Below are 57,671 nucleotides of genomic sequence, written 5' to 3'. Positions count from 1 at the left end.
TGGTTTGATCACCATGACATTCGGTCAGGTATCGTTTGGGCTAGGTAACGCGGTTGGCCTGCTTCTATCGGGCATCATGCTTGGTTTCCTACGAGCGAACCACCCTACTTTCGGTTATGTGCCTCAAGGTGCTCTGAACATGGTCAAAGACCTCGGTTTGATGTTCTTTATGGTCGGTATCGGCTTGAGCGCCGGTGGTAAGATATTTGAGCACTTAACCCAAGTTGGCCCACAGGTAATAGGTATTGCCCTAGTAGTGAGTGTGCTGCCAGTATTCTTCGCTTACTTGGTTGGCGCTTACGTATTGAAGATGAACCGAGCTTTGTTGTTCGGTGCAATCATTGGCGCGCGAACTTGCGCTCCAGCGATGGACATCGTAAATGACCACGCTCGCTCAACGATTCCGGCTCTGGGTTATGCGGGTACTTATGCGATAGCCAATATATTGATGACCTTAGCAGGTACTTTCATCATCATAATTAGCTAGCATCTGCTGCATTAAAAGCAGCCAAGCTTAGATATTTCGAATGCACTAATTCACTTTGGGTTAGTGCATTTTTTATAACCTGTTTTAAGCGGTTCAAGCCTTCTTCCCCACTCCTGCTCTTAACTCTCTTCATCCCTTATTTCTACTCTTGTCCCCCTTCGAATCGCGGTAGCCGTATCCGCTCTTAAATCTCTTCGCATCCCGCCACTCGAATCCCATATCTGCTCTTAATCTCTTGAACCAAATAGCAGACAAAAAAATAGGCGCTCAATGAGCGCCTATTTCGTTTAGATTCGATAACTTGAATTAGATGTCAGCTACATCAAATTCAACAGCTGGGTTAACGTCAGCTTCGTAATCAACACCTTCAACACCGAAACCAAATAGCTTCAAGAACTCTTCTTTGTACTCTACGTAGTCAGTCAGTTCTTTTAGGTTCTCAGTTGTGATTTGAGGCCATAGGTTACGACAGTGATCTTGAATGTCTTCGCGAAGCTCAAGGTCATCTAGACGTAGACGGTTCACTTCATCCACTACTGGCGCGCTGCCGTCTTCTTTGTATAGACGTTGGCTGAACATACGGAAGATCTGTTCCATACAACCTTCGTGAATACCTTCTTCACGCATCTTCTTGAACACCATAGCGATGTAAAGAGGCATTACAGGGATTGCAGAACTTGCTTGAGTCACTACAGACTTAAGAACAGCAACGTTTGCAGTACCGCCAGTTTGGCCTAGCTTCTCGTTCAGCGCTGTCGCTGCACGGTCTAGATCCATCTTAGCTTTACCTAGTGCGCCATCCCAGTAGATTGGCCACGTTAGTTCAGTACCGATGTAGCTGTAAGCAACCGTCTTACAACCGTCCGCTAGAACACCAGCTTCAGAAAGAGCATTGATCCAAAGTTCCCAATCTTCACCGCCCATTACAGTAACAGTGTCTTTGATCTCTTCTTCAGTTGCAGGCTCTACGCTTGCTTCGATGATTGTGTGTTTGTTCGTATCAACCGCAGTTGACGTGTACGTTTCACCGATAGGCTTTAGAGATGAACGAATTACTTCGCCAGTCTCTGGCATTTTACGCACTGGAGACGCCAGTGAGTATACAACCATATCGATTTGGCCTAGATCTTCTTTGATCAGGTCAATTGTTTTCTGTTTCGCTTCGTTAGAGAAAGCATCGCCGTTCAGGCTTTTTGAATACAGGCCTTCTTCTTTAGCTAGCTTGTCGAACGCTGCTGAGTTGTAGAAACCAGCTGTGCCCGGCTTTTTCTCAGTACCGGCTTTCTCGAAGAAAACACCGATAGTTGAAGCGCCGCCACCAAATGCAGCCGCAATACGTGAAGACAAGCCGTAGCCACTTGAAGAGCCAACAACTAGTACACGTTTAGGTGCGTTTGCGATTGGGCCTTGAGCTTTTGTGTAAGCAATTTGTTCTTTTACATTAGCTTCACAACCGACTGGATGTGTTGTAGTACAGATGAATCCGCGAATTCGAGGTTTGATGATCATATTCAACTTCCTTAAAAAATCAGGTTAAGGATAAAAGTTTCGTACGCAAATGGCATCTAATTTCTGTAAAAATGTGGTGAAAATGCAAGTGGTTGGAGCACTCAGTGTATATTTGCTGACTAAGTCACCATTTGTTAACGCGTCTATTGCAACTTCTACGACAAAAACAAAAAAAGGCACCTAATAAGGTGCCTTTTGTCATTTCTTTATCTAAGCAACGCTATTTAGCTTAGGTTTTAACTCTTTTCGCGTCAAAGTTTCACTGTAATCATGACTGAAGTGGTCAACTTGAATCGCTGCGTAGCGAAGTTTGTCTGCTGCAATGATTTGGTCAACTTCGTCTTGAGTAAGAACATCTGCCGCCAGTGCTTGAGCAAGTTTATCTTGCAATAGACCTTTACGAGCCACTTTGCCCTCTTTCACTGCTTTGAAGATCTTACGTTCGAGAGGCTTGATGCTGTACATCGCATTGAACGCATTCTCCATTAGGCCAACACTATCCTCTTCTTCTTTGCCTATGTAGCAAAGGTGAGTTAGACGTTCACGGTGTGCACCCGGAGTCATCAAGCTTTCTGCCAGTTGTACCGTTAGATTATCACTTGGTTTTTCAAAGTGGTTACCGACAGGGAAAACTAGACCTTTAAGTACTTTACCTACCATCTTGTTCGGGAAGTTTCTGTACGCTTCTTGTAGCGATTTAGCCGCGTTATGGAAACAGTGTTGAACCGCGTAGTGTACGTAGTCTAGGTCAGCTTGTTGACGACCTTCATCTTCATACTTCTTAAGCGCTGCAGACGCCATGTATAGGTAACTTAGACCATCACCTAGACGTGCAGAGATAAGCTCTTTACGTTTCAGTTCGCCACCTAGTGTAAGCATTGCGAAATCCGCACTCACTGCAAGCGCACGGCTCAAGCGAGTTAAGTCTTGGTAGTAAGGCTTCGTTGGACCGCTCATATCCGCTTTAATGAACTTAGAGCCTGTCAATGCCGCACCGAACGCACCAAACGTGTTCTTAGTTGCGTGAGAGATATGCTTGAACAACAAGTTATCGAAATCCTTCGCACCTTGCTTCTCATCTGGGTTTGCTGCCGCTTCCATTTCGCTTAGCACGTATGGGTGACAACGTGTCGCACCTTGACCGAAGATCATCAGGTTGCGAGTTAAGATGTTCGCACCTTCTACTGTGATAGCAACTGGAATACCTAGGTAAGGCGCAGCTAAGTAGTTCATTGGACCATCTTGAATTGCACGACCAGAGTGGATATCCATTGAATCATTCAGGATAGTACGCGCCATTTCTGTCATGTGATATTTCGCGATAGCCGTAACGATACCCGGCTTCTCTTTCATATCGAGTGAAGTAGTTGTTAGTGTACGAGTCGCTTCTAGTAGATACGTTAAGCCACCAATACGACCTAAACTCTCTGCAACACCTTCAAATTTACCAATCGACATGCCGAACTGCTTACGAACGTAAGCGTACGCACCAGTGGTTTTCGCTGTTAGGTGGCCCATAGCCGTACCAAGTGCTGGTAATGAGATACCACGACCTGCAGACAGACATTCCACCAGCATACGCCAGCCTTTACCTGCGTAATCGGCACCACCGATTAACCATTCCATAGGAATAAATACATCGTGACCGCGTGTTGGACCATTCATAAACGCAAGACCAAGTGGGTCATGACGCTCACCAATCACAACACCTTCGTGGTCAGCCGGGATTAGCGCACAAGTGATGCCAATGTCTTCTTTGTCACCCAGTAGCTTTTCTGGATCGTGCAGTTTGAAAGCCAGACCAAGTACCGTCGCCACTGGTGCTAGTGTAATGTAGCGTTTGTTCCAGTTAAGCTTGATACCTAGCGTCTCTTTACCTTCGTGCATGCCCATGCACACAGTACCGACATCAGGGATACCACCCGCATCAGAACCCGCTTCTGGGCCTGTTAGTGCGAAACATGGGATATCTGTACCGTCAGCAAGACGAGGTAGCCAGTAGTCTTTTTGGTCTTGAGTGCCGTAGTGAGACAGCAGCTCACCAGGACCAAGAGAGTTTGGAACCATTACTGAAACCGCAGTACTGATACTGCGAGTCGCAATCTTAGTTACGATAGTTGAGTTAGCGTGTGCTGAGAATTCACGACCGCCATACTCTTTCGCAATAATTAGCGAAAAGAAACGCTCTTTGCGTAAGAAGTTCCACACCTCTTCAGGAAGGTCTCGATCTTCTTTTACAATTTGGTGGTCATCAAGCATAGCGAGCAAGGTTTCAAGCTCATTATCCATGAACGATTGCTCTTCTGCTGTCAGCTGAGGTTTTGGGTATTGATGCAGCTTAGTGAAATCTGGTTTACCAGAAAACAGCTCTCCGTCCCACCACACGCTACCCGCTTCCATCGCTTCTTTCTCGGTGCTAGATAGTGGTGGTAGTACTTTTTTAAAGAGTTTAAAAGCTGGGTCACTTACCCATTTTTGTCTTAGAGAGCTCATAGTTCAGATCCTTTTGTTCACTATATTGGTTGTGAATGTTTCGCTTTTTATTGTTTTATTCTTCTGCTGACATGCCAGCGGCTAAATATGGAATAAGAATATCGACCACTGCCTTAGCATCTATCTTTCTGTCATAGTCATTCTCTGCAATTTCTACCAGAGCCTGACTTGATGCCATGGTGAATACACAAGTCCCTAGGGTGAAGTGTAATCGCCAAAATAACTGTTCTTGAGTGAGGTTCGGATTCGCCTTCATTACTGACGTTGTAAACAAAGAAAGTACTTCGCTATAACGGGTAGTAATGAACCAACGCAAGTGTCCTTGCACATCTGTATAGCCTCTGCCGATAAGTAACATGAACCGGCTTGTACCATTTGGCCTAACATCATTAAGTGCTCTTAGTGGCTGTCTCAGAGACTCAAACACGTCACTCATAGAATACGTTTCGTTCAAGTTTAAGTTCACTAATGCATCTTGCAGTGCTGGCATAAATGCTTCTAAGTAACGATTGAGTACCGCACGAACCAGAGTCTTCTTATCGCCAAAGTGATAGTTCACTGAAGCTAAGTTGACATTCGCTTTACTCGTAATCGTGCGTAAAGAGGTGTCATTAAAACCGTGCTCAGCAAATAAGCCTTCAGCCACATCTAAGATTTTGTCTTTGGTTGTACTTCTTGGTGCCATTTCAATCACTCGTATTAAACAACTGTTTGAAATATACGCTTAGTACATTTATTTAACAAGCAAGCAACATCACATTTTCACAAATTGGTCGTACCAGTTAATAAAACTCAGCACTAACCGATTGAATCGCTGTGTGTTTACAAAAAAAGAAAAAAATAATGAATTTTCTTGGAACTGAAATGGAAATGGTGGGTCATAAATTATATAGAAAACAGCGTATTTAGAAGTTTAACAGGCCGTCAAACTTGTTCTTCTCACTGCTTTCTTAATTACTGCATTTTCCTTATTAACTCCTATACTTGTATCCGCCCAAACCACGTTGGTTTGGGCTTTTTTTTTGTTTGTTATTTGGGACGAGAGTGAGCCTTACTTACCCCTCTTCACAGCTACTAACTACAACCTGAACAGCGCGACCGCCTCTTTATATGCTGTCATTTCTTCCTAAGAGTCGAACTACCATGCTTGGCACATTGTTATCACTGGAACTCGTATTTCAAACAACCTACTAGCCAACGTTTACCTATCTGAGTCCAAACCTAATACTACGTTTCCTCTATTTACGGTGCATCCATTCGAAGCTTGCCACTTGCTACTATTGGTAAATTAATCAATAAGGATAGAGACTTACATTCGAAAAAAAACCAACAAACTTAGCAATTTCTAGCAGATGTCCTAAGCTTCGTTTAATACCCTTCTCAATTAAGTAGTTAAACGCTAGTTGGGAGGAGGCGGGAGCTTTTAAAAGTAGAAGGAGACCTACTTTGAGACTGTTTAAATTACCCATCATCTGTTGCTTAGCTATTGCAACCCCACTCTCTGCTCAGACTTTAGAACAGGCTGTTGCCATTACCTTGGCGACGAATCCTGAGATAAAAAGTATTTTTAATGAGTTTGTGAGTGTACAAAAACGAAACGATGCCGCAGGTGGTGCTTATAGGCCGAGTATCGACCTTGATGCTGGTATTGGTTACGAAGGCATAAACCCTGCACCAAATAACGGCCCCGATACGGATCTAACACGAAAGGAAGCGACGATTTCCCTCACTCAATTGCTGTGGGATGGTTCCGCGACGCTGAACGACATTGATCGTACCGCCGCAGAAGCAGAGTCGGTACGTTTGCAATTGATCGCGGATGCCGAAGACAAAGCGCTGGAGGTAACACAAATCTATCTAGATGCAGTGAAAGCCACTGAAGTGCTGGCACTGTCAGAAAGTAATCTTTCAATACACAAGAAAATCTATAAAGACATAAAGAAACGAGCGAATTCAGGCATAGGTTCGACAGCTGATGTATCGCAGGTAGAAGCTAGGATTGCGAAGGCTCATGGTAATTTGTTGGCCGCACAGAATAATTTGATCGATACCCACACCCAGTTTAGACGAGTGGTGGGTCAAGAACCCCTAGGCTTAATTTACCCAAGAGCCGATATTTCTAAAATTCCTTTGTCGTTAACTGACGCCATTGTTGATGCATTAGACCAACACCCAGTGATCAAAGTTGCAAACGCAGATGTCGATTCAGCCCACTTCCAATACAAACAATCAAAGGGCGTGAACTACCCTACCTTCTCCATCGAGGCTTCTCAGTCGTGGCGTGATGATGCAGGTGGCGATGAAGGCTCAAGTCAAGAGACCCTCGCGATGCTACGCATGCGATATAACCTCTACAACGGTGGTACCGATAGTGCTAATTCAGAAGCTGCAGCTTACCAACTCAATAAAGCAAAAGATCTAAGAGATCGTGCTTATCGACAAGTTGAAGAAGGCCTTCGCCTCTCTTGGAGTGCATTGGATCTGACGTTGCAACAAAAGAACTTCTTGTCTGATCACGTGGATTCGGCGTCAGAAACCGTTATCGCTTATGAGAAACAATATCGAATCGGTAAACGTACGCTACTGGATCTGCTTAACACTGAAAACGAATTGTTTGAAGCCCGCAAAGATTACTTAGATGCGCATTACTCTGAACAGTACGCTAAATACCGTGTAATGAACGCGACAGGCTCTCTATTGAACGCTCTACTGGTCGACATTCCAGACGAGTGGACAACGGCAGTGGAGTATTAATGATGAAAATACCTTACTTATTACTTCCCGTGTTAACGATGACTTTATTTGCCTGTTCAAACCAGCAGGAAGAGGCTTATATCGAGACACCTGAAGCAGAACAGATTGCAGACCTGCAAGACGATGATAGAGATGGTGTGGTGAACGCTCGTGATATCTGTCCAGGTACGCCTGAGACATCACAAGTCGACAATGATGGTTGTGGAGAAACGATTCTTGCGGAAGAAGTCAGACAACTAAAAATACTCTTTGCTCATGACTCATTTGAAGTGAGCCCGATCTTCTCAGACCAGATCAGCACGATGGCAGAGTTTCTTGAAACCTACAAAAGTGCCTCGATTGAAATACAAGGCTATGCGAGTAAAGTGGGTTCTAACGAGTACAACTTAGACCTATCAAAAAAACGAGCAAACAATGTTCAAGACGAGTTACTGTCGAATGGTATCGAACCAGAGCGAGTGCGAATTATCGGCTATGGTGAAGAGCGCCTAGAAAGCGATGGCGACGACCCTACTTCACACGCATTGAACCGTAAGGTAACAGCGACGGTGGTAGGGTTAAGTGAACAAATCGTAGAGGAATGGACCATATTTACCACGCTTGAAAAATAGCGTGACATTGTCACTGTGGATCTAGATGTGACATAGAGCGAGTGTCGAACAACAGCAGCTTAGTTATAAGATCAATAAAGCCGTGATAGGGTTGCCCATCACGGCTTTTTTGTTCTTTGTCGTCACATAAGTCGAGGGAGACTCTGTGACTCTTCTTGCTACTCAGAAGTTGACTTGTTACTCAGTGAGTAGGCTCCCTATTAAGCGAGCCGACTACCGATTATAGTTTTACTTCTTGATGCTTAGTTTTCGGTAGAGAAATACTTAGCAGGAAGTAACCTAAGATAGCTGCAGTCGTTGAGCCCATAAGGATACCTAATCGAGCAAGCGTATCAAAATCTGCGTTCGTTGGACCAAATGCCAGTGACGAGATAAAAATAGACATCGTAAAGCCAATACCACACAACACAGATACCGCGAAGATGTTCATGAAGTTCACACCTTCAGGAAGCTTAGCTACGCCGGTTTTCACAGCACCCCAGCTGAATAGGAAGATACCCAGTGGCTTACCAATCAATAGACCCATAGCAATACCAAGCGGTAGCATACCTGTAAGGTTTGAAATTGAGATGCCTTCTAGTGAGATACCTGCGTTTGCAAATGCGAAGATTGGCAAAATTGCAAAAGCGACGTATGGGTGCAGAGCATGCTCTAAGTGTTTCAGCGGAGAACGCTCCCCTTTATTGCCTTTCAGTGGGATAGCAAAACCAATTACTACACCTGCCAATGTTGCGTGAACACCAGACTTCAATACTGCGAACCACAGAATTGCACCAACAATAAGATAAACACTCAGCTTAGTCACATGCTTGTTGTTTAGCATGAACAACACACCAGTCGCGATGAAGCCAACTGTAAGTGCAAGTGTTGATAGGTCGCCTGAGTAGAACAGTGCAATGATAACAACAACACCTAGGTCATCGATAATTGCCAATGCTAGTAGGAATACCTTCAAGCTTACCGGTACACGGTTACCAAGAAGAGCCATAATACCCAATGCGAATGCGATATCAGTCGCTGCTGGGATAGCCCAACCTTGAAGCGCTTCAGGGTTACTTGAATTAAATAGCACGTAAATAAGTGCAGGAGCTAGCATACCACCCACAGCTGCGATAGCTGGGAAGATTGCTGTCTCTTTAGACTTTAATGCGCCTTCTAAAAGTTCGCGCTTAACTTCTAAGCCGATTAGAAGGAAGAAGACAGCCATTAAGCCATCGTTAATCCAGTGAGACACAGACATACCAAGAACGTAACTGTGAAGTACACCTTGGTACATTTCGTTCAGTGGTGAGTTTGCTACAAACATTGCGATCGCCGCAGCGATGACTAGTATGATGCCGCCAGCAGATTCCATTTTAAAGAAGTCACGGATGACGTCGGTCATGATTTCGCCCTTATATTTATTATTTAAATAAACGAATAACAAAGAATAACCACGAGTTTATATCCAAGTTTAATTGATAGATAATCACTTCTTCGGATGTTTAACTTCGGTTTTTCCTACAAATACTAAACAATACGTCGTATATTCCATAATGTTGTTATGCACCATGAATTAAGTATAGATGAGATCATCGAACCTGTATGCACAATTCATTGGGGGACGCTAAAAGGCGCAGGCATAAAAAAAGGCTATCAAATTATAGCCTTAGGTGTTTTTTAGTAGCCAGTTAACTGCATAAAGCCTGTCGCTTCATGACTCCCGCTCGCCTTAATCGGCCCTTCCCAATATGGTATGACAAATGGAAGCCACATATCCCTGCGTATAATACGCGTTGTGAGGTTGATATCATGCTTAGGGACGTTAATGATCCACTGCAAAGGCATCCGTCTTCCATTCATCAACGTTGTATTTTGCAATGGTTGAATGGAAATGTCGGATTCCGTTAATTGGTAAACTTTGCCTGAGCGCGTTGCTAATGTCCCGAATATGTAAGGCAACTGTTGGTTATGACGATAGCGGTTAATGCTCAGCGCTGTGCCGTCATCGAGGTTAAATACAAACCAATCCCAACCTTGTTGGCCCACTCCAAGTAAGCCACTGCCCCACTCTTTATGTACCCACGCAGTTCCTTCCACTTCCTTGGTAACGCCGTCTAGGTTCAACACACCACTCAACGATAAAAATGGAGCGCTGAAGTTATAAGACGCGACAGGTAATAAGTCGTGCTTTTTCTGATAACCGTTATCGCCGTTGAGCACATAGGGCCCTTTTGCAATGGTGTCGAGTTCAAGTCCAAACGTGTCTGTTTGCACTTGAAGGCGTCCTGGGAATGGGGTGTTGCCGAGTGCACGCCAGTTCCAGTTATCAATCCAAAGCCTGAATGGACGATTAGTCATTCCCGCTTGGCCAATGCCGCCACGAGCCATGCGCTGTTCTTTCCATACTTTGGACTTAGAAGAGACCACTACATTTGAGATATAGACTTGAGGGCTTTGCCACCCTGGTGTTTCACGTTCGTCCGTTGCGATACGGAAAAAGCTCCACTGGACCGAATAGTCTTTACCATCATCACCTTTCAAAGATGCAAAGTAATGCCACCACTCGTGCTGAAACTCTGGGTGGAACTTAAAATCTTGTGGTAGCGAAACATTACGGTCTGGCAAAACAGGTTCGAACACATTGAAGTGTTCATTAACCAATATTGAGTTAACTTCATTCACGCCCTTTTCACCAGGATCGATGAAATAGGAGTAATAACCCCAAACACTTAAAAAGATGCCGAAGAAACTGATTAATAGCAGAGAAGACAGAATTCGTTGTCTTAACTTAGTTGAAGTATTCCGTAAAAACATACTAAAGCGCATCCCTCAGTGACTTCATCGGAGTGTTCCGAATCATTCTCATCACTGGTAAAGCACCAGCTAGCATCAATGCTGCCATGGCCCATGCAAATGTCTGCAAATAGTCCCAAGGAATCACTTGTAACTCGAGTGACCACCCAAAAGACTGCTTTATCACGATATCAACAATTAGGCTCGCTAACGCCAATCCGAGCGGAATCGCAATTAAGGAGGAAATAAGCCCAAACACAAACAACTGCAAACTACCTGTCAGGATCAGCTCTTTCGCCGAGACACCCAAACAGCGCTGCAAGGAAATATGCCTTTGGCGAGACACTTCTCCCGCAACCGTCGCAAAGAAAATACCGAAGACGGCGATAACCAAGGTGATGTTACCTAATGTATCTGCAATCGCGAACGTCCTATCGAACACCCGCATTGCTTGACTGTGAATATTGTTGTTATCGAAAACGCGCTCGGAGCCAAGCCTGAATACGCTTTCTAATCGGCTGCGAAGCCCTAATGAATTCACATCGTCTTTGAGTATGACCCCAAGGCCGACATTACCCCGCCCTGCAAACCCATACAGCCAGTTTCGATGCGACATCATGACTTGATGGTAAGGGTTACCATAATCGTAATAAACACCGACAACCTGCCAACCAGAGCCGAGACTGTCATAGAGGTCAATGTAGTCGCCAGGGCGAATCCCCAGCTTGAGAGACATCGATTCACTGATCAACACACCTTTAGAGTGATGTAAGTGATACCAGTAATTCGGAATACCTAATTTGATCGTCAGCGCTTCTAGCTCACCTTCAGAAGGACCCGTACTGATCACCTGAATGCTACCAACTGGAGACGCCACATCTTTCTCCCAACGCCACCAAACCGAATCCACTTCAGGTTGGTCGGATAACCAATTACTCATACGAGCAGCGGCATTGTTGGTTGGGTAGATATACAGATCGGCAGCCAAACGCTGTGTTAGCCATTTATCAGTGGTATCTCTAAAGCTACCGACCATGGTTTCTACACCAATATTGGCTGTTAAGGCCAACATAAACGCCATCGTCGCCACGCCACGGTAACTCATACTGGAAGCAGCATCAGCAAAGAACCAGCGAGCGCGAACCCAACGCAAAGAATAAGAGAGGCTGTTAAATAACTTCCACATCAAAAACGGGGTAAATAGCGCCACACTGATCAGCATTAGCGCGATAATCGCAAAACCCGTCTCTTGAGTCTGAGGGGCTTGATACACGGCGACAGCGGCAACCAAGAAACCACAGCCAATCAATGCTTGCCAAGTAAACTCCGTACCCGCAAAGCGCATCAAAGATAAGCGAGAGGTCAAACGAATCGGTTGTGATCTAAGCAAGCGCACCAATGGCCAAGCGCACGCTAAAAACGCACCAAGTAACGCCATCAATAAGCTGTAGCCGCTCCATCGCCAATTCCAGTCGATCGTTAAGCCAACGTTGGCGTCGTATAAGTCGCCTAAGCTTGAAGATACCGCTGGTAACAATTGGTTGGCTAACATGACACCGAATAAATTACCGCAGATCCAGCTCAGTACGACCAATATCAACAATTCTAAGCAAAGCGCTTTAGCCAATTGCCAGCCCGATACACCTGTTTGTCTTAAGATTCCGACTAACGGTTGGCGCTGAATAAATGACAACGACATCGCTTGATAGAAAATAAATAAACCAACCACAAACGACAGCATACCCATCGCTTTTAGGTTTAAGTGGAACGCACTGGTCAGCGACTCAAGCTCTGCCTTAGAGCTACGAGAGATCGTCAAACCATTAGGTAACATATTTTTAAGACGTTCAAACTTCTCAGTGGGCATGTCTGAACAAGCAATCACTGAAAGCCCAGCACTGCGTTTAAGCATTCGGAGCAAGGAGATATCCGCAATCAACCTTGTACCATTAATCATATTATTTTGATCAACAACCACAGGACCAAGTTCAGAACCATCCATCAAAGGGATGTAATCACCGTTGTGCCATTCCATGTGTTCAGCAAGATCATCACTGACAAGGATTGGATATGGTGGCTTCATGAGGTTCAAAGCGGTGAGATCTTTTAACGCTATACCAGGTTGTAGCTGAAGCATAGAAACAGGATCTATACCGACAACCATGAAGTTTGCGCCATTTTCATCAGTGATACGATGGTGATCAAGAGGAGAACACTGTTGAAAACCTTCACGGCGAAGTTGGATATAAAAGCCTTGCGGGATTTTATTGGCGTTGTGTTTTGGTCGAATACGGTAAGGAAGTGGATTCGAAAAGAGTTTTTCGCCATGCGCATAGCTTTGCTTGGCGTGTTGGTTGATAGCAGTAACACCAACCAAAAGTGATACGCCGAGGGTTAAACCAAGCCATACCAAAATAATCTGCAGTGGGTAACGTCGATAGTGACCGAGTAGTGCCTTAACTACGGGCCATAACATGCAGTTGCCCTCCTTGCAGACGGATCCTACCATCCATATGCAGAGCTACTTTTTCACTGTGTGTTACCAACAGCAACGTACATTCTAATTGACGAGCCAAAGAGGTCAGCAAACGCATTACCGCTTCTGCATTACGCTCATCTAAACTACCGGTCGGCTCATCGGCCAGCAATATTTTTGGTTCCATATACAGCGCACGCGCAATGGCCGCACGTTGTTGTTGGCCACCAGACGCTTCTTCAGGGTAACGGCCAAGTAAAGGCATAAGATCTAAAGCAGAGAGAATCTGTCTCCAGAGACCTTTGTCTTCAGGTAAGCCTTTTAACTGGCGGCAAAAACGGATGTTATCGGCAATATTTAACGTTGGCAGTAAGTTGAATTGCTGAAAAATATGGCCAATGTTGTTTCTGCGATAAGCGGTGCGGTCACGCTCGGTTGAGTCGTGCATATTGAAGTGAGGAAAAGCGATTTCACCTGAGTCCGCTAGGTCTAAGCCCGCGATAAGATTCAGTAAAGTACTTTTACCTGAACCGCTTTCTCCCATTAATGCCAGCTGGTCACCTTGGTTTAATGTTAATTCAGCACCTTGCAAAACAGGGTGAAACTCCCCCCCATCGACATAGCCTTTACATAGGTCTGACAGCTTTAACATTAAACAGCTCGCATTAGTTAGAATTTGGAAGGAGAATCTACACTAATTCCCTGTTAGGAGGAAGTATTTTGAAAGATAGATCACACGCCAACGATAAAGTGATGCGATTGGTGCGCCCTACTTCAACTTCCTATCAAGTTTTTAATCCATTTTCTTGTTTTCATGCGATAGAGCGATCCGCCCCACTTGAGGACTTCTTCCGTTAGGAAAAGCAGATATACCCACTCAGGTGGAAACTTAAAATAGATAGCCGCGATGGCTGCCAATGGGATACCGATCACCCACTGAGCAATCAAATCTTGATAGAGGCAGAACTTCACATCACCACCCGCTCTCAACACCCCAACGATCACAGTCAATGGCACCGAGCGAATGACAATACCCACACAGAGGATCAGAATGAACTTCTCTGAGAGGGCTCTGGTTTCTTCCGTCAGTGCGCTAAAGGCATTAAGTATTGGCGTTTGAACGAAATAGAGAAAAACGGCTACAACAATACTAGTTAAGAAACACAAAATTGTTAAGCCAAGCGCTTGATAGTAAACCGCTTCATTGTTTTTCGCACCAAGTTGATTACCCACCAAAACAGCTGCCGCATTCGAAAGGCCAATCAATAAACTCAATGAGATAGATTCAACCGGCGTCATGACTGAAAGCGCAGCCAGACCTTGAACGCCCGATTGCCCCATGATCACGTGGTAAGCAAACAAACCACCCGCCCATGCTAAGAAGTTAAACGTGGTCGGCAGAGACAGCTTCAAGAAGCGAACCACCTTATCAATCGAAGCTGCCGCTTTAATATCGCAAAACTTAAATGCTAATAAATGCTTAGAGAAATAGAGATAACCAAACAAAGTCGCGACTTCAATCGCGCCACTCAGTACCGTCGCAATCGCCGCACCTTTGATTCCAAGCGCAGGAAAACCTAAGTTACCGAAGATCAGCACCCAGTTTAAGAACACGTTAGACAGGATGCCGATACCGCTGAAAAATGTACTTAGCCCGGGTTTGTGCATCGCTCTCAAACCCACAGCCATACTGCTGACACACGATACCGCTAGCATGCTAAATGACGTAATTACGATGTATTCAACGCCTAAGTTGATGACCTCTTGAGAGTCGGTCGTCACGCCCATGATTTGTGCAGGAAATGAAACGAAAAACGCGATAGTCAGTAAAGCAAACAGTGTCGACACCAGCCACGTCAGCGCAGTGCTTTCTCTCACACCTTGTCTGTTACCCGCGCCCCAATATTGAGCAGTAAGAAGAGCACCGCCCGTGGTAACACCCACCAGCATAATGGTCGTCACGAACATCGCTCGGCTCGCCACCCCCACAGCTGCGATGTCTGCTTCGCCAAGTTGGCCCAACATCAATACATCCACCAAGCCTCGGCTTGAAAACATAATGCTCTGCAAGGTGATGGGCAGTGCAATCGCAATAAGCCTGCGAACAAAATCACCTCGTGTGTGATGAATAATTGAAGAGAGCAACATAGAGAGACACCTAAACGGAACGTATTGATGAATAAAGATAAATATCGCGCTATTATATCAATGTTCGGTTTTTAACCACAGATATAAATGGAGTAACAATGAAGAAAGTACTGGTTTTAGGCGCTTCTGGATATGTTGGTTCGCAACTCCTCCCTCTCCTGCTTGAGCAAGGCTATCAAGTCACGGCAGCAGCAAGGCATATCGACTATTTAAAGGCACGGACCGAGCCTCACGAAAGCTTATCGCTTGAGTATCTTGATCTGGCCGATCAAGCTGCGACACAAGCCTTAGTCCCCGACTTTGATCTTATCTTCTTTCTCGTCCATGGCATGGCGGAAGGCCACGACTTTATCGATTATGAGCTGAACTTAGCCCGTAACTTTGTTTCTGCTCTTGGGCCAAAGAATCAACACGTCATCTACCTGAGTTCTTTACAGCCTCAGACTGGTGATTCAGAGCACCTTCAAGCGAGAAAGAAAACCGGCGAATTGCTTCGTAAAGGGCCTGTACCCGTTACCGAACTTCAAGCTGGCGTGATCATTGGCCCAGGATCTGCGGCATTCGAGATCATGCGAGATTTCGTGTACAACTTGCCGATTATGATTGCGCCAAAATGGGTTGACTCTAAAGCCAACCCGATTGCTTTGCAGAACCTGAACCACTATTTACTAAAACTCGCACAAGACACGCCTAGCGAAAGCCAAACCTTTGAGGTTGGCGGGCCGGATATTGTCTCTTACCGAAACCAATTTGCTCATATTGCTAAAACCGCCGATCGTCCACTCAAACTATGGGCGACATCGCTACTGACACCAAAGATTGCTTCATATTGGTTAGGTGTGGTGACTTCTGTACCGTCTAACATAGGTAGAGCACTACTTGCAGGCTTAAAGCACGACTTCATCGCCAGTTCGACCATCATTAGAGAAAAGTACCCTCAGAAGCTTATCTCGTTCGAAAATATGGTTGAACAAGCCATTCACGCTGAAGGAAACTTTGTCAAAAGCAATGTATGGGGCTTTGATAAAACCGCATTCAAACGCTGGCAAGCTGGGTATGGCTATTACCCGAAGAAAACAGGCGCAAGTATCACCTCAAGCGCTTCATTGGAATCGCTTTGGCATGTTGCTCAGCAAATCGGAAGCCCGAAGCAAGGTTACTTCTTTGCTAACACTTTATGGCGCACACGCGAATGGTTGGATGTTCTTTTCGGTGGCGGTGTACCGGTTCGACAAATGCCAGAAGGGCCCAACCTAAAAGTCGGTGACAAAATCGATTCATGGAAGGTCATTCGCTGTGAAGAGAATCAGTTTTTATCCCTGCTTTTCGGTATGAAAGGCCCCGGTTTAGGGCGACTCGAGATTACCGTCTCTGACCACGGTGACTCTCGCGAGCTGAATATTTCAGCGTGGTGGCACCCTAAAGGCTTTCTAGGGTTACTGTATTGGTTTGCTATGATGCCAGCCCACCTGTTTATTTTTAAAGGCATGGTGAAGGCAATTGAGAAGCAGGCTAAAGAACAGGATTAAAAGCAGATGCGAGATTCGGGTAACGGGATGCGAAAAGACTTAACAGCAAATTAGCGACACGCGCTATGAGAGGCAAAAAAAGAGCGGATAATTCCGCTCTTCGTATCTCTCATCTCGAATCCGCTATTAGCCGATAACGCTAATTGGGATCTCAGCCAGTTGGTTGCCTTGGTTAGCAGGGTAAACGATGTATTCACCGTGATACTTCACCGCAGACTTATAGTCTGTTACTTTGTGAAGCATGAAGCCCGCTTCCATCGCCGCTTGGATGAACTCAGCATGGTTGCCACGAACAAACCAGTTCATTGGCTTAACCATCAACTCCCCGTCGAAAGAGTCGTCACACTGTTTACCGCATAAAGCAAAAGAGTGCTCGCCATCGGTGAAGAATTGAATCTTGCCGCCAGTCGTTAGCTCGTCTTCACTCGATACGCTCCAACCCATCTCGTACATTTTGTCCATGAACGCTTCAACATCACTGTCTTTTAGCGTTTTAGGCTCTTCGCCTTCAGGGAAAAAACGTCCGTAAAACGCAGAAATACGTTTAAAGGTAAAAGTTAAATCAGAGTTGTTGCCTTTTGAGCGACCCTGTTTCTGCCAGCGAACTAAGTCAGGCACAATCACGCGATCATAAGCTTGAGATTTAATCGCTTTTGTTACCCAACGAACAAGATAAAGGTTGTTCGCGATAGGTGCGTCGATCGCTTTACCAGACTTATGCAGAGCATACAGCTCGCCCAGCGCATCGTTCACTAACTTCTGAATTTCAATATAGTATTTTGACATTATGCCTTCTTTCCTAATGTCCAATATAGTAATGCTGACAGTATTGCACATGCTGCCATCATCATAGCCATTGGCCCTGCAGTGTCACTTGGTAGCATAGCAACAATTGCCCCCACTACAGAACCAGTACCAAATCTTAATGTGCCTGCAAGCGAAGAAGCTGTGCCGGCCATATTCGGGTATCCGCTTAAAAGCAGTGCCATTGAGTTACTACCAATGGTAGACAGTGTGCCGATAAACAGCATCACGAATGGCACAATACCCCACAAACCGATATCTAACATCCAACCGACTAACAGACCTAAGCCCGCAAACAGTTGAATGGTTAAACCGACTCTGAGCATAGCGTGAGAGCCCACTTTCTTAACGATTCGACCGTTGATGCTCGTCATCAAGATCATAGCAACAATATTCAAGCCGAACAGGTAGCCAAACAGATCAGGGCGAACGCCATAGATATCGATGTAAACGAATGAACCTGCCGTTAAGAACGCAAACATCCCTGAAAATGAGAATGCACCAGAGAAAATCAGGCCCATCGCCGTTGGGTTCTTACACAGTCGAGCATAGTTACGAATCGTTGTTTTAAAGCGCAATGGTTGTCGGTTTTCTGCAGGAAGCGTTTCTGGGATCTTCATCGATACCGCCAGAATCACGATCACCGCAAAAATAGCCAGAACCCAGAAAATTGAACGCCAACCGAACCACAACGCTAAGTAACCGCCAATCATCGGAGCAACCAATGGCGCAACTGTCATCACCAAAGTAACGAAAGACATGGTTCTTGCGAAATCTTCACGATCGAACATATCTCTTACCACCGCTTGGATGATAACGGCCGCCGCAGCACCAGCAAAACCTTGAGCGGTACGGATGTAAGTCAGCGCTTCAATGCCATGAGTTGTCGCACTCACCATAGAAGCGATAGCAAACAAGAACACACCAATAAGCAGTACAGGCTTGCGACCATAGCTATCCGCCAACGGGCCATGCAGCAACTGCCCCAGCGCGAAACCTGCGGTATAGGCTGTTAGTGTGATTTGTACCTCACCCGCCGTCACACCAAGATCTTTAGCAATGGTCGGCATCGCTGGCAGATACATATCAATGGCTAGCGGAGTAAGTGCACCAATCGCACCTAGAATCAAAAACAGCACTAAGCCTAATTGAGGTGTTTCTAGTTGGGAGCTTTGGCTCTGTGAGGTCGATGTTTGCATGGTTCTCCGAATGTTCAACTGATAGAGCTAGGGACTAGCGTGAGTACGCGAGTCAAAGATTGGCTGAGACTTTCCTAGTACCAGTCAACATCATCAGCCGACGCTATCCATGGTCGGCTTTACAACGAAAGGGCTATTTCCAGCAAAAGTGGTCTCTTGTTAAGAACAATTTCTTGTTAAGAGCAACTTCTAGCTAAGGACTACTTCCAGATTGAATCGACTTCTTCTTGCGTTAGGTAACGGTATTCACCTAACTCTAAAGATTCGTCCATCTCAATTTCGCCAATACGTTCACGGTGTAGTGCTTCTACCTTGTTACCAAGAGCAGCAAACATACGTTTAACTTGGTGGTATTTGCCTTCGTGAATCGTTAGCAGCACTTCACGCTCTGCACGAACTTCTAGGTGTGCAGGAAGTGTTAGGCCATCTTCGCTCTTAAGCTGGATGCCCTCTTTGAATTTTTCAACGTAATCGTCTTCAACAGGTTCAACCAACCACACACGGTACGTCTTCTCGCACTTGTGCTTTGGCGAAGTGATACGGTGAGACCACTTACCATCGTCTGTAATCAACACAAGACCTGTTGTATCAATATCTAGACGACCAGCAAAGTGCAGCTTGTCCATTTTGATTTCATCAAGTAATTCAAACGCGATACGATTTGCGCCATCTTCATGCGAACAAACAAAGCCTTCTGGCTTATAAAGCATGATGTAACGTGGGCCGTGAACATTCAGTTCATTGCCTTGCCATTCCACAACGCACTCTTCAGTTACCTTGAGTGAGCCGCTTTTTTGAATGACATCATTTACTGTCACTGCCTTGGATTTTAATAAGTGTGTTGCTTCTCTTCGAGTGACGCCTAATGCATCGCACAGAAATTTATCTAAACGCATGAATACCTCAACTAATCTAAGTCGGGTATTATAGTCACCTTTGCTCAATTAGTTGAGCTATTTCACACTATTTGTTTTCCTTCTTACAAGACGCGATATGTATACACTCCGCCCGTACCAAGCTGATTCTGTAAAATCAGTGATTCATTACTTCAGAAAACACCAAACTCCGGCAGTGCTCGTGCTTCCGACAGGTGCAGGAAAAAGCCTTGTGATTGCAGAGCTAGCAAGGCTTGCGAAAGGTCGAGTTCTGGTACTCGCTCACGTTAAAGAGTTGGTCGAGCAAAACCATGAAAAGTATGAAGGTTATGGGCTAAAAGGCTCAATTTTCTCTGCGGGTTTAGGGCGAAAAGAGACAGACCAACAAGTGGTGTTTGCTTCGGTTCAATCTGTGGTTCGCAACCTCGATTCATTCTCTAACCAATTTTCACTGTTGGTTATCGACGAATGCCACCGTGTGCCAGATGAAAAGACCAGTAGCTACCAAAAAGTGATCACCCACTTGCGCGAGAATAATTCGGGCATCAAGGTGCTTGGATTAACAGCGACCCCATATCGTCTTGGGATGGGTTGGATTTATCAATACCACACTCGCGGTCAAGTGCGTTCAGATGAGCCACGTTTCTTCCGCGACTGTATCTTTGAGCTGCCGATTCGTTACCTGCTCGATGAAGGTTTCTTAACTCCTGCAAGCATGATTGATGCACCCGTGTTGAGCTATGACTTTTCGCAATTAAAGCCCGCGAGCACTGGTCGCTACAAAGAAGCAGAACTCGACATGGTGATCGAGCAATCGAAACGAGCGACCCCACAGATTGTCGATCAGATTATTCACCTAGCCCAAGATAAACTAGGCATCATGGTATTCGCTGCGACCGTTCGACACGCGCAAGAGATCCTCGGCTTATTGCCAGAAGGTGAAGCTTCAATTGTGATTGGTGATACACCAACTCTCGAACGTGACCAAATTATCAGCGACTTCAAAGAACGTAAAATCAAGTTCTTGGTTAACGTATCGGTATTAACCACAGGTTTTGATGCGCCACACGTCGATTTAATCGCGATTTTGCGCCCGACAGAATCCATCAGTTTGTATCAACAAATCGTTGGCCGTGGCTTACGCCTATCTCCGGGTAAAAAAGAGTGTTTGGTGCTCGACTATGCTGGCAACAGTTACGATCTTTACCAACCTGAAGTGGGCGATCCTAAACCCGACTCAGACAGTGAAATCATCACCATCCCCTGCCCAGCATGCGGCTTCAACAATAACTTCTGGGGCAAGCTAGACAGCAATGGCTTCTTGCTCGAGCATTTTGGCCGTAAATGCCAAGGCTACTTTACCGATGAAGACACGGGCGAACGCGAACACTGTAATTATCGCTTCCGAGCCAAATACTGCGGTGAATGCGGCGCTGACAACGACATTGCCGCGCGCATTTGTCATGAGTGTAATGCCACCTTGGTCGACCCAGATAAAAAGCTTAAGGAAGCGTTAAACCTAAAAGATGCGTTGGTGTTTGAGTGTTTAGAGATGGATCTTAACGTTCTCAAGGACGACAAAGGTAAGTCGCAACTTAAAGTCACTTACCGTGGCGAAAACCAAGCGCAAGTGCATGAATTTTGGTCATTAACCACCAAGAAACAGAAGCAGAACTTTAAAGATCAGTTTGTTCGCCCTCACCTTGCCGACAGACACCGCCCTTTTGAGGAAGCCTCACCAACGAAAGTGGTTGCTCACCAACATAGATTCCGCCCACCTCAATTCGTGATTGCACGTAAAGTCGGGCGTTTTTGGAAAATGAGAGACAAGATATTCGAAGACGAGCTTCAGCAACGTTAACATCTCATTTTTTGAGAACCTAAATCTCATTATTCATCAGGTTCACTTTCTGTTCAGAATTACTTTTTTATACTGAACGCTATCAACCTTCTCTAGGATTCGCTATGTTTAGTAAAGTTATGATTTCTATGTTTTCTTTAAGCTTAGGCTTATGTGTCGCCGCTAGTGCGTGGGCTGACTCAGATCATAACGGTCATGATCTTGTACAAGATGTCCATAAAGCGGGAACCCGTATCGAATTTGAAGAAGATCAAGACGAAGTCTACGAAGCTGTACGCGAAGGCTATATTCGCCCTTTCTCAGAAATGTATGCGGCCGTTGAAAACGATCTTCATGGCAGAATCATTAAAGTAGAGCTAGAAGAAGATGACGACATTTGGGTGTATGAACTAAAAATCAATTACCAAAACAACATCATCAAAGTCGAATACAACGCCGAGACGTTAGAGATGCTCATGATTAAAGGCCGAAACTTTAAAGACGCAATTAAACACGGCGAATAATTCAGAGCCGCAACTTTACATTAATCACGACGAGCAATTAAGCACAACGAACAGTCATTACAAGAATTAAGAAGAACAATTATGAAAATTTTAGTCGTTGAAGACGAACCTCGCTTGGGCCAACAAATTCTTGAAACCCTTGAGGGAGCCGACTGGGTTCCAGAACTTTCTCAAGACGGTATCGACGCACTCTACCGTGCAACATCAGAAGAGTGGGATGCTATTGTTCTCGATTTAGGTCTACCTAAGCTGGACGGCCTAACCGTATTAAAAGGCATTCGAGACGAAAACATTAACACGCCAGTGATTATCTTAAGTGCGCGTGACACGCTTACGCAACGTGTAGAAGGCTTGAACGCCGGTGCTGATGACTACCTAACTAAACCATTCGAAATGGTCGAGCTGATAGCCCGCATTCGTGCTCAACTACGCCGAGCGTCAGGCAGTGCTGCTCCGATACTTCAAATCGGTGATCTAAGCCTAGACACACGCAGTTCTAAAGTGTTGTGGCAAGGTCAAGCAGTTAGCCTCACGGCGCTGGAATATAAAGTTGTCGCGTACTTCATGCATAACCAAAACAAGGTTATCTCGCGCACTGAGTTGGTTGAGCATATCTACAAGCAAGACTTCGACCGAGACTCAAACACGGTTGAAGTGTTCATCGGTCGTATTCGTAAGAAAATCGCACCAAAGATCATCAAAACCGTTCGTGGCCTTGGCTACCAACTGAATGCTGAATAGCTCAGTCGTCAATCACGCCAAGAGCAACCATTAATTAAGTGGACAGCCTGTTCTGATCATCGCAATACGATAAGTTACGATGAGCAAAGGCAGGTTGGAAATGCATGAATCTAAAGAAACGAACACTTAAAAACATCAGTTTAAAAAGCCGCTTGCTCCTTGCTGCGGCTTTTTGGCTAGGTGCGATGATATTAGCGGCTGGTGTCGGGATTCCGAAACTGGTTAACGACTACCTCGTCGATGACATGAAGCAGCAGCTTGGCTTAACCATGGATGAGTTAACCGCCAATATCGAAACCAATGACAGTGGTAACCTGATCATGGCAGAGCGTCTGTCTGATCCTAGGTTCAACCAGCCCTACAGTGGTATTTATTGGCGCGCCGCTACCCAAGAGCAGATCATTCGATCTCGCTCGCTATGGGATAAAGACCTCACCATCAAGCGTTCACCGATTCACACATCAGTCAAAGGGCCAGAGAAAGAAAAGCTGATTTACATCGAGCAAGATATCTACCTGCCTGAACTGAGCGACCCTGTCACGATCACCATTGGTATTGATGAAGATCCATTAGAATCCACACTGACAGAGCTTACTGGTCAAGTCTGGTTGATCCTAATGTTGCTGTTTGTTGGCGTGCTGATGTTGATCGGTATTCAAGTCAGTTGGTCGTTATTACCGCTCAGCAAGATGCAACGCGAACTGGTAATGCTAAGAAACGGCGAGCAACAAGGGTTAAGCGATAACTACCCGAAAGAGGTTTCTCCATTAGTCTCTGACCTCAATGCCCTGCTCTTTCACTATCAAGAGTTATTAGAACGAGCTCGTAACCACGCGGGTAACTTATCTCATGCGTTGAAAACACCGCTTTCAGTTCTAAAAAATGAGATAGAGCGACTTCCAGAGGATGACAAGGCACTGCTGCAACAGCCCATTCATCAGATTCAAAGCCAAATTGATTATCACCTTGGCCGCGCTCGTATGGCAGGTGCAATGAACATTCTTTCGGTGAAGTCTTCACCTTGTGAGCGTGTCGAAGCTATCTCAATGGCGTTTGATAAAGTCTACGCTGCCAATGAAGTCACCATGATTAACGAGCTAGACTCTGAGATTGAAGTGGCAGTAGAAAAAACCGACCTTGATGAAATGGTCGGCAACCTACTCGAGAACAGTTACAAGTGGGCGGGCAGCATTATTCGCGTCCATGCAAATGAACTCGACGATGGCAACATAGAGTTGGTGATTGAAGATGATGGCCAAGGCATTCCTGAAGAGAAGCTTGAGCAAGTGACCAAACGTGGCGTCCGACTTGATGAAACCACACCAGGAACAGGCTTAGGGCTTAATATCGTAAATGAAATGGCACACAGTTACCGAGGCAGCCTAACGCTCAGCAAGAGCTCAATGGGCGGCTTAAAAGCTTCTCTGGTGCTTAAAGTAAGTAAAGGCTGAACAAGCTAAGTAAAAGTTAAACACAATAAGCCCTAACGTAATGCTAGGGCTTAATTCTATCGACCTTATATACAACTCTATATATCGTTCACAGCAACATCCAAAGTTTGTGAATTATCACTAAGGGTCGTTGCTCCAATCGTTAATACCCGGCCATCAGTGTAATAGTCATGATCGTCATTGATCACTTCCACCGTTGCTAATGGGTACTTGTCTAACTCGATGTCTGGTAGTAACGTTCGTATCTGATTAGCAAGCCGATCTCGCTCTTCATCAACATTAGGGTCAATGTTATGAAGCACGGTCACAATGCCTGAGTAAGGCGTGACTTTAAGGCCATCATCATAGCTAATTGCGCCTAACCACTGAGGCTGGTTAGTTTTAATATCAACACCTGCACGCCACCAACGAATATGGCTGCGCTTCATCAGGTTACCCGGCAATTGAAAAGCCATATCTTGCGGCTTGTCTCGCCAATATAAATCAGACACTGGCGGCGTTTTTTCTCTAAGCAATGCGAGATAACCAACCCATTCAATCTCATTTCGAGAGAAGGTTTGATTCTCTATCCAGCCTAATTGCTTCATTAAGTCTCTTGGGGTTGCTCCAACATAAATTACGTTGATCGCTTGCGCCGAGTAGAACGAAGATTTACCGGGGAACGCTTTATAGGTAACCGAGTTCCAGTCGACTTTGTTTATTTGAGCCGTCTCTGGTTGATTCTGAAAGTCATCCGCTTTCCAGAAAAAGTGATCGTAGTTCGCAAACAATACCCACGCCAACAACAGCGCACTAGACTTAAGTACTAAGCATCGCCACTTCATTCGGTAACCGATAATGGTGAAGACTAATACCGCGAACACACCAACGATCAAGCTATTATGCTCCGAGATAAATATCTTAAGGCTATTAAGCCACGGGAAGTTTTCAACGCCGTGCGCCAGTAACATGCCCCAAGCAATGAACTGCCCTCCACCAAGGGCCAAACCGATAAACGCCAACACACTAAAATTACGCCACGGTACACGATGCGAGCCAGCTATAAATGGCACAACCCAAGCGATAGGCCCTAATAAACGAGCAAAAAGAATGATGTATGTGCCTTTGCGAGCAACCAGATAGCGGCAGCGCGCAATTAATCTTTTGGTTTCAGGGCGAAACTTAATGAGCCTTCGTTGCACCTTAACACCGTATTTATAACCAATGAAATAACTGAGTTGATCACCAAGCAAACCACCTAGCATCACCAAAACCAACGCCATCCATGCACCTGAATACAGTTGAAAGCCCGCTGCGATAAAGAACGGCTCTCCCGGTACAAATAGGTTTGGGCCAATGAGAGCATCACCCAATGCTCCCAGAAACAACCCTAGTCCATCAAACATAACAACCTCAACGCTTACTGTTCTTTGTAGTGACCAAACTTGTAGTTCATCTCGTTATTACGCATTTCTCCTTTAAAGAAGCGTCTTACATTGGCTTTAAGATAAGTAGAGCCTGTCTTCACAACGCCATCTTGGTCTAAGCGACGTGGGTCAAAACCAAAAGTCATATTTAGGAATCTAAATCGCCATGTTTTGCTCGCACGTTTTACGTAGTCACAATCTTCACACAGGACGATCTCTTCATCAAAACCGCCGATCTCATCATGCGCCCGTTTAGTCGAGAAAATACATGCGCCAATCGCCGTCGGGAAAAAGAACTGAGTAGTAAACAAGCCTGCGTTAAATAGCCCGTAACCAAACTTGTGTACAAGCGGCAAACCTTTCGAGCTCATGTACACACCCGCCACTTCAAGCTTCTTCTCTTCTAGTTCATAAAGCGCTTTCGCAAGGAAGTTTCGAGGCAAGCTCACGTCAGCATCTAAGAAAAGGATTCGGTTGTATTGCGCCAATGAAGCACCCGTGTTTCGGCCAAGGCTCACACCACGGTTTTCCATGTGATGCACCGTTAATTTTGGCAACGCGTTTTCATAAGCTTGCGCCACTTCTCTGGTGTTATCTTCACTGTTCGAGTCGACAACAATCACTTCAAACTCTTGGTGGGTTTGCACGCTCAACTCTTCCATTAAGCGGCTAATGCGTTTCTCTTCGTTTAGCGTAATTACGACAATGCTTACCGGTTTCATATTTTCACCTATTCATTCTGCTGTTTAATTAACACTAAGATTAACGAACTAAGACTTAACCAAGTCTTAGGCAAACATTCATTTTCCGTTCATTAACTTGATGATTTAGCAGTGATATAAATAGATAAGGATTGCGATGTAAAAGGGAGTAAAATGCGCTAAACAAGCGTTAGCGAACGTTTTATCTCCAAACGAACCCATTATCGAAGGAAATTCACTTTGAGATGGGCTTCTGACTTGCTCATATTGGAATGTGATGTTAGTATCCGCGCTCGCTTAAGCATGAACTTTTATGTTTAAGCATTACCACACACTCAAGGTCGCATTGAGGTGTGAAGTTAATTTTTACTAATTTGAGAGTAAAACTATGAAATTTGAAGCAGTAGTACGTACTGAACTAGGTAAAGGTGCGAGCCGCCGCCTACGTCACGCTGGTAAATTCCCAGCTGTAATCTACGGTGGCGAAGCTGAAGCTGTAGCTATCGAACTTGTTCACGCTGACGTGATCAACCAAATGGACAAGCCTGAATTCTACGAAGCAATCACTCTACTGATTGACGGCGCAGAAGTTAAGGTTAAGCCACAAGACGTTCAACGTCACGCGTTCAAGCCAAAAGTTGAGCACATGGACTTCATCCGCATCTAATTCCCTACCAAGGAATAAGATTGGATTAATCCAGCCTTCTGCATAGAAAAGATAATCGATCTTACCAGTCGAGAAATCTAGAAATTCGAAACCCCGATGCTACCAACACCGGGGTTTCACCGTTTTTGAGCCCTCAAAAAACGTCCAAAACATCTTATCGAATCCAAACTAAAGATACCTACCCACGCGCTCTACTTCTTTCAAAGCAATACCATCGGCTGCTATACCAACAGGAGCTGAACCTAGTGAATACCACTTAACATCATCAGTCTCTTGAGCGGTGATATCTCCTTTCCAGTCACTCACGATAAAATAATGAATCAACTGAAGTTCCTTCGTAGGATGGTAAAGCGAACACAAGTATTGGTAATCAATCGGAACAACATTAAGCTCTTCATCAAGTTCACGAAACAGCGCCTGAACCTGGTTTTCACCGTGTTCAATATGGCCGCCAGGTATAGTGATTAAACCGGGATCGGTCTCCCTAGACTCACTACGCTTTTCTAGTAATACCTGCGATTCCTTCAGCATGATAAAAGAAACACACTCGTGGACATCCATCTAATTTTCCTAAAGCCGTTACAAAGGTAGTTAAGTTTGTTGTTCTAGCTTGTGTTAATGCTTAATTTACAACAAGCTTTTTACTCAGCCTTTCATACAATTCAAAAGCTTCTGTTTTAGATATCAAATTTCCGAGAGCGTATTGATGAGCTAGCTCAATATCGTCGCTTTGATTGGAGTAATAGCGCTTGGCGACTGCAGCACACTGGCTCAGGTTGGTGTACCAGCTGCCGTCTTGCTCAGCCACAAAGTAATACGCAACTCGAACCAACTTCTTTCCAATCACCTTAGCGACATCCGCATCAGTCATTGTTTTGAAACTCGAGGGCATTTGCTCAAGAAAAGTAGACAAGTCACCATTGAGAGCTTGAGCGATTTCAATGCTTGGTTTGTATAGTGGGAACTCATTAGATAAATCATTCCCCCAAACACAACAGCAGCAATGCTTGATCCAAAAGTGCCAGTGATACTTTTCCGTGGGTTGCAGAACATCCCGCAGGAAGCCAGGATCGATATCAAGCTTGGTCACTTGCGGATAGGTTTGGGGTATGGTGCCGGAAAGTAGGTTAAATACTTCCTTTTCTCTCTGACCAACAGGCGTAGCGAGTACGATAGAAACATCCAAATCAGAGCGACCAACAATGGCCGTTCCTCCAGGCACGCTTCCATACAAGTAGATACCATCAACTTGACCTGGAAGCTCTCTTAGCAGCGAATCAACGACTGCTGACACCACGTCTTGAAATTCAGGCGCAATGTTCTTTGGCGAATAAAGATTTTGAATGAACCCTTCTCGATCGAGTCCTCTAGTTTGTTCTTGCACCTTGGGTTCCTATTTTAATCGTTATAATTAATCACACCGGATTCTGATGATGATTTGAGGAGTGCCAGTGGTTAAAGTAACATTAACTCTCGCTTAGTTTTATCGTCCAGCTTTTCAATCGCGTAGCGAAAAGCAACTCTTGGTATTGCGGCATGCTTAGCGTTTAAATAACCAATAACCTGTTGAGGTTCCATTTTACTGAGGACTTTAAGCATCCAACCATATCCTTTCTGCACGAGGTCATGTCCATCTTCTAGCAATAGATCTGCCACACAAAGCGGAGCCAACGCTGAGTATCGATTCTGATTGATCGGATAAATTAAGATGACAGCAGCAGCTCTACGTACAGCAAAATTCGAATGCTCGACCCATTTGGTTATGAGTTCGAACAACTCATTGTATTGAGACAGTAACTCACCAAACGCATGAGTGCAGAAGTCATCACAATCATTCCAGTCAATGACATACTCCATTAACCAATGCTCAAAGATTGGAAACGTTTCTTTCGAATATTGTTTTCTTACTCTAAAAGCCCAGTCGTAAGCAATAACACCTAACGCCCAATCCCTTTCTTCAAGCAATTGAGTACACAGGGACAAAACATTAGAGATATCTTTATTTTTGATGGTTTTAAAAACGAGCGCCGATATAGATCGAACCAGCCCTGTTTTAACACTAGCCTCTGGATAACCAACGTCTGAAAGATGAAGCTTTACCGTTTCAACGATATTCATTAATTGCCAAACCTTCATAGAACTAAAATTAATATCAAAGTGAGATACACAGCACTTAAACCATACGCATGGGATTTATAAAATATAAGTTACCTTAATCACAACATTCATTATTGAGCATTTAAATTACCACTAAAACAAGGACATTCCCTTTGGTAATAGTAACTTATAATGCATACTAGCGACCTTAAAAAGAGGTGCTAAATGAAAAAGAACGGTTTTACACTTATTGAGCTTGTTGTCGTTATTGTGATCCTTGGAATACTCGCCGTCACTGCCGCTCCAAGGTTCCTCAACGTAAGTACCGATTCTCATATTGCAGTCGTTAAAGGTACTGGTGCTTCTTTTAAAACAGGGGTCGATCTTGCCTATTCAAAAAATTTAACCTCAAACGGTGGTGGTGCTTCCACGAATGTCCCTATCTATGATGACTCCGCGACCGGCCAGCTTGACTTCAATGAATGGGGATATCCAGCCCAGCAATGGCACTTACCTGAAGAATCTCCAAGATTAGATAACGCTGAAGATTGCATTTCGGTATGGGGCGCACTGCTCCTCGATCCACCTAGTATTTCAAGTTTCAATTCACCAGAAGAAACCGACTACATTGCTGAATATATACAGACGGATCAGTGTATCTATCATTATCGAGTCGTACCGGGAATTTCCATTGACTACAACTCAATGAATGGTGACGTCACTGTAGACGATGAGCCAGATAACTAAGCGCTAAATGTTGGTCTTTCAGAGTACTTGGGAATTTACGGTTTCTCTCAATAAAAGTGCCACACATTAAGAATCAACAGCACACATTTAAGACTGGCTTATTTTGGCGTAAACGAGCGTGCTGTCCATATCTCCTGATGGCAAACGTCGATCATTGGCTAAGCGATCTTCAAGTTGATAGCCACATCGTTTGGCCACGGCCTGACTTTTAAGATTCGAGCCTACCATCCTAATTTCGACTCTTTTCGCACCTTTTTGAGTGAATGCATATTCTTCGATAATTCGGACAGCTTCACTCACGTAACCCAAGCCCGTTTTTGATGTTTGCAACCAGTAGCCGATTTCAAAGTAAGGGACAGTATCGTCTCTGATCATAAAGCCAATAGCCCCGATAAATGCCCCTGTTTGCTTTTCAATAATATTGAACCAGAACTCGCCAGTAAAGTTGGCGAAATTATTGGTAGCATCTTGAATGTTAAGTTCTAGCTGCTCTTTAGTTAGAGAATCAGAAACCCAAGGTAAGAATGGGGAAAACTCGGCCTTGCACTCATTTATCACCTCACACATCTCTTCGCTGTATTTTAATGATGGAGGGGTTAATTTGAGCCTTTCACTTTCCATCACTAAGCCTTTCCCCAATCAGATCGAACAACCGCCAACACAACTGTATCCCACCATTGACCTTTGAAGAATCGATGAGCTTTAAAACACGCTTCTTGTTTCATTCCCAGTGACTTACATAATTTAATCGCAGCCAAGTTCTTGCTGATGGTTTCGGCGTAGATACGGTGTATGCCTAACTCTGAGAAACCAAAATCAGCGAGGGCTTCAGATGCTTCTATAGAAAGCCCTTTTCCCTGAGTTTGCCTCGATAAAGCACAGCCCATTGAAGCTTGTTTATCGCGTTCAAGACGTAAACAAACGGTTCCAATAAACTTCCCCGAATCTTTGCTTTCAACCGCTAGCTGATAGGACTGGCGTGGTACTTCCAAAGCCTGTGCAACAAACAACTGAGTTAGCTCTCGATATTTGTTAGGTTCGCAATCACTTTCATCATAGAAACGCTGATACTTTGCGTCTTGAGAGATCGCAACAAAGGCACACTCGTCTTCGATACTCATATCTCGAAGAATCAACCTGTCAGTTTCCAGCTTAAACATCAAAATTCCTTTTTATCTTATAGCCTTGAAGGGAAAAGTCTCGGAGGTGTTTACTCGTATACTTTCCCGTTATGCTTCAACCAACCATGAGTGTGATGATTACGAGGGTCTTTGTGCGTCCAGTGCATTGCGCCACCTTTCTTGTTCCACAATCAAATGTCATTTGGGCTGACTAAATAAGTCCCTATCTAGCGGTGCTTGTATTGAGTCGGACAATAACCTCTCGAAACGTCCGAACTGCGTAGTTTTACATGCTTGGTCGAGCGCCCAGAAACACGTGAACGCCACAGCTTAAAACTGCCAAGCTTGAGATGGCTACGCATAAAACGAATCACTTCCGATTCATTTAAACCAAATTGCAGTTCTATTGCTTCAAACGGCGTTCTGTCTTCCCACGCCATTTCGATAATTCTTGATTCATTCTCTTTAGATAGCATCATGCATACTCTTCCTTAATAAACTGGAAGAAATACGCCCGTCTTAGATTTAAAGATCACAAGTGACTACTTTGAACTCCACGACTTATAAAGTTCAGTAAAACAACAAGCTAACTCAAATTATGGCTATTTGCTTTCCAGCCACTCAGAACGCAATAGACCATACTTAATCGAGTCATAATACTCGCCTTGGTAATAACGCACTTTTCTTAGCCTAGCTTCTTGCTGGAAGCCTAATTTAAGAGCTAGTGACATCATCCGCGGATTACCCGACCAAGTGGTTAAACCGACACGCTCTATCTGCTTGTTTTTGAATAGGTAAGATACCCAAAGAGGAAGAGCTAACGCAGCAATACCCTTCCCCCAATAGTCGGAGTTATAAATGACTACTCCGACTTCAAGCCAACGTGTCTCTTCACACTCCCAATAACAACTGACGGTTCCTACAGGCACATCGTCTACAACCACCAACTGTAAGTCGGATCCATTGAGTAACCGTTGAAACGAACGGCTTTCAAACTCTTCTAGTGATGGCGGTGAGTATGGAAAATAAGGGCCGTTAAACTTCGTCCACTCATCGTTTGAGATAACCAAGGAATAAATGGCTGCCAATTCGCTTGGCATGGCGGGCCTAATACTTACCTGCATTTTCTCTCCTTGGTTTGGTGCTTAGGTATGGTTCTTGGTCTAAGTTCTAGAGGGATTAGTCGCGACCACAGCAGTCATTAATCTCATAATAACCATTAATAATAAAGTAACTAAATCGGATGACTACCAATCTAGCAGCTAGGCAATCATGGGGTTAAATAAGCTTGTGCGAACTCTCTAAGCACTCTCGCATTATTGTGGTATTTGCTATCCCCGCACTTTGTGCCATCTACTCTGATGTCCGGGCTGGAATATGCAGGTATAACATCTCGCTCATAAGACATCACTGTGCCTCTGTCAGCACAAATTGTACCGAATGAATATTGAGGAGCTCTTGGATACGTTCCAGAAATGTAACTTTCTATACTATCAAAATCTTTCAATAACGTTTTATAGTCATGATTAGCACCACTTAAATGGCCAATTTCATGCTCCATTAAGTAATCAGGGCAGTTTATCGCTAAAGAAAAAAAGTAGGATACCGAAGAAGACATACCACAATAATCAGACTCAAAGCTAAAATTATAATTAGAAAATACTATCCCAGTAAAAATGGGGACGCCGTCTTCTGTTGTTTCTGGAATCGGTTCTTCCATCGAGAGTTTTAATAACCTCTCTGCTGCGCCCAAATCTTGAAACCAAAGGCTGTCGATTTCAGACGTATAAGTCACCTTAGTGACTTTTCTCGTCATAGGGACGCAGGAGTTTTTTAACACCAGATTCGAATAGCTTTCCCATGTCGCTATTTTAGAGGCTATAAATGCTTTGGAATATTCATCTAACACCGATTCATCAACATAAAGGTGGATTTCTGTATTCAAAACCTCGCTCTGTACACAAGTAGGAAACTCGATGCTTTGAGCATTGGAGAGTCGACTATTGCTCAACACTATAATCAAAACACAACCAACTAACTGGATGAGCCTTTTAAAAGAACCCTCACTGACTCGTGTATTCATTTCCACCCTCTCCCTATATTCAAAACCACAAAAAGCATCATAAATGCCGTGACTTAAGATTCATTTTTACCCTCATTACACATATAAGCGTTGGCCTCTCAAAGTAACCTGCACTATCTGTGTTTTTCAGAAAACAAAAAGCTCGCCATGCAATGGCGAGCTTTATTGATTATGAGAGCTTAACGGTTATAAGACCCTGGCATTAACAAGGCCCAAATACGAAGAAATCTAAAGTATTAAGACACCTGATCGCGTAAAGCCAATTCAACGTTTTTCAACACTTTGAACTCTTCTCGAGTACAACCGCGTGCCACGGAAACCCAATGGTCGCCAGTTTCATCGGCTCCTTTAAACTCTGCACGCAACTCATATCTTCGCCATGTAACAAACGCCAAGATAAAGGTCAGTGCAAGCATCGGTAAACCGAACTGAGGAACAAATGCCCAAGTCGCAGCCGAGAGAACTAAAGCCAACGAAACAATATTGATTGCGTTTTCTTTAAGACCCAATTGGCGAATTTCTAACTGTTTGATTTTACGTAAGCTGTACACATCTTTCTTAACTCGGAGTTCGTTAGAGCTCACCAGAAAATCTGATGCTTTGTATGACCTACGAAGTCGCACTAAATTCGCTAACCTGTTGCGTGTTTGATTCTTTTTCATCGCCTTTCTCCATGTTATTAAAGGTTAGTAAAAACTAATATAATCATGAAGTTAATGAACGAGTGCTTATTTTATAAATCAAACCAATATTAAAATCAAGCTTATGCAATTAATAACACTTATAACAACACCGTCTTACATTTGAAATTTTAATAGAAAGAAGGCTTATTAAGGAATCTACTCATCATAAATCGATGTACTTTAGTTAAGTTAGATATAGGCCGATAATATTTCCAATAACCGACCAAACATACCAAACGGCGGGCATAATTCCTCCTGCTTTGTAACCACTTATTTCAACGCGATTTTTGCGACAAACTTCGTGTTCAAGGAATGCTGAACAGTGGTCACATAACGCTCCACTTGTCATAGGTCGCATAACTCCCTTGCCCACTATCCATCCGGCTTTTAAATACCTGAATCACTCAATTGAACATATCAATATAGCTTATCGATTAAGCAATTGATCTCATAATGTAGAGTCTGTACGCTTACACTATGCACACGGTTACCTAATGAAGATCACGATGAACGAACTACTGACATGCGGTATGGAACAGAAACAACGAACAACGGTGACGAGTTTATTCGCAAGAAATGGATTTAAGATCGCAACGACTGACTTTGATGATGTGACTTTCGAACGTGAAAATGTGTTGGTCAACGTTCGATTTGATTCCTCTTCTAACGTTGAATCGATTTCAACTCTAAACAACTAACGAGCTCACAAGCAGGTCGCTAAAATAATTGAATGGCCAACATTCGAGTCATTTTAGCGTATCTTGCAACCTGCCCTTTTCTACTTCATCCCCACCCTCTTCTCTTCCAAAAGCCACCGAGTGACAATTAAATCAATAACTCGCAATTCCATGATCTTGGCTTATATTTATTAATATCCTTTGAAAAAAAATTCGAAATGATGCCTATGTTCCTAACTCGGTTAATTTATGTCAGTACGCTCTGTGAAAGTTGCGATTCTCAGGCTTTGAACGACATTCTTCAGATTTCACACGACCGCAATAAGCAAAGCCATTTAACAGGCCTTCTAAGCCACAATGATAAGTATTTCCTGCAATGTATTGAAGGTTCGAGAACCGCAGTGAACCATACTTACAATCATATCTTGAATGACACGCGACACAAAAACGTCATGATTTTATATTTCAAAGAGATCGATTGTAGGCAGTTTGGTGATTGGTCTATGGGTGATATTCCACAATCTAGCCTAACTGAACTGGTTAATTTACAGTTTTCAACATCAGACCAGTTCAACCCGTATGAGATGTCAGGAGAAAGTGCCTACCGAATGCTTCTGGAATTGAAACAGAATTTGCCATCAGAATAGCTCTTCGACCCAACTTAATCCGTAGAGCAAGCAACAAAAAGCCCCAACGTATGGGGCTTTTTGCGTTTTATTGTAAAGGCAACTATTCGTTATTCTTCGGTGAACTCTAATCGCTCTCGCTGCTCACCGCTTCTTGTTCACTGCCAGCAAGAGCTTGCTGTTCGGCGGTAATATCAGATTCTTTGAACACAATGAACGCGCGGCGGTTTAATGCATCGGCTTTTTCAGAGCGTTCATTAATCGCAGGCTGCAACTTACCAAATGACTTCACTTCCCAGATGAACTGCTTAGGGTCGAGTTTGGTTTTGAGGTATTCAACCACCGTTTCTGCGCGGCGCTCTGCCAGCTTTTCATTGTAAGAAAGTGAACCCGCTTGGTCGGTGTGCCCTGCCACCATTATGCTACCTTGCAGGCCGCTCAACTTAGTTGTGAAGTCATCTAACTGAGTTAGGTCTTCTTGCTTGAGTACTGACTTATCGAAATCGAAGTGCGGCGTCATTGCCATATAAACTTTACGTTCTGGTTTTGGCGGCTCACAGAAAGGCATCTCTTCGTACTTCTGAGCTTCTTCAAACACGATAAATGCACGGCGGTTCTCCGCTCGGTCTTTATCTGTCTTACCAAACAGAAGAGGTTGAGTCTCACCAAGATGTTTCACTTCCCAGTCATATTGCGTTGGGTCTAGTTGCCCTTTCAAATAATCTGCGACCGATTTAGCACGGCGCTGTGAAAGGCGCTCATTATATTCGAAAGAACCCTTGAAATCAGTATGGCCGACAATCGTGATGCGCCCTTTTAAGCCTCTGATCTCTTTAACAAAGGTATCTAAGTTGATCTTGTCGAGGTCGCGTAATTGATATTTATCAAACGCAAAATGCTCTGCGATGGCGATGTGCACCTCACGCTCTGGCGCCAAACACTCGCTTATTAAAAACTTAGACACATCGATGCCAGCAAACTTGTCTCGGTTCTCCTGACTCACATAGGTGTCGGTTGCACAGCCGGAAAGCAGCAAAGTACTCATCACTGCGCTTATTAGGAAAATAATTGTTTTCATCTTACTCTTAACTGTCACTTTGAATTCTCAACTCTTAACTTTCGACCCACTTGGGCAGGCTTAGATCTTACCGACTAAGTTAATGAACACACCAGATGCGTCGTAGTCATCATCATTGGTTAAGTCACTATCAAACGCAGAGAAGTTATAACCAATCCCCATTTTGAAGTTCTCGCCGATGTGCTTGTTCACCGAAACTAATGCACCGTGTTCTAGCTCATCGTTGAGAGTGTCTGTTTTCCAGTGGTATTCACCCGTCACATCCCACTCTTTCATCACACGGTAAGAAGCGCTTAATCCGTATAGGTCGATATCGCTTTTAACCAGCTCATTCGAACCAGATGCTCGTTCAAAAGCTTGCTGTTTGTCTTTATGGGCGTACTTAGTACCGACATCCCAGTGTTGGTCAATCGAATAGATCGCCTCAACTTCAATGATCTGACTGGTTTCGTCTTGATAATCCACATCGCGATCCAGTTGATCGAAATCTGCAATATACGTGTAGCGGCTCAGTAAGTTGAGTCGATCGTTGTAGATCGGACGATACGCGAGGCCGCCAGTGGCTTCGGTAAATTGCGCCATGGTTTCGCCCGAGGTTTCGCTTTCGGTGATGGAGTAGTTGTACTTACCAAATAGCGTGTACTCTTCCGTTAAGTGATGCGTGTAACGGTTGGTCGTCACGATTTGTTGCAGTTCTCGCTGAGCGATGTCAGGGTCGTCTTCACTCTTATCCACTCGATATTCAAATTTGTGGCTTAGGGTGATGTCATCTAGGTCAATTGAAGCATTGAAGCTAATAGATTCACGCTCTGTGGTGATGTTCTCGTCATCTTTAATTTCCCCAAGCTGATAACCGATCCCCATCTCGACATCTTCCGTCACGTCGTAACCAAAGCCGTACGAGTCGATACGGCCATGACCGTCGTTTTCATCAACAAACTGGTTCTCTTGGTAGAAATCGACACTGCTAGTCAGGTCTGCACGCTGACCAACAATCACGTTGTTTTGACCTTCGTAGTTATCATCTACATAAGTTACGTAGGTTGAGTGGTCATCGGTTACATCGTAAGTCACAGTCGCTTCTGCTACTTGGCCTCGGTCGCCATCGGTGTATTCGCCGCCAAGAGACAAGTCTTCCAACACTTGGAATTCAGCGCCAATCGACGCGCTGTCGTTTTCATCATAGTCATCCGACTGATCGACAGTCTTTTGCCCTTTAACGTAAACGCTGTTCTCGCTGTCCCACATGTATTCCAAACGCACGCCCGCTAAGGTCGCATCGCTGTGCTCGTCGTTTTGGTTAAGCTCTTCAGTTTGTTGCCCTGCCGCCGAAACTTTGATGTGCTCGGTGATTTTGACTTGAGTCTCGATCTCAATCGTTTCAGTATCTGTTTCTAGATTACCATCGACATCGCGCTCTTCATTGGTCGAGAAGCGAGAGAGAACCGCCAAGCGATCAGTAGCTTGTAAACGAACTTCAGCACCGTATGCCTCTTGCTCTAGATCATCGCTGCTGCTCGCGTAGCTGTATCCCGCGTCTTTGTCTCGGTACCAAAGCTTAAGGTCATTGCCAACGACACCAAAGATGGTTGGAGCAAGATCGTAAAGGCTAGTCACAGCCGTTATTTGGATACTGTCACCCTCGCGATCTTCTAACGTATCGCCAATTGGCGTAAAGGTTAAACCACCATCGGTAGAGACGAAATTCGACTCGGTTTGCCTGCCTTCACTGTGTGCAAACTCAGCCTTAATGTAGGTACCTTCTGTTGCACGCAACGTTAAGTCCGTACCGTAAGACTCGTAGTCTTGGTTGTCCTTTTCTTGAGTCGCATACGTCACGCCAACACCAACGTAATCGTTGATCCAACCTTTAGCACGACCACCGTAAGACATCGCATCTAATGAATCTGAACCTTGTGGGACGTACTCATAGTCTACAACCAGAAAGTTTTCGTAGTCGTCTCCGTTTTCAATCACGCTGCCAAAGCTGTCGGATAGGATGTTGTCGAGTGGCTTGGTCAAAATAATTCGACCTTGGTACGGGTCAAAGTCATAGTCGACGCCCGGCTCAAGTGGGATTTCATTCTGCACTAGGCCAGATTCATCTTTTACTTTGACGTAAACTTTGTCACTTCCCGGTACCGCTTCACCATGACGAAGGAAGTACAGAGAGCCGCCTGTACCCAAGAACTCATCGTGTGCATACAAGGAATCAGCTTCTGCGGTAAAACCGACCATGTTCAGACGATCTTCACCGTATTGTGTAGTATCGCGAGTGCGATAATCAGCTTTGAAACCATAGAGGCTACGGTTGTAATCGTTGTTCTCAGTGCCTGTTAAACCCGTGTTGTAGTTACCCCACAAGTATTGAGACTTATCGTATTCCACATTGAGGTAAACCTTGCCCTTGGTGTTGACCACTTTTTCGATGTTTGAGCTGTCACCATAGTTACCGTAATAAAGCTCATCGTCGTCTTCGAGGATATCGAACACATCCGAATCGTCTGAGGCGAACGGATGTTTGAACATGTCTTTGATTTCACTTTCTCGCGTATCAAAGTGAGTTGTTACACGAAGTTTGTCGCCAAATTTACCCTGACCAAAGTACGCTAAACGACCTTGGTTATAGATGTCATTTTGATACTGGTCATCGACACTTAATGCATCGCTATTACCAGACACATTATTCTTACCAACATAAAGATCAGCCAAACCGGTTTGTGCGTAGTACGTATCTGGAATACGAACGTACAGCTTGTAACGACGTTCATCACCGTTATCAAACACAACCTTGGTAGGGAAAATGTAGGAGTCTGTTGGTAAGTACTGCTCTGCATATAAGTTGCCATCTTCGACATCAAATTCATCTTCACCGATGATGACTTTATCTACGCCTTTCAAGCCAGTGCCGATGAACTTCGCTAAACCCGCATTGGTCGGGATGTTGTGACGCATCAGCTTTGCCTGTCCGTAACTTTTACCTTTGCTCTCTTCATCGTCGTTATCGTTTCGGTCGATATCGACTTCAGAGTCCGGCTTAACTAAGTCAGTCACACCAACGGTGGTCACATCCATGTTGCCATCTTTGTCCCACGCTTTTAGGCGGAACATCAGCTGCTCACCGACATTAAATTGGTAGTCAACATCGGTTTGACCATCCCAATTGATGTCAGAGTCGTTCGCCAGTTTATCGCCTTCAAGCACAGCGATTGGCTCAGACAGACCAAAGTCACCCACTCGGTACACTTCCAACTGGTACTTTTTGATGTAGTAACCATAGTTGGTGGTGATGGTGAAACCGACACTGTCACGCAATGTGCCTTGTTCCACTTCTAATTCATCGCTAACACTGACGTCGAGCACTGGGTCAAAGCGAGTGATGTCGCGGCTTGCCCAAATAGCGCCTTGTTCTAGGTAAATACGCGAACTATCTTGATCTTGGTTCGGCTTAGTGATTTCAATGCCAGTCGTCTCAGAACCGAGTTTTTCAAGCTTACCTGTGTCTTTCGCTACCGCCATCACAGGAATGGCCGTTAACACACACGTCGCTAAACGAGACTTACTAAATACTTTCATACAATTTCCAGATACGGTTCCAATGGCCTACTTCTGTTCACTTTGTTGGTCTTTACGATGAACGCTAAAGTTGAACTTGGTGAGCTTGTTCGGGGTAATTCGCAACACTTTCGGGTTTTCGCTTACCACTTCCATGGAGGTAGAGAGCGAATCAGTGTCCAACTTCACGAGGAAGTTCTTACCTTTCTTATTGAGTACCCATTGGTCGGGCACGTGGTAACGACCGTACTGGTCTGTGTAAATAACGATTCCCTCAACCGTCATCAACTTAACGCCCGGAATACCATCTTCGTAGATACCTTTGTTCTCGATAACGATTTCCCACAGGTAATCCTCGCCATCGCGATATAGGTTTCTGGTTACATTGAGGTTCTCCGCGCTCAGTCCCTTTTTCTTGTCCGATTCATGCTTAAACTGAATCTGACCTTGTGCGTCGAACTCGATACGAGAGCCCGCATCGGTCGTGACGTAGAAATCAAAACTTTGCTGCGTGCGAGTTTTAAATTGAATAACCACTTTGCTGGTTTCTGGCAGTGTTCGGTTTACTGAATGACCCCAAAGATCGCCAAGATCCAAGCCTTGCTCAAGTGCAGTGGTTATCGCACCATCTTGAATTGCGACATCCTGACCATCACGGATGATGTGCGTCGAATCAGCGATGTAGCCTTGCGTTGCTAGGTTCGCGGTTAACTCAACATCAAAAGCCGTTGCATCAGCTTGGAATCCATCTTTGTTGTGATCTTCAAAGACTTTGCCGATGATCGATGAGGTATCGAATACCTTGTCCGGTTCTACAGTCACTTTGGCGGTGTCTTCATTCGAAACAGTCGAGCCATCCACTTTCGCGACTGCAGTGTTAATGTAGTCACCAAACGTTGCTCCTACCGACACTCGCAATAAGTAACGAATACGCAGCTTCTCGCCCGGATCAAAGTTCAACGATGTGAACATTAACTTGCCCGTGTCTGATGGTTCTTGAGAGATAACCTGATCGTCTTCAGTACCAAACTCACCATCAATGCCGCTCAGCACAATTTCTGATGTATCCACGATGTATTTCAGACCACCTGGGTAACGGTCTTCCACAGTCACGTTCTTAAAGTACGATTCGTTGTTGTTCTCAACGATGATCTCGTACTCAACCGCATCACCCACTTGCGCGGTATCTTGCAACGCAGATTTGGTTAGCTCTAACTCCCCAGAGTTATCTGGAATTTTCCTGATGTGAGTAGTTACGCTGTCGCTGGTTTCAGTACCGTCAGATTCAGTCGCCGTGAAGGTATTGGTAATGTCATCATCCAAGCCCTTACCTAGCGTGCCCACCACTTCAAACGCGTAAGCATTTCGTTTGTTGGATTTCAGGTTAACGCTGGTATCTAAGTCTTTGCTCGACGGGAAAGTATGACGCTGAATAACCGCGCCCGAGTCGTCGACTTCCACACCTTCAATGGTCCAATCGATAAAGACTTTATTACCTGTGCTGTTTTGTAGTTCACTGATCTCATCGGTTAGACGAACATTAGCCGCGTTACCTTGACCGTTGTTGGTCACGGCTAAGTAATAAGTGACACTGTCGTCATCTTCGGTGTATTCAGGCTTATCAGAACGTTTTTCAACAACCAGATCAGCACCCACTGGCGGCAAATCCAAAGCAGATACTTGATCTGCCACTGCCTGCATCGAGGTTTCAGAGGCCAACATGCCTTTAGAACGAGCGCGCATCGCTGGGCTACCAGTTAAGTCGAGGTAGTATCCAAGCACATCGATATTAGTCAGCATGTCTTCGTTGACCGTCAATGTGAACGTGTAATCAATCTTGCCGCCCGGCGATATGTCGACCAAGGTGAACAGGTCTTTGTCGTCATCAAAGGTGCCAGGTTGAGTTTCAGCCCCTTCTGATGTTGCCGTTAGTGTCCATTCATCAAACGCATTACTAAAATTACCATCAATATGATCACCCATGGATTCAGAGAACTGGGTGTAAAGCGCGACATCTTTGGCTATACCTCGGCCTATGTTTTGCACCACTAAGTGATACTCAACCTGCTCTCCCGGCACGTAATACGGGGCATCGGTAAACAGCTCAGCTTGAACCACAGCCGCAACTGTTTGAACTGGAGGACTGATAACATCGCCGCCATCTACTTGCGCAGTATTAATGATGTGTCCGGTCGCGGTATCGACTACGGTGCCTTTTGAGCGGAACACAACTGTGCCGTGCGGTGCAATATCCACACTGTACTCAATCGGGCTAACTTGCTCGGTAGTGGTGCCTATTGTGGTTGAATCGACCACTAAAGAAGTGGAACCAGCCACAAAAGCAGGCCCCGTCGATCCGTTGTAGTATGCGACCTCAATCGACTCCATATCATCAACAACACTTAAGTCACTGATGTAGTTGTTCGAGGTGTTTTCAATGGTGATCAGGAACTCAAGCTCACCACCCGGCTCATATTCGGTTTGCACGTTGGTTTTCGTCGCAACAAACTCCGCCTCTTTCGGTGTAATCGTAACGGTAGAGTCTTGTGGGGCACCGTTGTAAGTGATGGTTGCCGTATTGCTGATATCACCAATCGCTGTCGTGCGAATTAACGCCTTAACATGGAAAGTCACAGTGCTCTGTGGCGCAACATCCATACTCACATCGATGTCTTCACTCAAGTCGAACGTCTTGGGAGTGACAACAGAGCGATCGTCGGAAGCTTCAAAGCTCACTTCCCAAAGCAGGAATGCCGACTCTTGTTTATCAGCCGTCGTGTCGACTTGAATGTCACTGATGATGTCTTGAAGTTGAACACCAGATGCAAACGCATCAGAGCTGTTGGTTACGGTGATGTTGTAGTTAATCAGCTTGGTTACTTCATACGATGGCGTATCAACCGTCTTCTTGACCGAAACCGTCGCCAACACTGGTGTACTGGTAGCACTGTCATCAAATGTTGTGCCGTCAAAGGTCGCTGATGCGGTGTTAGTAATATCGCCTGTCGCCAACGGATTAGTCGTCACTTGAATCGTGAAAACAATGCTATCTTGAGGCGCAATATCGATCGTCTCATTAAGATCTTCACCACTGGTTGCATCCGGTACTGGAGTTTCACCCGTTGTCGATACCGCAGATATTTGGATTGAAGCAGGGTCAAAAGCTTGCTCAGTCGCACCACCTGCAATCGTGGTTTCAACCGACTTCAGCGCATCTTCAACAGCAACATCTTCAGCCCAACCTAAGCCGTTGTTCTTAACAGTTACGGTGTACTGAAGTGCCTCTCCCGGAAGGTACTCTGCTTTATCGACCTCTTTAGTGATCTCAACTTGCGCGTCTTCTGGAATGTAGGTCGCGTCTGCAGAGTGCTCACCGTCATCGCTATCAACTTTAACGACGTTAGTGATCTCGCCTTTGGCCTTATCATTAACAGTGTTGGTCACGACAAATGAATAACTGTCACCCGGGTGAATGCTGTAAGTCGCACTATAACCCTGTGCGTTATTAACCACATCTTTGCGAGCGTTCAGGGCTGGATCGCCACTGCCATCAAGCTGTTCGTCGCTAATGATCCAATTACCTGTCAACGCTTGCTCTTGATCTGGGCTGTTAGCCACCTCTGTCATGATGGTGTCGATACGATCGGTTAAGACTTGATCGACAAGGTAACCTTCACCCGTGTTAGCCACAGTGATCTTGTATGAGATTGGTTGACCCGGTTGGTATTTGGCATCAGGTTCTGCAATTGGCGTCGTTTCTTTGGTTAGAACCAATTGACCCGACTTCGGAGTGATAAAGCCTTCTCGTAAGCGAGCGATCTTCGAATCGTCCAAACCATGTCGCAGATAAGCCGTATTGGTAAAGCGCCCAATCGCGTCATCTCGTACCTTGCCTTGGACGTGAATACGGACAACTGTGTACTTATCGCCGCCACCCGTACCGGCATCGTCACGCCCTGCCATCTTGATCGATTCGACAGGTAAATCGATGTCTGGACTGTTTTGAGCAACTAGCTTATCTAGCTCTGAAAAATCATTAGCGTTAGGATCTGATGGCGCGGAGTTATAAAGCACATCATAATCAACCGTCCACTCCGTGAGTGCGGTTTTCATTGAGCCATCGACAATTTCAACTTCAAAGCTGCTAATGATGTCACGAATCGAGAACAAGCCAGTGTCCACATCGTCATTGGTGATGTCGATGTAGTAATTCACTGTTCCACCCGGCACGTACTCAGGCGTATCCGTCCATTTATCAATCAGGATATTCGAGCGGCCCGGATCAAGTACGATGTCGTTGGTGTTATCACCGTTCACTTGCGCCGTGTTGGTAATAGTGCCTGTCGCTGAAGTCGACACGGTGCCTTTCACGTCAAACACAATACGCTCACCAGGACGAAGATCGACAGTTGCATTCAATGGGACGCTACCGTTGTAGTTACCTTGCACGTCGTAAGTGCCAACAGGTTCAACCGCAATAGCCGTTGTCCAGCTAGAGAACGCATCATCGCCATCTTCAGTTTTGATGGTATGAATCGCATCGATAACACTCACGTCATTTGCGATACTATCGCCTGTGTTATCTAACGTAACTTGATACTCAACATCACCACGTGGTGCGTAAGTACAACCGCTGCCATCGTTTGAAGGAACAGAACACCCTGCCGATTCACCATCGGTATACACCAAGGTTTTGAAGTAATCGAGCTCAGCATCTTTAGGTGGTATCACTTGCGACGTCGCAGAGCCACTTCCTGCGGTCACTTGGTTCGCATCAATCGTGCCCAAAGCGTCGTCACGAACGACACCGGTTAAGTTAAAGGTCAGCCCTTCTCCCGCGGCAATATCGGTTTCAATGTCAAGGTTGCCACTGGTGTTGTAGCTTGGTACATAAGTATCAATATTGGCATCAATACCATTGCTGACTTCATGGGTCATATCGCCAGAAACAAAAGCGGATTCCGTTTTACCGCCAATCACTTCGACTTGAATGTCTGTGATTGTGTCTTTGATCTGAATATCATTCGCCCAACCGTTTTCCGGGTTTGTGACTACAAATTCATACTCAACTTCGTCACCCGGAAGATAGGTATCACCATCATTGAACGGGTTACCATTGATCGACACAACACGTTTTTCAACACTGGTATTATTTTCAAGCGGCATTAAATTCGCTGTTCGAGCACTACCGTCATACGTCGCTTTATTTTGAATGTCACCCAATGCATCTTCACGAATTTGAGCATGAATAGTGAACGTTAGGCTTTCTTGAGGCGCGATAACAATGTCGTTATCAATATTGATGTTATTGCCCGGAACAAAGTCAATCGCGTCGGTAATAGAGCCTGTCGCAGCCGTTTTATCTAGGCTAACTTCCCAGCCAGCCAAGAACGGTTGTCCAACAGGATCACCACCTGCGGTGGTGCTGTCTTCTGCAATACGAGTTTGAATTTCCGAAATCGCATCTTCTAGGCGAGAACCATATTCTATACCATCACCCGCATTCTTAATCTCAACGCGGTAATAAACCTCACTCTCACCAGAAGCTTGAGAATATTCAGTTTTTTGCGAAGAGAAGCCTGCATCATAAAACGCTTTTTTAGAGAACGTGACTTCAGGATCTGCCATCGTTGATGGTGGCGATACCGCGATCAACTCATTGCCATTGTCTTCGTCGATGAAAGCTTTGTTGGTAAAAGAACCAACCGCTTTCGGACTGATCTTGGCTTTTATGACATAGCGGACAAACGCTGACGATGCAGCTCGGCCAAAGTTGTCTGCCGATATATCAAAGTGCGTATCAATCGGTTGATTGTCTTTAATCGAGTTATCTACATCAGGATCTGAAATCCCCGATCCATCAGCGAAAGTTTCAATCGTCCAACTATCAAACGCCGGACCGCGAGTTCCATCGTAGTATTGAGTCGTTATCTGGTCGATATCATCACGCAGGCTAATGTCATCAACGTGAGCAATTGCAATGTTCTCAATTAAGATTTCATATTCAACGTAACCACCAGGCATGTAGTTAGTAGCGCCAGCTAGTTCATTACCATCCGTATCGTAGTAAGCGAGAATATTTTTCTCAAAATCGATTTTTCGAGCTTCTTGCTGAATATCGTGAGAAATAGTATCGCCATCAACGGTTAAAACGTTAACAACATCGCCATTGGCTTTGTCATTGATGGTCGCGACAACTTGGTACTCAAGCTTAGCGCCCATCGGAATATCGGCTTCAACATTTAGGTTACTGTTGGTTGATGTGTAAACATTGCCAGCACCTGCGCCCGCATCCACATACTCAGAATCAGTTCCAGTTGCGATCGATGTGATGGTCCAATCTGAATACGCTGGTCCTGTATTACCATCCACTAAGCTGACCGTAATATCTTCGAGGTTATCGACGATTGGAATATCGTGAGCGTTACCTTTGCCGTCATTCTCAATCACTAAGTGATAGGTCACGGTTTGAGCGGGCTCGTACACCGCTTCATCAGTCGTTTTATCAAAATCTAAATGGTAGCCATCGGGAATCACGACGGTATCTCGATAATGAATATCACCGACCGCATCCGGTCTTACGGTACCTGTTACTGTGTAAGTCACGTCTTCGCCAGCATCGATATCAATCGAGGTTACGATGTCAGTGTCGTTCGCAACATCACCGTCTTTGGTACCATCTGTTGTACCCGCGTTCGCAGGATCGCTCTTAGCAACCGCCACCGTAAACTTGTTTGAACCTACCGAATCATCGAAAAATGGATTACCTGAATTGCCATCTTGTAGCTCCACTGATATGTCATTAATCAGTTCGTTAACGTCTACGTTGTTTCGATAACCATGTCCATCTTGAGAGTTGTACCTAATGGTATAAGTCAACTCATCTCCCGGAGAGTAGCGGTTAATGTTAGTAGTGCGAACAACGCCGCCGTTATTATGTACCTGATGGTTTTCAGCCACGGCACGTTTGGCATACTCACAATCGTCAGTACAACCGGCATTATCATCATGAATCAGCACGGCTTCGTTGCGGATTATGCCGCCGTCTCTGTCCGCTACACCGTTAGATACCGCATTGTCTTTGACATGCGCCTTAATACGCACCGTGACAAAGTCTTTGGCCGGAATTGAAACTGGGAACTCCACATCTTCAGTCGTTTGAGGGCCGAAACCAGAGCCAGTATCAACAGACCAATAGTCAAACGGGTTTTGATTAAGAACATCTTCTACTTCACCATCTTTATCATTCGCTAGCGTAGTAGTGATCTCACTCAGGCGATCCATGAAGATAAGATCGGTCTCATCAGTGTCGCTGTTATTGCCAATAACGATGGTGTAGGTGAGATCTTCACCCGGCGTGTAGCGGACAACATCGGTCGTTTTGGCTAATGAAACATTGATGTCATAGGTACTGTGTGAGTTATCTATTTGAGCGGAAGAGCTGTGGTCACGGTCTGTAATAGGATCGTAAACATCAACACGGTTCGATACTTGTTCTTCTTCATAGTCAGACTTAACAATGCCGCTCACCTCATAGTGAACCCACCCTCCGGGAGTGATATCAACGTCGGTATCGATGTCAGTGTCGTTAGCAATGTCACCGTAACGAGAACCCGGTTTATCTGTGTTGGTCGAACCTACAATTGTCCAACTATTAAAGAAGTTAAGCGCTGAAATACTATCTTGTACCGTTGCGTCATTTGCATAGCCAACACCGCGGTTATAGATATAAATATTGAACGTAGCGCGCTCACCTACAACAAAGTCGGTATTTTGAGCGGTCTTAGCGACTACAAGATTCGGCTCGCTAGGATAGGTACGTACCGTATCCGATAGATTAGTATCTGGTCCCGTCACTGTTGCGGTATTGGTGAATGCTCCCCAAAGAATCTCACTGTCGACACTGCGATCGAGTGTCCCAACAATGGTATAAGTAATCGTCGCACCTGGCGGGATCTGAGCGGTGGCATCCAGATCATTGTTATCCGAGAACGATCCAGGGTCAGTCACGGCTTTCACCCACGGGGAGTCTGCCTCTCTTTCTGCACTGATCGTCCACGAAGAGAACACGGGCTTGGTTTCACCCGGCTCGTGAAGTAACTCTGCTTCTATGGTACTGATTTCATCTTTAACATTGATGTTAGAGGCGAAACCGTTCCCTGCTGGGTTGGTAATGCTGATCGTATAAGTGACAGTATTGGTGGTGTCGGTATACGCGTTTTGTTCGTCATGACCATCAACACGCTTATCCAATACTAAGTAGTAATCTCGTGGGTATGAGCCTCTATCGGAATAAAGTACGCTGTCAACCGTCACTTCATTACGGATTTCATCATCGGCAATGGGGTTTACGGTCGCGGCAATGCTATAAACGATCTTATCGTGTGGAGCTAGCTTTGCCTTCACATCTAAGATCTTTTGATTCTTCTGATTACCTTCTATGTCATCAGTAAAGCCGGGATCACTGTTTGTCGAAATTGAGCCGTCAGAGGCATAAGATTTCGCAGTAATAATCCAGCTCAAATACGCTTTAGTCGGTGTATCATTAATAGACTGAGTCATGACAGAGACTAAATCATCATAAACCGGTATATCAATCGCATAGCCGTCACCGTTATTCTCTACCGTGATGTCGTAGTTCAGGGTACCGCCAGCTGAGTAGTAACGAGAATCCACTTCCTTTTGGACCTTTAATTTCGAGTTTGGCATTTGGACGCCAGAACCCGACTCGCCTAAGTTATCCCCTAAGCACAAGCCGGCATCGGTACCATCATCAACAATCTGCCCCACACTGGTATCTGCCACTTTTGCGGTCAGCTTATAATGAACGAAGCCCTCAGGTGCGAGGTCGACTTTCAAATTGATGTCGTTTGTTGTCCAAGTATTGTAATTAAATGAACCATAATTCGATCCTTCACCACTTCTATCAGCGACTTCAAGCTTCCACTCGGAAAATGCTGAAGCATTAGAGCCATCCGCTTGCTCTGTCACGATACAAGCAAATTTATCGACAACTTCGATATCGTTGGCGAAGAACTCTGTGTCCTTGTTAGAAATAACAATGTCATAGACCACTTCGTTATCACCGACTATCCCCGGAACATAAGTCGTATCTGTGGTGTTCTTATTACGTGTAATTTGACTTGATGACGTCGTCAGAACGTCTTTCGAATCGAGAATATTGGCCAAAGCATCGCCAGAATCTGCGTGGCCATCAGCATCAACCACTCGGGCTGCAACTTGGGGAATTTGACCAATAGACACAGGGCTAACGTCCACCACAACGGAATAAACAATCTGCTCACCGGGATAGATAGACACTTTGTCTTCTAGTGACTTGTTGGACTCATTTCCAGATGCATTGAGTTCAGAAAGGCTATTAGAACCGATCGAGGTCACTTCATTGGTCCAAAAATCGTAAGGGTTACCAACCGTGTCAGTTGCGTTCTTTTCGTTGCTGACATCGTTACCTAGATCGGTTTCAAGATCCGCAAGAAACTGCTGAACCGAATAATAGTACGCGATACCAGTGTTTGCTTGATTAGCAACCGTGACCGTATAGGAAAACTCATCGTCGACTAGGTAGTTATCCGATTGGTTCAAGGTATGTGTCAGGGTGATACTAGGCTCAGTGGGTGGAGTGATAACCTCATCAACTGTGACCAAGTCATCGCGTGTTTCAGCGATTATACCGTCATTAACGATGTCGCCGACTAAATTGTCGGCAACGGTCGCTTTAATTTCGTAAGTCACAGAACCGCCTATATCAATCGACGCATCACTTACTGATAAGTCCCCTGATTCGGCGAAGGTGCCTGGATCGCTTTTGCTGCCTTCAACCTTGGTGGCAGAGTTAACGTTGTCAGTAAAAGCTTGTTGCAAAGCCCCTTCAATATTGAGTGCCTTTATATCTGAAATGATATCTTGAACGTCGAGCGCCTGAATAAACGTATCGCCAGTATTCGAAACCTTAATCTTATAGGTGAGTTTGTTATTGAGTTGATAGTTCGCTTTATCGACCGAAACAACAACATCATGTTGATACACACCACGCTGAATGGATTCTGTATTTGATTCAACAGCATCCAATAGTCCAGTGCTCGCACTTGCGAAGTTATCAATCGTACCGGCTGCGTTAGCAGAAACGGTGGCGACCATGGTGTAGGTCACTGACCCACCAGCCGCAATACGCACACCTGATGCATCTAAGTTTCCGAAGCGACTGTAATCACCTGGAGATGACAGGAAGGAGGATTGCGCTTGAGTCGAGACTTGCGAGAACGCGCTGACATTATTCCCTTGGTCATCTGTCGTTAAGATATTTAACAGCTCATCCTTAACGTCCAACTCAGCAATAGCTTTATCCGACTCATTCGTTAAAACAAGCGTATAAGCCACCTCTTGGTCGTTGTCGTAAGACGCGCTGTCAACAGACAGATCCATAACAAGACCCGTTGTGTCCGCATATGAGGCAAATGGAATCAATAAAATAGATAAGAAAAAGGCAAGGTTGTATCTGAACATTAACGCGCACTTCACAGTAGATTGACAAGTGTCTAGGCAAAAAGCCATAGATTTGACGTCACTAATTTGGCACTTAGCCTATTAGGGACATGCGCAACATACAGTTCAAATAATCCGAACAATTAACATCTGTAAAAAACAAATTACTGAAGATGTTAAATAGAGAATCTGATGTCTAAATTAGAATCAAGACATTGAGTTAATTATCAGAAGGTTAATGTTTTAATGAGTGAGTTTTCACAGTTGTTACGTAACTTCAGAAAGGAACTTCAATTTACACAAACAGAGTTTGCAACCTACTTAAATCAGCTGGACGACGAGTTTAATGCGGTTGACGTCGTAACGATAAATCGTTGGGAAAACAGTAAGGTAAAGCCTAGTACATACAAAGCACTCAAGATCTTACAGTACCTTGGCGGAGATTTGTTTGAGACAATAAAGAGCTTTAAATCCGAACAAAAAGACACACTAATCGAACTGTTTTTAAACGAATCCTATGGCTCATTTCAAAGTAGAATTTCAGCTCTATCAGGCCTGAATCAACAACAAGGCAAACGCAACTTTAAGTCACGGCCTTTAATGTCAGAGCCGTGTGACACTGGCGTTATCGACAGAATCAAACTACTTTCTAAATTCACAAAAGTCGATATTTCGCCACTGGACCAAATTGATTTATATCTCTACTACTGTGAGAAAAAAGCACATGGTCACAAGCTGATCAATGTTGATGGCGACATTGTGAGTCACAACGTAGGCTTTTTCTTTGAAGACCATCAATTTGAAACATTAAAAACTCAAGAGCTAGATCTAAGAATGGCCTGCTCTTTAAATTCAAGCAAAAGCATAAATTATTTTAATATAAGCTCACACTCAGAGACAAAAGATCATGTTATTGAGCATATAATTTCAGATATACAGTTACTTTCTCAGAACAAAAACATTAAAAAATATTCTGTTTTAGTAAAAGACCCCAACATGATGAAACTCTTGAAGGGCGTGGGGTTTGAAGTATTTAAATTTTCAGAACCTTCTGCTAAAAAATGTAATATTACATTCAAAAATAAATATTATAGCTACTGTATATTAACGATTGATAAAATAGACTATCTGACGAATCGGAACGTAATGTCACTAATCAAAGATGAATATTCTACCATGATGAAATTTCCGCAATTACTGCGCGAAGCGCGCAAGAAATTGAAGTTAACGCAAAAGGATTTTGCGGCATACATTAATCACTTAGATGATGAATTCAGCTCTGTAGATGTCGTAACGATAAATCGATGGGAAAATAGCAAAGTAAAGCCAAGTAATTACAAAGCCCTAAAGCTACTGGACTGCCTTGGTCTGGACTTGTATACAACGTTGAAATCCTTTGATTCAGAAGATAACGAAGACAGTGCATTACTTGAAGACTTCCTTCGTGAGAGGTTCTTTTCGTTTCAAAGCCGAATATCGTCTATCACTAAAGGGGAAATAGAAGAAGGCTGCGACTGTCAGATCATGCCACTAATGACAGATCAGAATGACAAATCAGTAATAGATAGAATAAAGCTGATTTCACAATATACAAAGGTGGATCCTTCAGCTCTTGATACTATCGACCTGTTTCTCTATTGCAGTGAAAAAAAGGCGCATGGCAGAAAAATGGTCGATGTTAATGGCGATATTGTTAGTCATAGCCTAGGTTTTTTCTTCAACGAAGAGGTATTCGAGCAATACCAAAATAAACATCTACATATTAAGCAAGCCTGCTCTTTAGAGTCTAATCATAACTTAAATTACATTGTGGTTAGCGGTCACTCTGAGAAGCGCGAACAATCTATTGCGAATCTAATTTCCGATATGAAGCTTCTTGCAAGAAACACTAAGATTAAAAAGTATTCCATGATCATCAAGAACCCAAGTGCATTGGATCTAATGAAAAAACTCGGATTTGAAATCTATAAATTCTCAGAGCCAACAGAAGAAGCCTCTAACATTACGTTTAAAAACAAATCATACACATACTGTATTCTAACAATCGATAAAATAGAGCTACTTAGCAATAAGCATGTTATTGCATTTATTAATAAGTATGGTTAATTTTCAACACGCGTAAACTATAAGAAAGCCACTGTATCAACGGTGGCTTTTTCATATTCTCATTAATTTGATTCGAGGTTCTAAAAATAATATCGACAACCTACTAGATATTACCTTCGGATAATCACGGCAATTGCGACTGAATATCTGCGAGTACCTGATCCAGCCCTTCCCCTAGAGCTTCGACAAGCGATTCATACCCCGACTCTTTCAACGGCACCTTAGAATCGAAATCAGCACGTGCAAGCTCTTGATCTTGCTCGCTCAATATCCAAGTTCCTTTTACTTCAGCATTGCCAGTGTAAGAACCATTGAACTGCTCGAAAGTAATGAGCAGCTCTTTATCCGATTCTCCTGATGCATCGGAAGAGTCAATACGCTCTTCAAGCAGCCCTTCAAGGTTCTCGGCCCAAACATGTTTACGCGCAGAAACCAGTTCATTTTCAGACTTGCGATACGCAATGCCGATGGTGTCGAGATAATCAGGTAAGTCGACTCGAGTTTTTACCTTGAATATGGGTTTATCCAGCATACTTTCAGGTAGAAGGTATGCATGAGTGACGTCAGTGGGAGAAGAGCACCCTAAAAGCCCGATCGATACAAACAGTGATATAAATAGTTTTTTCATTATTCCCCCCCCTTAACTGGAATCGGATCTTCTTCCACATCGCTACCAAACACCAGTGCATTAGGCTTGTCGTTTAATACTTTAATCAACGGGCGAAGTTCTTTAAGTACATGCTCCAACTCTTCAGCTGCACTAATGAGCTGTTTATAAGCATCCGAATCATCATCATAGCTATCTAACGTCGCTTCAAGCTGCTTCATGGTTTCACTGATATCTTGTGGCAAGGCTTTAGCGCCCTCGCTATCAAGCAGTTCATCCATACTCTTCAAGGTGCTATCTAGCGAAGCCAGCGAACCATTTAGATTAGCGATAGTGGCATCCCATGGAAGCTCATTGATCTTATCAAGGAAGTCGGTGATCTGTTTTTGAATTTCCGTTAAGCCACCAGCGACAACAGGGAACACTGGATAACCATCAAACTCTCTCGGTTCATAAGGCTCTTCGTCTTCATAAAAGTTAATATCGACAAACAGTGCCCCGGTGAGAAGGTTACCTGTTTTTAAGGTCGCTCTTAGCCCCTCTCCCATCTGCAATTTGACCCGTTCAGCAAAGGTTTTTGCATTCACTTGCCTGAAGACTTCAGAAACTCGCTCAATTTCGAGTTTAATAAGGATAGGAATACGGTTCGAAACTTTGCCATCTTTGTCCATACGTATCTGCAACGGCACCGTATCGACCGTACCTATTCGCACACCACGATATTCCACAGGTGCGCCTTTTCTCAAGCCACGAACCGACTCTTCAAACAACAACACATAATCAAGCGAGGTCGTGTATTTGCCCTGCAATACGGCGTCGTAATTGTCATACAGCGTGTACTCTTTTAGGTTCTCTTTGATTTGGGCGCCCGGTTTAATGCTCTCGGCCACATCGAAACTTACGCCGCCAGTCAGAATACTCTCAATCGAGGCAAAGTTGACATCTAAGCCATTAGCTCCAAATCTGACATCAATGCCAGAAGAGAGCCAAAACTGTGTTTTTTCGAAAATTCACCCATCATAGGGAGCAAAGATGAACAGCTGATATTTACCCTCTTTCTTTTGATAGTCGAAGCTGGTTTTCTCAACTCGCCCTACCACGAAACCATGGTGCAACACCGGTTCACCAACTGAGAGTTGATTCGCTTTATTGTGGGAAACAACAACCCTGATACCCTTGGTGTCTGGTCCCGCTACTGGAGGTGTATCCAACACATCAAACCTCAATTGGGCTTCACTCGATTTACCCGGTTTGAGCTCAATGTAAGAGCCCGACAAAATAGTCTCAAGACCGCTAATGCCGTCAGTACCAACATGTGGTTCCACTACCCAAAACTAGGTTTCAGCATTGATCATACGTGAAGCTTTCTTGTCTATTTGAGCTTTTGCAATGATGTATTCATAGTCTTCACTCAGAGCGACATCGGTAATCGTACCTACATGCACATTCTTAGATTTTATCGCCGTTTTTCCCGCTTCAATACCAGACGCATCCGGTAAGATCAGAGTGATCTCTGGCCCGCGATTATTGAAGTATTGAAACAGCATCCAACACCCCACCAAAACCGCAATGATTGGAACAATCCAAACGGGCGACAACTCACTTTTTTTTGATACCTTCGCATCCGAAGTACTTTGCTTTTCCATGTGTTTCACACCTCTTTGAGGAGATTACTTCCATATAATTCGAGAATCGAAAATCATCGCTGACAACATCGTAAATATCACGACAGCTGCAAACGACAGCGCCGCAGGCCCCGGGTAAATCGCCATAACGCCATCCAATTGAACCAATGCCACCAATATTGCGACGACGAAAATGTCTATCATCGACCAACGTCCAATGAACTCAGTCACGCGATAAACTTTAAGATAACGATTTGCCTTTTGCTCGGTCAGCCCATGCACCCTTTTAGCGTTCCAATACAGATATGCCAAGGCGACCATCTTCGCCATAGGGATAAACACGCTCGCGATAAGAATGATGAGTGCCACAGGGTATGAACCCATATTCCAAAGCAAGATCACCCCTTCCATGATGGTGGAACCTTCACTGGTTCCGAACGCAGACGTATACATCATTGGATATAGGTTTGCTGGAATATAGAAAACGACAGAGGTGAACAACAGCGCCCACGCGATTTGTAAGTTTTTGACTGGCTCAAAGTGATGTAAGTGAGTGTGGCAACGGGTACAACGGTGGAGGCTGTCGCTGTAATGGTGGACTTGCCCACAGATATGACAAGCAAGATGCTGCTTATTTTGAAATATGCTCCCGCTCATTGGTTCTTGCGGGGCTTTGGTTGGTACCAAGCGATCCCATAACCAATCAAAATCGACTAAAGAGATGGTCTTAACCACCAGCATGGCATAGATACAAAACGCCCAGAATGATATCCCCATCGATACATCGGCTAATGCTGCGATCTTGATTAAGCTGACCAATACGCCGATCAAAAACACATCGACCATCAACCAAGGCTTTGCCCAACTTAATGACTTCAACGCCAAAAAGGTGAATCGGTTATCCGCATAATGAATGTGCTTCTTTCTGTCTACGAGCAGATTAAACCAGAGAGAAAGCACCAAAAAATAGGCAGGCAAAAGAATCACGGCCAGAAAAAGTAATATAGCAATCAGTCTGTTATCCATTCGATTCATCATATCAACAGCTTGGTATAGCGTTATTTGCTGGCTAATACCTTGAACACTAAATGACATGTACGGGAAAGTAAGGCTCATGATTAACGTAATCAGGCTCGCCAACGCATAAGCGATTACGCCTTGCTGTTTATGATGCCCTACACTCGATAAAGTATGAGCACACCTTGGGCAAGACGCTTCGCTACCTGCAGACAACTCTTCAAACTGACTAACCAGCCCGCATTCGTGGCACGACTTGGTAAAGCGCTCTGGCAATGACGTCCCCTTTTAGTCTTTATAAGCAACTAGACACTCTAGGTAAATATAAGTAAGGGTTGGATTTTTTGCCAATATGCACCGAATTAAACGCGCACGATATACTAGAAATGAGAGATAGAAAGTAAAAGGGGATGACCCACCGGCCATCCCCTTTTCAATCATTGAACGAATACAAACCGCAACGAGTTAACTCGCTGCCGTAGCTACGCACTATTTATAGCGTGATCAGTTGTGATTGTTGTCTAACTGATAGAAAGTCACTTGCGCATAATCGCTGTCGTCACTTGAGTTATCTTGCAAGTAGATACCCGCTTTAAAGTACATGTAGTTATCCGCATCGTCATAACCGCTGTTACTCATATCCACTTCTTTTGCCGCTAGCTCTGAGCCATTTTGACTAATGGTAGTAATCAACTTATCACCTTCAACAACAATGGAATACGAGAAGGTTTCATCGAGTGCAATACCGTCACTTGGGTTGCTAGTGCTGTTTAAGTCACCGTCAGACGTCACCATGTTACCTAATAGATTATGCCAAGTTTCATCGCCACCGCTCGATTTCGATGTTTCATGAGCAAAGTAGATTGCGCCTTTGTCGTTGCCTGGCAGTTTATGGTAGTACAGGCGAATAGGTTCGTTTTTCTCAGCGTGGATCTGGCCAATCACGATTCGACCCACTTGTTCAGTGTTCGAAGTAGTTGTTGTCACGTGGTTGATGGCTAACGTCGCATTTAACGTCCCGTCGATACCACCAAAGTCGGACTGGTCACTCGATGGAATAGACGAAAACGCCCAGTTATTGCCTTTACCCGAAGTGGAGTAAGAGGTATCACCGCGGCGAAGCATTTCTCTTAATTCAGTACGAACATATTTTGTTCCGCTAGATGTAGTCACGCCTTCGACTGGCGTGTAAAACACTAAGCCACCATCACTACCGGTATAGAAGAACTCGTCTTCATAACCCGCATCTAGCGTGTTCTCTTTGATAGAAGTCGCGTAGCCGTCACCTTCATCAACGGGAATACTCACATACCAGTCCAGTAAGTCGAAGTTACCTGACGGCGGTAGGTTTGGATCGAGTCCATAGTCAGGGCTATCATTGCCACTGATTTCGACTTCAGTAATATTCGTCCAAACACTTTCAGCACTGTTTTCAAAGACTTTGATACGAATCCAACGAGCCTGAACATCCGTCACATCGTAGGTTTCAAAACCAGATGTGCTGCCACTACTATATCCATAATAAACCTTGTCCCAGCTGCTTGAACTTTCATCAGCGAGCGCTCTGATCTCGAACTTATAAGTTTGCTCTTCGCCTTTACCCCAAGCTATCGCGACGTCTTGAACATTTTGTACCGAGCCTAGGTCGAGCACTAAATTGACGGGCGCATTCTGAGCAGCCCAACGTGATGACCAATCAGTGCTTCCATCAATCGTATTCGATGCTGGGTAAGAGTTGTGCGCTCCGCCCCAGTCTGATGCGGATTGAATGTTCAGTGTTTCAGCCGATACGCCATAAGTAGCCATGGCTAAAAGAACCGCGCACGACAATTGTTTGTAAGGTTTAAATTGGTGAGTTCGAGGTTTGCAAGAGGTAAGTTTGCAAGATTTAAAAGTCATACAAGTCTCCATGATATGTTTCACGTATATTATTTATTCCATATTTTGTAGGGTGTTACCGAAGTAACGAGAACCACTATAGGACAATATTTGTACGACAAGTTGAACAAACATCACGAAAATGAATTATTATATTACAAATGAATAACTATGTGACATGAGCCATTCTTATACCAAACACATCATCTAATAAGACAGCATTATAACGAGAGGCTTTAAACCAAATTACACTTGAGCTTGGCGTTGTTGCCTAAATT

The 57,671-nt window shown here is 44.5% G+C and carries 44 protein-coding genes and 1 pseudogene (1 of these 45 running past the window's edge); 13 read left to right on the top strand and 32 right to left on the bottom strand.

Features of this window, described 5'->3' with window-relative positions:
• A protein-coding gene (locus AB4493_RS18730) for an aspartate:alanine antiporter (RefSeq protein ID WP_017060395.1) crosses the window boundary here: on the top strand, window positions 1-487 show its final stretch. The gene continues 1,196 nt to the left of window position 1, outside the view; only the last 487 of its 1,683 coding nucleotides appear in the window; its start codon lies off the left edge, out of view; it ends in the stop codon at window positions 485-487.
• A 306-nt stretch (window positions 488-793) separates the two neighbouring features.
• Here the strand turns inward: AB4493_RS18730 and fabV are convergent, their stop codons facing one another.
• The 3 genes from fabV to AB4493_RS18715 form a co-directional block, all read right to left on the bottom strand.
• Window positions 794-1,996: an enoyl-ACP reductase FabV gene (gene fabV, locus AB4493_RS18725; RefSeq protein ID WP_372155592.1), complete on the bottom strand. Its 1,203-nt coding sequence runs from the start codon at window positions 1,994-1,996 to the stop codon at window positions 794-796.
• A 210-nt stretch (window positions 1,997-2,206) separates the two neighbouring features.
• Window positions 2,207-4,489, bottom strand: a complete 2,283-nt coding sequence (locus AB4493_RS18720; RefSeq protein WP_017071963.1) for an acyl-CoA dehydrogenase — start codon at window positions 4,487-4,489, stop codon at window positions 2,207-2,209.
• Window positions 4,490-4,544: 55 nt separating this feature from the next.
• Window positions 4,545-5,174: a TetR/AcrR family transcriptional regulator gene (locus AB4493_RS18715; RefSeq protein ID WP_017065403.1), complete on the bottom strand. Its 630-nt coding sequence runs from the start codon at window positions 5,172-5,174 to the stop codon at window positions 4,545-4,547.
• A gap of 761 nt (window positions 5,175-5,935) precedes the next feature.
• Between AB4493_RS18715 and AB4493_RS18710 the strand changes: the two genes are divergently transcribed.
• Window positions 5,936-7,243, top strand: coding sequence for a TolC family outer membrane protein (locus AB4493_RS18710; protein ID WP_372122355.1), 1,308 nt, complete (start codon window positions 5,936-5,938; stop codon window positions 7,241-7,243).
• Window positions 7,243-7,854: an OmpA family protein gene (locus tag AB4493_RS18705; protein WP_372122357.1), complete on the top strand. Its 612-nt coding sequence runs from the start codon at window positions 7,243-7,245 to the stop codon at window positions 7,852-7,854. The genes AB4493_RS18710 and AB4493_RS18705 overlap by 1 nt, the downstream gene beginning before the upstream one ends.
• A 220-nt stretch (window positions 7,855-8,074) precedes the next feature.
• On the opposite strand, the gene nhaA is transcribed toward AB4493_RS18705, so the two are convergent.
• The 5 genes from nhaA to AB4493_RS18680 form a co-directional block, all read right to left on the bottom strand.
• Window positions 8,075-9,238 (bottom strand): Na+/H+ antiporter NhaA, encoded by a 1,164-nt coding sequence (gene nhaA, locus AB4493_RS18700; protein ID WP_017070606.1) that lies wholly within the window; start codon window positions 9,236-9,238, stop codon window positions 8,075-8,077.
• Window positions 9,239-9,513: 275 nt separating this feature from the next.
• Window positions 9,514-10,662, bottom strand: a complete 1,149-nt coding sequence (locus tag AB4493_RS18695; protein WP_017068753.1) for a lipocalin-like domain-containing protein — start codon at window positions 10,660-10,662, stop codon at window positions 9,514-9,516.
• Window positions 10,652-13,105 carry an ABC transporter permease gene (locus AB4493_RS18690; RefSeq protein ID WP_017060386.1) on the bottom strand — a complete coding sequence of 818 codons (2,454 nt, stop codon included), beginning with the start codon at window positions 13,103-13,105 and terminating at the stop codon, window positions 10,652-10,654. The genes AB4493_RS18695 and AB4493_RS18690 overlap by 11 nt, the downstream gene beginning before the upstream one ends.
• The gene (locus tag AB4493_RS18685; protein ID WP_017060385.1) at window positions 13,086-13,757 is read right to left on the bottom strand and encodes an ABC transporter ATP-binding protein; all 672 of its coding nucleotides are present in this window, start codon (window positions 13,755-13,757) and stop codon (window positions 13,086-13,088) included. Before AB4493_RS18685 ends, AB4493_RS18690 begins: the two co-directional genes overlap by 20 nt.
• A 122-nt stretch (window positions 13,758-13,879) precedes the next feature.
• Window positions 13,880-15,253 (bottom strand): MATE family efflux transporter, encoded by a 1,374-nt coding sequence (locus tag AB4493_RS18680; RefSeq protein ID WP_372155591.1) that lies wholly within the window; start codon window positions 15,251-15,253, stop codon window positions 13,880-13,882.
• A 98-nt stretch (window positions 15,254-15,351) separates the two neighbouring features.
• Here AB4493_RS18680 and AB4493_RS18675 point away from each other — a divergent pair, with 98 nt between their 5' ends.
• Window positions 15,352-16,782 carry a DUF2867 domain-containing protein gene (locus tag AB4493_RS18675; RefSeq protein WP_017065397.1) on the top strand — a complete coding sequence of 477 codons (1,431 nt, stop codon included), beginning with the start codon at window positions 15,352-15,354 and terminating at the stop codon, window positions 16,780-16,782.
• Between the two features lie 126 nt (window positions 16,783-16,908).
• On the opposite strand, the gene AB4493_RS18670 is transcribed toward AB4493_RS18675, so the two are convergent.
• From AB4493_RS18670 to rsuA, 3 genes are all read right to left on the bottom strand, one after another.
• Entirely contained in the window at window positions 16,909-17,568 is a 660-nt protein-coding gene (locus AB4493_RS18670; RefSeq protein ID WP_017060382.1) for a DUF2913 family protein, read from the bottom strand.
• Complete coding sequence (locus AB4493_RS18665; RefSeq protein WP_017060381.1) at window positions 17,568-18,785, bottom strand: Bcr/CflA family multidrug efflux MFS transporter; 1,218 nt, start codon at window positions 18,783-18,785, stop codon at window positions 17,568-17,570. Before AB4493_RS18665 ends, AB4493_RS18670 begins: the two co-directional genes overlap by 1 nt.
• Before the next feature lie 200 nt (window positions 18,786-18,985).
• Entirely contained in the window at window positions 18,986-19,681 is a 696-nt protein-coding gene (gene rsuA / locus AB4493_RS18660; RefSeq protein WP_017060380.1) for a 16S rRNA pseudouridine(516) synthase RsuA, read from the bottom strand.
• A 97-nt stretch (window positions 19,682-19,778) separates the two neighbouring features.
• On the opposite strand from rsuA, the gene AB4493_RS18655 reads away from it, so the two are divergent.
• The 4 genes from AB4493_RS18655 (at window position 19,779) to AB4493_RS18640 (ending at window position 24,216) form a co-directional block, all read left to right on the top strand.
• On the top strand, window positions 19,779-21,521 hold the full coding sequence (locus tag AB4493_RS18655) for a DEAD/DEAH box helicase (RefSeq protein WP_372155590.1): 1,743 nt from the start codon (window positions 19,779-19,781) through the stop codon (window positions 21,519-21,521).
• 104 nt (window positions 21,522-21,625) lie between these two features.
• A complete protein-coding gene (locus AB4493_RS18650; RefSeq protein ID WP_004734667.1) occupies window positions 21,626-22,024 on the top strand; it encodes a PepSY domain-containing protein in 399 nt (132 codons plus the stop codon).
• A gap of 81 nt (window positions 22,025-22,105) precedes the next feature.
• Window positions 22,106-22,765, top strand: coding sequence for a response regulator transcription factor (locus tag AB4493_RS18645; RefSeq protein WP_004734666.1), 660 nt, complete (start codon window positions 22,106-22,108; stop codon window positions 22,763-22,765).
• Window positions 22,766-22,869: 104 nt separating this feature from the next.
• Entirely contained in the window at window positions 22,870-24,216 is a 1,347-nt protein-coding gene (locus tag AB4493_RS18640) for an ATP-binding protein (RefSeq protein WP_017068035.1), read from the top strand.
• A 77-nt stretch (window positions 24,217-24,293) separates the two neighbouring features.
• Here the strand turns inward: AB4493_RS18640 and AB4493_RS18635 are convergent, their stop codons facing one another.
• Entirely contained in the window at window positions 24,294-25,601 is a 1,308-nt protein-coding gene (locus tag AB4493_RS18635; RefSeq protein WP_372155589.1) for an LssY C-terminal domain-containing protein, read from the bottom strand.
• A 14-nt stretch (window positions 25,602-25,615) separates the two neighbouring features.
• Entirely contained in the window at window positions 25,616-26,344 is a 729-nt protein-coding gene (locus AB4493_RS18630) for a glycosyltransferase (RefSeq protein WP_017070601.1), read from the bottom strand.
• Between the two features lie 367 nt (window positions 26,345-26,711).
• Here AB4493_RS18630 and rplY point away from each other — a divergent pair, with 367 nt between their 5' ends.
• The gene (gene rplY, locus AB4493_RS18625; RefSeq protein WP_017060373.1) at window positions 26,712-26,990 is read left to right on the top strand and encodes a 50S ribosomal protein L25; all 279 of its coding nucleotides are present in this window, start codon (window positions 26,712-26,714) and stop codon (window positions 26,988-26,990) included.
• 168 nt (window positions 26,991-27,158) lie between these two features.
• Here rplY and AB4493_RS18620 read toward each other — a convergent pair whose 3' ends face one another.
• The 3 genes from AB4493_RS18620 to AB4493_RS18610 all read right to left on the bottom strand — a co-directional run bounded on the left by AB4493_RS18620 (window position 27,159) and on the right by AB4493_RS18610 (window position 29,108).
• A complete protein-coding gene (locus AB4493_RS18620; protein WP_017060354.1) occupies window positions 27,159-27,551 on the bottom strand; it encodes an NUDIX hydrolase in 393 nt (130 codons plus the stop codon).
• Between the two features lie 61 nt (window positions 27,552-27,612).
• Complete coding sequence (locus AB4493_RS18615; protein ID WP_372155588.1) at window positions 27,613-28,374, bottom strand: nucleotidyltransferase domain-containing protein; 762 nt, start codon at window positions 28,372-28,374, stop codon at window positions 27,613-27,615.
• 71 nt (window positions 28,375-28,445) lie between these two features.
• Window positions 28,446-29,108 (bottom strand): DNA alkylation repair protein, encoded by a 663-nt coding sequence (locus AB4493_RS18610; RefSeq protein ID WP_372102258.1) that lies wholly within the window; start codon window positions 29,106-29,108, stop codon window positions 28,446-28,448.
• Between the two features lie 204 nt (window positions 29,109-29,312).
• On the opposite strand from AB4493_RS18610, the gene AB4493_RS18605 reads away from it, so the two are divergent.
• Complete coding sequence (locus tag AB4493_RS18605; RefSeq protein WP_017065388.1) at window positions 29,313-29,834, top strand: type II secretion system protein; 522 nt, start codon at window positions 29,313-29,315, stop codon at window positions 29,832-29,834.
• A gap of 87 nt (window positions 29,835-29,921) precedes the next feature.
• On the opposite strand, the gene AB4493_RS18600 is transcribed toward AB4493_RS18605, so the two are convergent.
• The 7 genes and pseudogenes from AB4493_RS18600 to AB4493_RS18570 all read right to left on the bottom strand — a co-directional run bounded on the left by AB4493_RS18600 (window position 29,922) and on the right by AB4493_RS18570 (window position 33,700).
• A complete protein-coding gene (locus AB4493_RS18600) occupies window positions 29,922-30,455 on the bottom strand; it encodes a GNAT family N-acetyltransferase (protein WP_372155606.1) in 534 nt (177 codons plus the stop codon).
• A 2-nt stretch (window positions 30,456-30,457) separates the two neighbouring features.
• The gene (locus AB4493_RS18595; protein WP_372155587.1) at window positions 30,458-30,994 is read right to left on the bottom strand and encodes a GNAT family N-acetyltransferase; all 537 of its coding nucleotides are present in this window, start codon (window positions 30,992-30,994) and stop codon (window positions 30,458-30,460) included.
• Between the two features lie 50 nt (window positions 30,995-31,044).
• Window positions 31,045-31,143 (bottom strand): annotated as a pseudogene (locus tag AB4493_RS18590) (DUF3465 domain-containing protein); the annotation flags it as partial.
• A gap of 39 nt (window positions 31,144-31,182) precedes the next feature.
• Window positions 31,183-31,434, bottom strand: coding sequence for a TIGR03643 family protein (locus AB4493_RS18585; protein WP_017065384.1), 252 nt, complete (start codon window positions 31,432-31,434; stop codon window positions 31,183-31,185).
• A gap of 123 nt (window positions 31,435-31,557) precedes the next feature.
• Window positions 31,558-32,079, bottom strand: a complete 522-nt coding sequence (locus AB4493_RS18580; RefSeq protein WP_372155586.1) for a GNAT family N-acetyltransferase — start codon at window positions 32,077-32,079, stop codon at window positions 31,558-31,560.
• Between the two features lie 146 nt (window positions 32,080-32,225).
• Window positions 32,226-33,038, bottom strand: coding sequence for a hypothetical protein (locus AB4493_RS18575; RefSeq protein ID WP_372155585.1), 813 nt, complete (start codon window positions 33,036-33,038; stop codon window positions 32,226-32,228).
• A 236-nt stretch (window positions 33,039-33,274) separates the two neighbouring features.
• On the bottom strand, window positions 33,275-33,700 hold the full coding sequence (locus tag AB4493_RS18570) for a hypothetical protein (RefSeq protein WP_004734639.1): 426 nt from the start codon (window positions 33,698-33,700) through the stop codon (window positions 33,275-33,277).
• Between the two features lie 527 nt (window positions 33,701-34,227).
• Here AB4493_RS18570 and AB4493_RS18565 point away from each other — a divergent pair.
• Entirely contained in the window at window positions 34,228-34,419 is a 192-nt protein-coding gene (locus tag AB4493_RS18565) for a hypothetical protein (RefSeq protein ID WP_017065380.1), read from the top strand.
• A gap of 206 nt (window positions 34,420-34,625) precedes the next feature.
• Entirely contained in the window at window positions 34,626-35,045 is a 420-nt protein-coding gene (locus AB4493_RS18560; RefSeq protein ID WP_017067227.1) for a BLUF domain-containing protein, read from the top strand.
• Window positions 35,046-35,151: 106 nt separating this feature from the next.
• On the opposite strand, the gene AB4493_RS18555 is transcribed toward AB4493_RS18560, so the two are convergent.
• Genes AB4493_RS18555 through AB4493_RS18545 form a run of 3 tightly spaced genes read right to left on the bottom strand, consistent with a single transcriptional unit; the run spans window position 35,152 to window position 50,100 of the window.
• Window positions 35,152-36,102 carry an OmpA family protein gene (locus tag AB4493_RS18555; protein ID WP_372155584.1) on the bottom strand — a complete coding sequence of 317 codons (951 nt, stop codon included), beginning with the start codon at window positions 36,100-36,102 and terminating at the stop codon, window positions 35,152-35,154.
• Between the two features lie 60 nt (window positions 36,103-36,162).
• Complete coding sequence (locus tag AB4493_RS18550; protein WP_372155583.1) at window positions 36,163-39,678, bottom strand: hypothetical protein; 3,516 nt, start codon at window positions 39,676-39,678, stop codon at window positions 36,163-36,165.
• A 27-nt stretch (window positions 39,679-39,705) separates the two neighbouring features.
• On the bottom strand, window positions 39,706-50,100 hold the full coding sequence (locus tag AB4493_RS18545; protein ID WP_372155605.1) for a hypothetical protein: 10,395 nt from the start codon (window positions 50,098-50,100) through the stop codon (window positions 39,706-39,708).
• 306 nt (window positions 50,101-50,406) lie between these two features.
• Here AB4493_RS18545 and AB4493_RS18540 point away from each other — a divergent pair, with 306 nt between their 5' ends.
• Complete coding sequence (locus tag AB4493_RS18540; RefSeq protein WP_372155582.1) at window positions 50,407-52,266, top strand: helix-turn-helix domain-containing protein; 1,860 nt, start codon at window positions 50,407-50,409, stop codon at window positions 52,264-52,266.
• Window positions 52,267-52,390: 124 nt separating this feature from the next.
• Here AB4493_RS18540 and AB4493_RS18535 read toward each other — a convergent pair whose 3' ends face one another.
• From AB4493_RS18535 to AB4493_RS18510, 6 genes are all read right to left on the bottom strand, one after another.
• Window positions 52,391-52,894 (bottom strand): membrane integrity-associated transporter subunit PqiC, encoded by a 504-nt coding sequence (locus AB4493_RS18535; RefSeq protein ID WP_372155581.1) that lies wholly within the window; start codon window positions 52,892-52,894, stop codon window positions 52,391-52,393.
• The gene (locus AB4493_RS18530) at window positions 52,894-53,763 is read right to left on the bottom strand and encodes an MlaD family protein (RefSeq protein ID WP_241910580.1); all 870 of its coding nucleotides are present in this window, start codon (window positions 53,761-53,763) and stop codon (window positions 52,894-52,896) included. The genes AB4493_RS18535 and AB4493_RS18530 overlap by 1 nt, the downstream gene beginning before the upstream one ends.
• 120 nt (window positions 53,764-53,883) lie before the next feature.
• Window positions 53,884-54,198 (bottom strand): MlaD family protein, encoded by a 315-nt coding sequence (locus AB4493_RS18525; RefSeq protein ID WP_241910581.1) that lies wholly within the window; start codon window positions 54,196-54,198, stop codon window positions 53,884-53,886.
• Between the two features lie 9 nt (window positions 54,199-54,207).
• A complete protein-coding gene (locus tag AB4493_RS18520) occupies window positions 54,208-54,519 on the bottom strand; it encodes an MlaD family protein (protein ID WP_241910582.1) in 312 nt (103 codons plus the stop codon).
• Window positions 54,520-54,543: 24 nt separating this feature from the next.
• A complete protein-coding gene (locus AB4493_RS18515; protein WP_372155580.1) occupies window positions 54,544-55,791 on the bottom strand; it encodes a PqiA/YebS family transporter subunit in 1,248 nt (415 codons plus the stop codon).
• A 228-nt stretch (window positions 55,792-56,019) separates the two neighbouring features.
• Window positions 56,020-57,414 (bottom strand): polysaccharide lyase family 7 protein, encoded by a 1,395-nt coding sequence (locus tag AB4493_RS18510; RefSeq protein WP_136974630.1) that lies wholly within the window; start codon window positions 57,412-57,414, stop codon window positions 56,020-56,022.
• Window positions 57,415-57,671: the final 257 nt, after the last annotated feature.

This window comes from Vibrio sp. 10N.222.55.A1, from assembly GCF_041473835.1.
GTDB classification, from domain to species: Bacteria; Pseudomonadota; Gammaproteobacteria; order Enterobacterales; family Vibrionaceae; genus Vibrio; species Vibrio crassostreae_C.
Note: the sequence above shows the minus strand (reverse complement) of the source record. Positions and strands in the feature narration are given on the sequence as shown.

Coding starts and splice junctions, on each gene's coding strand:
- AB4493_RS18575 (WP_372155585.1), bottom strand. CDS start 33,038: ATGAATACACGAGTCAGTGAGGGTTCTTTTAAAAGGCTCATCCAGTTA.
- AB4493_RS18565 (WP_017065380.1), top strand. CDS start 34,228: ATGAACGAACTACTGACATGCGGTATGGAACAGAAACAACGAACAACG.
- rsuA (WP_017060380.1), bottom strand. CDS start 19,681: ATGCGTTTAGATAAATTTCTGTGCGATGCATTAGGCGTCACTCGAAGA.
- nhaA (WP_017070606.1), bottom strand. CDS start 9,238: ATGACCGACGTCATCCGTGACTTCTTTAAAATGGAATCTGCTGGCGGC.
- AB4493_RS18715 (WP_017065403.1), bottom strand. CDS start 5,174: ATGGCACCAAGAAGTACAACCAAAGACAAAATCTTAGATGTGGCTGAA.
- AB4493_RS18650 (WP_004734667.1), top strand. CDS start 21,626: ATGTTTAGTAAAGTTATGATTTCTATGTTTTCTTTAAGCTTAGGCTTA.
- AB4493_RS18680 (WP_372155591.1), bottom strand. CDS start 15,253: ATGTTGCTCTCTTCAATTATTCATCACACACGAGGTGATTTTGTTCGC.
- AB4493_RS18705 (WP_372122357.1), top strand. CDS start 7,243: ATGATGAAAATACCTTACTTATTACTTCCCGTGTTAACGATGACTTTA.
- AB4493_RS18550 (WP_372155583.1), bottom strand. CDS start 39,678: ATGAAAGTATTTAGTAAGTCTCGTTTAGCGACGTGTGTGTTAACGGCC.
- AB4493_RS18605 (WP_017065388.1), top strand. CDS start 29,313: ATGAAAAAGAACGGTTTTACACTTATTGAGCTTGTTGTCGTTATTGTG.
- AB4493_RS18580 (WP_372155586.1), bottom strand. CDS start 32,079: ATGCAGGTAAGTATTAGGCCCGCCATGCCAAGCGAATTGGCAGCCATT.
- AB4493_RS18560 (WP_017067227.1), top strand. CDS start 34,626: ATGTTCCTAACTCGGTTAATTTATGTCAGTACGCTCTGTGAAAGTTGC.
- AB4493_RS18665 (WP_017060381.1), bottom strand. CDS start 18,785: ATGCAAACATCGACCTCACAGAGCCAAAGCTCCCAACTAGAAACACCT.
- AB4493_RS18535 (WP_372155581.1), bottom strand. CDS start 52,894: ATGAAAAAACTATTTATATCACTGTTTGTATCGATCGGGCTTTTAGGG.
- AB4493_RS18520 (WP_241910582.1), bottom strand. CDS start 54,519: ATGGAAAAGCAAAGTACTTCGGATGCGAAGGTATCAAAAAAAAGTGAG.
- AB4493_RS18675 (WP_017065397.1), top strand. CDS start 15,352: ATGAAGAAAGTACTGGTTTTAGGCGCTTCTGGATATGTTGGTTCGCAA.
- AB4493_RS18545 (WP_372155605.1), bottom strand. CDS start 50,100: ATGGATCTGTCTGTTGACAGCGCGTCTTACGACAACGACCAAGAGGTG.
- AB4493_RS18570 (WP_004734639.1), bottom strand. CDS start 33,700: ATGAAAAAGAATCAAACACGCAACAGGTTAGCGAATTTAGTGCGACTT.
- fabV (WP_372155592.1), bottom strand. CDS start 1,996: ATGATCATCAAACCTCGAATTCGCGGATTCATCTGTACTACAACACAT.
- AB4493_RS18540 (WP_372155582.1), top strand. CDS start 50,407: ATGAGTGAGTTTTCACAGTTGTTACGTAACTTCAGAAAGGAACTTCAA.
- AB4493_RS18655 (WP_372155590.1), top strand. CDS start 19,779: ATGTATACACTCCGCCCGTACCAAGCTGATTCTGTAAAATCAGTGATT.
- AB4493_RS18720 (WP_017071963.1), bottom strand. CDS start 4,489: ATGAGCTCTCTAAGACAAAAATGGGTAAGTGACCCAGCTTTTAAACTC.
- AB4493_RS18610 (WP_372102258.1), bottom strand. CDS start 29,108: ATGAATATCGTTGAAACGGTAAAGCTTCATCTTTCAGACGTTGGTTAT.
- AB4493_RS18685 (WP_017060385.1), bottom strand. CDS start 13,757: ATGTTAAAGCTGTCAGACCTATGTAAAGGCTATGTCGATGGGGGGGAG.
- AB4493_RS18585 (WP_017065384.1), bottom strand. CDS start 31,434: ATGATGCTATCTAAAGAGAATGAATCAAGAATTATCGAAATGGCGTGG.
- AB4493_RS18595 (WP_372155587.1), bottom strand. CDS start 30,994: ATGTTTAAGCTGGAAACTGACAGGTTGATTCTTCGAGATATGAGTATC.
- AB4493_RS18645 (WP_004734666.1), top strand. CDS start 22,106: ATGAAAATTTTAGTCGTTGAAGACGAACCTCGCTTGGGCCAACAAATT.
- rplY (WP_017060373.1), top strand. CDS start 26,712: ATGAAATTTGAAGCAGTAGTACGTACTGAACTAGGTAAAGGTGCGAGC.
- AB4493_RS18555 (WP_372155584.1), bottom strand. CDS start 36,102: ATGAAAACAATTATTTTCCTAATAAGCGCAGTGATGAGTACTTTGCTG.
- AB4493_RS18600 (WP_372155606.1), bottom strand. CDS start 30,455: ATGGAAAGTGAAAGGCTCAAATTAACCCCTCCATCATTAAAATACAGC.
- AB4493_RS18630 (WP_017070601.1), bottom strand. CDS start 26,344: ATGAAACCGGTAAGCATTGTCGTAATTACGCTAAACGAAGAGAAACGC.
- AB4493_RS18640 (WP_017068035.1), top strand. CDS start 22,870: ATGAATCTAAAGAAACGAACACTTAAAAACATCAGTTTAAAAAGCCGC.
- AB4493_RS18620 (WP_017060354.1), bottom strand. CDS start 27,551: ATGGATGTCCACGAGTGTGTTTCTTTTATCATGCTGAAGGAATCGCAG.
- AB4493_RS18510 (WP_136974630.1), bottom strand. CDS start 57,414: ATGACTTTTAAATCTTGCAAACTTACCTCTTGCAAACCTCGAACTCAC.
- AB4493_RS18695 (WP_017068753.1), bottom strand. CDS start 10,662: ATGCGCTTTAGTATGTTTTTACGGAATACTTCAACTAAGTTAAGACAA.
- AB4493_RS18690 (WP_017060386.1), bottom strand. CDS start 13,105: ATGTTATGGCCCGTAGTTAAGGCACTACTCGGTCACTATCGACGTTAC.
- AB4493_RS18670 (WP_017060382.1), bottom strand. CDS start 17,568: ATGTCAAAATACTATATTGAAATTCAGAAGTTAGTGAACGATGCGCTG.
- AB4493_RS18635 (WP_372155589.1), bottom strand. CDS start 25,601: ATGTTTGATGGACTAGGGTTGTTTCTGGGAGCATTGGGTGATGCTCTC.